Source organism: Micromonospora sp. HK10 (assembly GCF_000982955.1).
GTDB lineage: Bacteria > Actinomycetota > Actinomycetes > Mycobacteriales > Micromonosporaceae > Micromonospora.
The window spans coordinates 55,238-103,612 of record NZ_KQ058794.1 but is presented as its reverse complement, the minus strand read 5'-3'; the positions used below and the strand labels follow the sequence as shown (position 1 = coordinate 103,612).

The window sequence follows — 48,375 nt, the reverse complement described above, 5'->3', positions numbered from 1 at the left end:
CCCCGGCCGTCGCGCCAGGTCAGTTGACCCGGATCCGCACCACGTCGAAGGCGGGGGTCTGGTTGGCCCGCTCCATCATCGGGATGCGGTGCGAGCCGTCACCGGCCCAGACCGCGCACTGGGCGATCCCCGACTGGGCCAGACCGGGCACCTGGATGAGCACGTCGTCCGCCTCGGAGCTGCCCCGGCCGTCCTCGGTGGCCACGAAGAACGCCGGCACGTCCTGCGGGTTCGGGGGCTGGCGGGTGCTACCCAGCATCCGGCAGGCGGTGTGGAAGTGGCCGCGCACCAGGCCCTGGTCGTTGAGCAGGGAACTCTCCAGGTAGTAGCCGCCCTGGCCGGCGGCGAGGAACCGGTCGCGGATCAGGTTGCGGGTGGTGACCCGGAGCGTGAACGGCTGGTTGCGCTGGACCCGGTTCGGGAACTGGGTGATGAGCAGCGAGGGATTGTTCTCCGCCGCGCCGACCTCACCGAATGCGGTGCTCACGCAGCGGTTCCCGGCCTGGAAACCGTTGTGCGCCTCAAGCTGGCTGCCGGAGCAGTCCTTGGCCAGCACCTCCAGCCCGTTCGTGCCGCCGCCGTTCTGCCCGCCGCCATTGTTACCGCCGGTCTGACCACCATTCGGCGCGCCGGTCTGACCGCCATTCGGCGCGCCGGTCTGGCCACCATTCTGGCCGCCGGTCTGCGGGTTGTCCGCGATTGCGCACTGGGCGAGTTCGTCGAGTCCCTGCGGCCGCGGCGCGACCCGGCCGATCGCCGTGGCGATCCGGTTCAACGTCGCGGTCCGCCGGTCGGCGAGCGGTCGCAGAACGGTGTTGTTGATGACGTCGCCACCCTTGCGGGCGTTCGCCGCGAGCTGCCGGTTGGCCTCGGCGATCTGGCTGTCCAGCAGTGCCAGGTTACGGTCCACCTCGGCGCGCGCCTGCGCGGGCACCTCGGGCAGCTTGGCTCGGACGTCGGGGCAGGTCACCTTCGGGGTGCCGGCGCCCGCGCCGCCCCCCTTGGTCTGCTCGCACTCGGCGACCGACATCTGCCCGTCACCCCAGTGGTTGCGGACCCAGCGGCCGTTCTGCCACGTACGGGTGGTGCTGCCCTGCTGTGCCGGCGCGGTGGAGCCCGGGCTCGGGGCGGTGCACGACGCCGAGGCCGACCGGAGGTTCGTCCGCCGGTCCTGGGCGGACGAGATCTGGGTGACGGCGACGATGCCGCCGAAGACCGCGAGCGTGCCGACCACGGCCAGCAGCCGCTTGCTCCGCGCGTTACCGGATGACCGGCGCGCCCGTGTGGACCTGCGCATCGAATTGCTCTCCTTCTCGATCCGGTAGCTGATTCGTGACCCTGGCGGACCGACGGATTTCGGGGTGAGGATCACTGCGACGTTCCGGTTGCACGTCGACGAGCGACGATGCCCTTTCCGCACCGTCACCGCGCCTGTGCCGCGCGGCTGGGAAGATCTCGTCCATTCCCGCTTAGGTACGGAGCGACGGCGGCGATGGTTCAACCGGCGATCGGGAGATTTTTCGGCGACGTCCGGCCGGGCCGCGACCTCAGTCGGCGTAGAGGTGGTCGAAGGCGAAGCCGCCGTCGGCCTCGTCCCGCCGGGCCGCCAGCGCCCGGATCTGGCGGCGCACCTCGTCGCGCGCCACCAGCGGCGGCTCCCCGGCCGCGAGGTCACGCAGCCGCTCCCCCACCGCCAGCGCGGCCAGGTCCTCGGCGAGCCGGCCCGGGTCGATCCCGCAGGAGAACCGCCCGACGTCGAGCCGGACCCGTTCCACCAGGCACCGGCCGGGCCGCACTTCGACCCAGCCCCATCCCTCGGCGGGGCCGCCGGTCCAGCGCACGTGCAGCCCGCGCAGGATCGGGTCGGCGAGGGCGCGATCCACGTACCCGGCGACGGCCGCCGCCCGGGCCAGCGCGCCCAGATCGTTGACCGGACCACGGCGACCGTCGGGCAGCCGGCCCAGGATGTCCCGGAAGCCCACCGCGTCGCCGCCGTCCGGGCCGGTGCCGGCCGCGTACGCCCGCGCGTCGATGACGTACTCGACGAGGCGGCGCCCGTGGTCCGCGCCCCGCAGGGTGGCCGACTCGACCCGCAGCAGCGGCAGGCCGACGGCCGCACAGACCGTGCCGGTCAACCGCTCGGCGCGCCGTGCCGGCGAGCCGGGCTCCGCCGGCGGGGCGAACGCGACGGCGAACACCGGCCACCCGGTGTCGGCCGCGCAGACCACCTGGTCGAGGAGTTCGCGGATGGCGGTGCTCCACTGGTGGCCGGTGATGCCCGGCGGCCGGCCCTGCACCAGCTCGCTGAGCCGGCGGGCGGGGTGGACGACCAGACCGGAGCGGGTGGGCGAGGTCGGGCCCCCGGCCGGGACCGCACGCAGCCAGGCGGCCGCCTCGGTGCGGGTACTCGTCATCTTCGCCAGATCCATCCGTCGCCTCGGTCGACCGGAGCGAGTCTAGGTCCTGCCCGAACCGGACGAACGGGAGGCGGCGGCCGACGCGGGCACCGAACCCGGCGGCCCGCCGCCCCGGCCGGTCGGGCGCCGTCCCGCGCCGCCCGCCGGTCGATGCAGCAACGGCCAGTTGCTGTCCTTCAGGCCGGGCGGCCCGCCACGACTGCCCGGCGCGGAAACGGGTACGCCCCCGCCGGTCCGGTCGGTGGGTGGAGCGGAGGCGGAGATGACGCGCCAGCAGTTCGGGTTCCTCGCCGGGTTCCTCCTGGTCGCGGTCTGGGCGTTGGGCGGACCCGGCGCCGCCGCGGCCGCCACGCTGGCCGGGCTGGTCGGCTGGCTGCTGGTCCGGCTCGTCGACGGCGACGTCACCGTCCCCGGCCTCGCCGACCGGGTGACCGCGGGCCGGCGCCGCTGAGCCGGGCGCCCGGATGACCGGCACCCTGCCCCGGCGCGACAGCACACCCGGGCGTGCCCGGACCGCGCCCGCCACGCGCTGGACCGAACGGCGGATCGCCCGCCTCGCCGAGGAGGCAACGGGCCGTACGCCGGCCGCCTCCTCCCCCGCCGCGACCGTCCGGGTGGCCGGGAACGTGGCCCGGGTCGATCTCGATCTCGTGGTGGACCACGGCGCGCACCTGCCGACGGTCGCCGAGGCGGTACGCCGGCGGATCGCCGACCAGGTCGAGGCGTGCACCGGCCTGACCGTCGAGTCCGTCACCGTCACCGTGGTGGACCTGCGGCTGCCCGCCGAACACACCGGGACGGCGGGCGACCGGACCGCCCGCCCGGCGGCCGGGGGCTGACGTGCGTACCGTCAACCGGGTCGCCACCCTGCTGCTCGCCGTCGCGCTGCTCGTCGGCGGGGCGCTGGTCGCCGTCGCAGGGCTGCTCGCGGCGCTGGGCCGGCCCGGCCCGCTGCTCGGCCGCTGGTCCGCCCCGCTGACCGGGGCACGGTGGCAGGACCCGCCGGTGCGCGCCGTCGCCGCCGGCCTCGCCCTGTTCGGCCTGGTGGTGCTCGCCGCCCAGCTGCGCCGGTGGCGCCCGGTCCGGCTGCCCGCCGCCGGCCACGACGGCTGGCACCTGCACCGCCGGGGCGTGGAGCGGCGACTGGCCCGGACGGTCCGGTCGGTGCCGAGCATCCGGCGGGCGCGGGTGCGGGTGCGCCGCCGTGGCGAAGCCTGGCGGCCCCGGGTCACCGCCACCGGCGACCCGGCGGCCCGCGCCGACGTCGAGTTCGCCCTGCGCCGGGAACTCGAGCGGCTGGCCGCGCCGGCTCCCGGCCGGATCGAGGTCCGGCTCGTGCCGTCCCGGCGGGCGCCGTGAGCAACGCCGCGCACCGGCTGCTCTGGACGGTGCTCGCCCTGCTGCTGGTGGCCGGGGGCGGGGTCGCCCTCGCGGTGGGCGCCGGCGGGCTGCCCGGCGGGGACGCGCCGCTGCTCGGCGCTGCCCTGCTGCGCTGGTGGCGGGCCGGTACGCCGTGGAGCGCGCTGGCGGTGACGGTCGGCGGGCTGCTGCTGGCCCTGGCCGGACGGCGGCTGCTGGTCGCTGCCCTGCGGGTGCCCGACCGGCTGGACGGCACCCTGGCGCGGCCGGCGGACGGCGGCGGGCGGACCCGGGTGGCGGGCGCCGTGCTGACCGACGCGCTGCAACGGGACCTGCTGCGGGCGCCCGGGGCACGGCACGCCCGGGTGGTGCTCACCGGACCGGTGGCCCGGCCGGACGTCTGGGTCGAGGTGCGGCTGGCCCCGGAGGCGGAACTGGCCGCCGTGCGCGACCACGTCGACGCCGCCGTGCGGCGCTTCGCGGCGACGATGGGCTGCCGCCCCGCGCACCTGGACGTCACCGCGCTGCTCGACGAGTCCGCCCGCTGAGCGCCCGGAGCAGCACCGCCGGAGCCGGTGGGCGAGGATGGGCGCAGCCGAGCGAGGGAGCGGTCGTGCGGGTGGTGTCGCTGGTGCCGTCGTTGACCGAGGCGGTCGCGCTGACCCGCCCCGAGGTGCTGGTCGGCGCCACCGACTGGTGCACCCGTCCGGCCGGGCTCGACGTCGCCCGCGTCGGCGGCAGCAAATACCCGGACCTGGACCGGGTGCTGGCCCTGCGGCCGGATCTGGTGCTGCTCAACGAGGAGGAGAACCGGCGCGCCGACGCGGACGCGCTCGCGGCGGCCGGCGTGCCGGTGCGGGTCACCTTTCCGCGTACCGTGCCCGAGGCGCTGACCCAGCTCGGCGAGCTGGTCGCCGCGCTGGGCGTACCCACCGAACCGGAGTGGCTGCGCGCGGCCCGCCGCGCCTGGGCCGAGCCGCCCGTCCCGGCGGCGCCGCGCGCCGCCGTGGTGCCGGTGTGGCGGCGGCCCTGGGTGGTGCTCGGCCGGGACACCTTCGCCGGGGACGTGCTGCGTCGCCTCGGTGTCGCCAACCAGTGGGCAACGCACGACGAGCGGTACCCGCGCCCGAGCCTCGCCGAGCTGCGGGCCCGGCAGCCCGACCTGGTGGTGCTGCCGGACGAGCCGTACCGGTTCACCGCCGAGGACGGGCCGGAGGCCTTTCCGGGGGTGCCGGCCGCGCTGATCTCCGGCCGCCACCTGACCTGGTACGGACCGTCGCTCACCGCGGCGCCCCGGCTGCTCGCGGCCCAGCTGGCCCGGGCGGCGTGAGCCGGGCGGCGTGACCCGGGCGGCGTGACCCGGGGCGGGCCGTCCCGCCCGCCCCGGACGCCGGCTCAGGCAATCGGCGTGGCGTGCACCGGGTCCAGCTCGCGCAGAGTGGTGTCGTCCACGTCGTACCCGATCGCGTTGTGCACCTGGACCACGCCGCCGACGTGGGCGGCGAGCCGCCCGGCGAGTTCGACGGCGCTCCGCCGGTCCAGCCGGCCGTCGAGGGTGACCTCGCCGTCGCGGACCTGCACGGTGACCAGGCCGTCCCGGACGGCGAGCACCCGGCGCAGCACCTCCTGCACCACGTCCTCGCGGATCTCCGCGTCGGTGCGCAGGTGCACCCGGAGCAGGTCGCTGCGGGTCACGATGCCCACCAGCCGGCCCAGGTCGTCCAGCACCGGCAGCCGCTTGACCACCTCACGGTCCATCAGCCGGGCCGCCGCCGGCAGCGAGGCCCGCGCCGTGGTGGTCACCGCCGGGCTGGTCATCAGGTCCTTGGCGACCAGCGCGCCCGCCTTCTCCCGGGCGGTGCGCCGGCGCCGTCCCTCGAAGACGCGGCGCTCGTCGGGGTGACCCGCGCGCTCCACCCGGTGCAGCAGGTCGGCCTCGGAGACCACGCCCAGCACCCGGCCGAACGAGTCCACCACGGGCACGGCGCTGATGCCACGCCGGATCAGCACGTCCACGATCTTGCGGTAGGGAGTCTCCTCCCGCGCGGTCGCCACGTCCCTGGTCATCACGTCGTCCACCTGCCATGTCCTCATCACGAACCTCCTCGACCGGGGCTTCCACCCGCGACGCTAGGCCGGCCGACGCCCGCCGGTCAGAGGCGGCCGGCCGGGGCGGCCCGGGTCGACCGGACCGGGCGGCAAGGGGTCCAAGGTCCCGGTCGGGAGCGGCCCGTCGGCCCTGCTCGGGACGGCGCGGCAGCGGTGGAATAGAGATGCCACCGGGAAGAGCGGTGCGAAGCAGAGAAGGGACGTGGACACCATGACCGCGACGATCGAGCGGATCACCGCCAACGCCAACACCATCACCCCGGCGGCCAAGACCACCCGGCACGCCGAGACCACCGCGCAGAAGGCCACCCGGTACATCTTCGCCGGGCTCCGGATCGCGCTGGGCTGGACGTTCCTCTGGGCCTTCCTGGACAAGATGTTCGGCCTGGGCCACGAGACCGCCGCGAAGGCCGCCTGGATCAACGGTGGCAGCCCCACCAAGGGCTTCCTGACCTTCGGCGCGGCCGGCCCGTTCAAGGGCTTCTACAACGAGATCGCCGGCGCGGCCTGGGCGGACTGGCTGTTCATGCTCGGCCTGCTCGGCATCGGTGTGGCCCTGATGCTCGGCATCGGCACCCGGATCGCCGCGGTCGCCGGTGGGCTCCTGCTGGTCATGATGTGGACGGCCGTCCTGCCCCCCGAGAACAACCTCTTCATGGACGACCACCTCATCTACGCCGGTGTCCTCGCGGTCCTGGCCCTGGTCGGCGCCGGCAACACCCTCGGCCTCGGCAAGGTGTGGGCGAAGCTCCCCATCGTCCAGCGGCTGCCCTGGCTGAAGTGAAGTCACCAACCGCAGTACCCACCGGGCGGGCGTCGCCGAGAGGCGGCGCCCGCCACCTCGTGCCGTCACCGGTCCCCGCCGCCACGCCGCGGCGGGGACCGTCGCGTATCGGCCGGACACGATCGGGCAGGATCGACGGTGACCGCACCGTCAGCACCGAGGAGACCCGTTCATGGACAAGCCCGAGGTTGGCCCGATCGAGGGCGCCCCGCCCGCCGATCTCGTCATCGAGGACATCACGGTCGGCGAGGGCCCGGAGGCGCGCCCCGGCCAGTTGGCCAGCGTGCACTACGTCGGCGTGGCCCACTCCACCGGGCGCGAGTTCGACGCGTCGTGGAACCGGGGCGAGACGTTCGAGTTCCCGCTCGGCGGCGGCCAGGTCATCGCCGGCTGGGACCAGGGCGTGGTCGGCATGAAGGTCGGTGGCCGGCGCCGGCTGACCATCCCGCCGCACCTGGGCTACGGCGCCCGGGGCGCCGGCGGACTGATCAAGCCGAACGAGACCCTGGTCTTCGTGGTGGACCTGCTCGGCGTCCGCTGAGCGACGCCGAGGCACGCCGGGGCCGGCGGCGTCACGCCGCCGGCCGCCCGGCTTGCCGCCCAGGTGTCGGCCGCCGGCCGCCCGGTGTCCGGCGCTCGCGGCGGCGGCTGTGCCGCCACCGGTCAGGCCGGGACCAGCTCGCCCCGCCGGGCCGACTCGCGCACCGCCATCACCCGGTGCAGGCCGGTGGCCCGCAGCACCCGCGCCACCACCGGATCGGGATCGACCAGCACCAGCTCGCCGCCCCGGGCCCGGACCCGCAGGTGGGCGGCGACCAGCGCGCGCACCCCGGAGGCGGAGAGCACCCGCACGCCGGACAGCTCCACCCGCAGCACGGGCCGGGCCGGGGCCGCCCAGAGCGCCGCCCGGAACGACCCCACGGTGGCGATGTCGATCTCGCCGACCGGCCGGACGTCCACCGCCTGGTCGGTCACGCTGATCTCGACGTGGAACCGGTCGCCGCGCTGCCTCATGCCGGAAACCTATCCCCCGGCACCGACGTTTCCGGCCGCCCGCCGGGCGGGATCCGGGAAGGTACCGGGTGCCACCCCGACCTTCTCCGGGTAAACCCTCAGGTGCTCTCCACGAGCCGGTGTGACCAGGCCCAGGCCGCGATCTCCACCCGGTTGCGCGCGCCCAGCTTCTGCAGGATGCCGGAGAGGTGGCTCTTCACCGTGCTCAGCGAGATGAACAGCTCCGCCGCGATCTCCTGGTTGGTCCGGCCCCGGGCGATCGCCCGGACCACCTCCAGCTCCCGGGCCGACAGCGCCGGCCGGAACCGGTCGCCGGGCGGCTCCGCCGGCGGACTCAGGTGCCGCAGCAACCGCAGGGTCAGCGACGGGGACACCAGCGCGTCGCCGTTGTCGGCGGCGCGTACCGCCTCGACCAGGAGGGCCGGGCCGGCGTCCTTGAGGATGAAGCCGACCGCGCCGCCGCGCAACGCGCCGTAGACGTACTCGTCCAGGTCGAAGGTGGTCACCACGACGATCCGCAGCGGGTCGGGCACGCCCGGACCGGCCAGCGCCCGGGTGACCTGGAGGCCGTCTAGGCGGGGCATCCGGATGTCGACCAGGCAGACGTCCGGACGCAGCCGCCGGGCCTGCGCCACGGCGTCGACCCCGTCGACGGCCTCGGCGACCACCTCGATGTCCGGCTGGTCCTCCAGGATCATCCGCAGGCCGCCCCGGACCATCGCCTGGTCGTCGGCGAGCAGCACCCGGATGGTCACCGGCGCTCCCCGGCCGGCACGGGCAGCACGGCCGAGACGGACCAGCCGCCGCCCGGGCGGGGACCGGCGGTGAGCGTCCCGCCGAGGGCCTCGACCCGCTCGCGCATCCCGACCAGGCCGTAGCCGCGCCGGGGGTGCCGGGCACGGGCCGGCGGTCCGTCGTCGACCACCTCGACGGTCACCGAGCCGGGGGCCGTGGCCACGGTGACCGCGACGCTCCGCGCGCCCGTCGCGTGCCGGGCCACGTTGGTCAGCGCCTCGCGGACGACCCGGTACCCGGTGCCCGCCACCTCCGGCGGCCACCCCGGGTCGTCATCCGGCACGCGCAGGGTCACCGCCACGCCGTGCCGCTCGAAGCGGGCGACCAACTCGGCGAGCTGCTCCGGGCCGGCCGAGGCGGGCGCGCCGTCCGAGTCGTCGCGGAGCAGGCCGACCAGCCGACGCATCGCGGCGAGCGCCTCGGCGCCGGCCGACTCGATGCCGGGCAGGGACTGGCGGGCCCGCTCCGGGCGGCGTTCGCTGACCAGCTGCGCCGCCTGGGCCTGCACGACGATCCCGGTGATGTGGTGGGCGACCACGTCGTGCAGCTCCCGGGCCAGGTCCAGGCGTTCGTCCTGGCGGATCCGCTCGGTGGTGGCGCGGCGGCGCGCGGCGATCGCCCGCGACGCGCCGCCGACCCCGACGGCGGCCAGCCAGGCCACCAGGTTCCACCAGGTCACCGCGGTCAGGCCGGCGGACCACCCGGTGGCCACCAGCACCACGAGCCCGCCCCCGGCGACCGCGCCCGCCGCCACGATCGGCAGCGCGGCGACCGCCGAGCCGACCAGCACGGCCAACGGCAGCGCGGCGGCCGGACCCGGCTCGTGCGGAAGCCCGGCCCGGTCGGCGACCAGGACGGCGACCAGCGCGACCACCAGGCCCGCGGTCGCCGTCCACCCCCGATGCCACCGCCGGGCCAGCGCGAGCAGCGCGACCACCACGCCGACCCCGCAGTCGAACCACCAGTACGTCCCGCCCCAGCTCGCCGCCAACGCGGTCGCCTGGAACGTGATCGCCGCCGCGAAGACCAGGCCGAGCCCGACCTGCGCCACCGCGGCCCACCGATCCGTCACTCCCATGCCGCCCAGGCTAGGCAGTCGCGTCGCCGGCCGAACCGGTCAAAAGGAGGGTCGTCGACAGCCGGCAACCGGTCACCGGACTGATGGCGGGACCCGCGCGGCCGCGCAGGCTCGGGGCATGACCGAAGAGAACTCCCCACCGGTGCTGCACGCCGAGGGCCTGACGAAGCGGTACGGCAAGCGGGTCGCACTGGACCACTGCGACCTGCGGATCCCCCGCGGCCGGGTGATCGGCCTGGTCGGGCCGAACGGCGCCGGCAAGTCCACGCTGCTGCAACTCGCCTGCGGACTGATCACCCCCACCGCCGGCACCCTGCGGGTGCTCGGCGCCCGACCCGCCGCCGACGCGGCCCACCTGGCCCGGGTCGGCTACGTCGCCCAGGACACCCCGGTGTACGCGGGCCTGACCGTGGGCGATCACCTGCGGATGGGCGCCCGGCTCAACCCGTCCTGGGACCCGGCCCTGGCGGCGCGGCGCGTCGACCAGGTCGGGCTGCACCGGTCGCAGCGGGCCGGCCGGCTCTCCGGCGGGCAGCGCGCCCAGCTCGCCCTGACCATCGCCGCCGCGAAGCGGCCCGAACTGCTGATCCTCGACGAGCCGGCCGCCGCCCTGGACCCGCTCGCCCGGGACGGTTTCCTGCACCACCTGATGGAGTTCGTCGGTGAGCTGGGGGCCAGCGCGCTGCTCTCCTCACACCTGCTCGGTGATGTGGCGCGGATCTGCGACCACCTGGTGGTGCTGGCCGCCGGCCGGGTCCAGCTCGCCGGGGACGTCACCGACCTGCTCGCCCAGCACGGTTGGCTCGCCGTGCCGCGCGGCGCGCGGGACCGGCTGCCGGCCGGGGTGGAGCCGGTACGGCGGGAGCCGGCCGGCCCGGACGACCGGTGCCTGGTCCGCATCGCGCCGGGCGCCGGGCCGCTGCCCGGGCCGGTGCGGCCGGTGCGGCTCGAGGAACTCGTGCTGGCGTACCTGAGCCGGGCCGCCGGTGCGCCGGCCGGACCGGTCACGCCGCTGGGGGTACGGCGATGACCTGGCTGACCTGGCGGCAGTTCCGGGCGTCGGCGCTCGCCGGCCTCGCCGGGCTGACCCTGCTCGCCGCGTACCTGGTGCACCTGGGTCTGGCCGTGCGGCGGGACCACGACGCCTACCTGTCCCGCTGCCACTCGGGCGGGGACTGCGGGCGCGCCCTCGCCCAGTTCCTCGGCGAGTACCAGAACACCCTGCTGTACCTGGCCGGGCTGCTCGCCCTGGTGCCGGCGGCGCTGGGCATGTTCTGGGGCGCGCCGCTGGTGGCCCGGGAGCTGGAGGCGGGCACGCACCGGCTGGTGTGGAACCAGAGCGTCACCCGGACCCGCTGGTTCACCGTCAAGCTACTGGTGGTGGGGCTGGCCGCGATGGCCGTCGCGGGCCTGGCCAGTGCCCTGCTGACCTGGGCGGCCAGCCCGGTCGACCGGCTCGCCGGGGACCGGTTCAGCACCATCGTCTTCGGGGCCCGGAACCTGGCGCCGGTGGCGTACGCGGCCTTCGCGTTCAGCCTCGGCACGGTGATCGGGCTGCTGGTCCGGCGGACCCTGCCGGCGATGGCGCTGACCGCGGTGGCGTTCGCGATCGTGCAGTTCGTGCTGCCGAACGTGGTCCGGCCGCACCTGATGCCCCCGGTGACGGTCTCCCGGCCGATGACCGCGGCGGCGATCAACGAGGCGCGCGGCCTGGGCAGCATCACCGGAGCGCCGGTGGTGAAGGGGCTGTCGGTGCCGGACGCCTGGGTCAGCGACGTCAGCGAGCTGCTGACCGCCGACGGCCGGCCGCTCGCCACCGACCGGTTCGACCGCTGCTTCCAGGACCCGCCGGCCACCGGCGCCACCGGCACGTTCGGCGACGCGGCGGTCTGCCTGGGCGGGCTCGACCTGCACGTGGTGCTGTCGTACCAGCCGAACCACCGCTACTGGATGTTCCAGTTCCTGGAGTCGGGGATCTACCTGACCCTCAGCGGACTGCTGGCCGGCTTCGGCCGGTGGCAGGTCCGCCGCCGGGTGACCTGAGCGGTTCCCGGGCGGTCCCCGACGACACGCCGCCGGGGACCGCCCGGCACGGGCATCGGCGGGGAAGAATGGCCGGATGGTCGTTCCCCGCCAGCGCCCGCCCCGGCTGATCCGGCCGGTCCGCGAGCCGGCCACCGTGCCCCCGCCGCTCGTCGGAGCCTGGGCGGCCACCGATGTCCGGCTCGACCGGGCCGACCTGCTGCCGCTGCCGGACGGCGCGCACGGACCGGAGGACGTGCTGATCGACCCGGACGGGCGGGTGGTCAGCGGCGACGAGGACGGCCGGCTCTGGTGGTGGCCGGTGGACGCGCCGGCCGGCACCCGCCCCACGCTGCTCGCCGAGACCGGCGGCCGGCCGCTCGGCATCGAGCTGGATCCGGTCGACGGCGGGCTGCTGGTCTGCGACGCGTACCGGGGGCTGCTGCGGATCACCCCGGACGGGGCGGTGCACGAGCTGACCGGGGCGGCGCCTCCGGTGCACCTGGCCGACAACGCCGCGGTGGCCCGGGACGGCACGGTCTACTTCACCGACTCGTCGGACCGGTTCCCGCTCTCCCACTGGAAACGGGACCTGCTGGAGCACCGGCCCAACGGGCGGGTGCTCGCCTACGACCGGCGCACCGGGCGCACCGACGTGGTGACCGACGGGCTCTACTTCCCCAACGGGGTGGCGCTGACCCCGGACGAGTCCGCGTTGATGCTGGTGGAGACCGCCACCCACCGGTTGCTCCGGGTCGACCTGCCGGGCGGCGCGTCAACGGTGCTCACCGACCTGCCGGCGTACCCGGACAACGTCTCGGCGGTGGGCGACGGGACGTACTGGATCGCGCTGCCCAGCCCGCGCCTGCCGGTCATGGAGAAGCTGCTGCCGCATCCCCGGGTACGCCAGCTGGTCGCCCTGCTGCCGGGCGCCGTGCAGCCCAGACCCCGCCGGTACGGGCTGGTGGCGCTGGTGGACGGTGCCGGGCGGGTGCTGCGCACCCTGCACGGGCCCAGCGGGGCGTACCCGATGGTCACCGGCGTGCGGCAGCACGGCGGGCAGCTCTGGCTGGGCAGCCTCACGGCGACCGGGGTGGCCCGGGTCGACCTGACCTGACGACCCCGGGCCGGCCCGCCGTCACGGCGGGCCGGCCCCTGGCCGTTCCTCCCCGGGTCGTCAGCCGCCGGCGTTGCTCTTCGACGGGGCGGGGGCGGGCGACGAGCCGCCGGCCACCGCGCCCGGGTGCGTCGTGGCGCTGGGCGTGGGCCGCAGCCCGGCCGGCACCGGCAACGCGCTGCCCTTGATGAACTCGTCCCAGCTGACGTTCCAGGCGGTGAAGCCGTTGCCCTGGTCGAGCTTCACCTCGGTGCCCTTGACGGTCACCTGGTCGCCGACCTGCGTGATGCCCATCAGCCAGTCCGCCGCGGCGGCCGACACGTTGGCGCACCCGTGCGACGTGTTGGTGTAGCCCTGTTCGCCCTCGGACCACGGCGCGGAGTGGATGAACTCACCGCCCCAGGTGAGCCGCTGCGCGTCGTCCACGTCGACCACGTAGCCGCCGTTCGGCTCGCCCCGGGTGTCGAAGGTGGTCCGGTCGAACTTCTCCATGATCACCATCGTTCCGCTGGAACTCGGCGTGCTCGGTTTGCCGAGGCTGACCGGGATCTTGCGGAGCAGCTTGCCGTCCTGGAAGACGGACATCTGCTTGGTGGCGTTGTCGATGTCGAGGCTGACCTGCCGGCCGATCTTGGAGGCCGCGGAGTGGTCGGTGTCGCCGATGGCGTCCTTGCCGATCGGCAGCCCCTCCAGCGCGCTCCGTACGCTGATCTTCGTGCCCGACTTCCAGTGGTCGGGCGCCCGGTACTCGACCTGCTTGCCGTCGGACTCCCACGACCAGGCGCCCGGCTGCGGCGGATCGGTTTTCACGAACAACCGGCGCTGCACGTCCGCCCTGGCCTCTTTCGGAATGGGCGGATCGAATGTGACGACCACCGGCATCGCCGTACCGTATGTCTGTTTGCTGGTGAACAGCAATTCGCTGGTGACCGCCTGCCGGGTGGTGGGTTTCGCCATTGTCGTGAACGTCGTCTTCTGCGTGGTCGTCCGCCCGGAATCACCGGTCGCGGTCACCTCCGCCGTGTACGTCCGCGAATTCTCCAGCGGGCGGCTGGGCACCCAGCTCGTCCCGTCCTCGCGGGGTTCGGCGGGCACCGCCCGGCCCTTGTCGTCGGTCAGCTTGACCGCGGTGATCTTTCCGTCCCGGACCGTGGTCCCCACCTCCGCGCTGATCGGCACGTTCTTCGTCCGATCAGCCGGGCTCACCGCCAGCGACGGCGTGGACGCCGCCCTGGCGTGCCCGCCGTGCACCGCGGACTTCTGGTCGGCCGTGCACCCGACGACGACCAGCGGTGTGGCTGCGATGGTTACCGCCAAAAGGTTGAATCGGCGTCTCACATGCATATCCCGCACCCCATTTCCACTCCCCCTTGCCCACATTGTCTATGGCCGCCGGGGAGCCGTGGCATATTCGGCGGAACTGCCCGCCGCAGTCGACTTCGATCTCGGCTCCGGCGTACCGAATCGGAATTGCTGGCCGAGAAACGGGAGGTCCGTCACGGCTGCTCCCGATGGGCGGCACGACCGGTTTCCACCCGACCCGCCGGGGCGGCGGGTGTGCTCAGCCGGCGGTGCCGGAGCGCCGCCGGTGGCCGGCGGCAAGGGCGTCGGCCCGGCGCCGGGCCGCGGCCGGCACCGGCTCGGCGAGGAACTCTTGCAGCGTGCCGCGCATCCCGTCGAGCACCAACTCCCCGGCCTCGGTGAGCCGGCCGGTGCGGGCCAGCGCCTCGGTGGCCTCCCATGCCGCCGCCCGCCAGCGGGCGAAGGCGACCTGCGCGGCGAACGCCGCGTCGGGGTGCTCCTCCACCCGGCGCTGCCGCCGCCAGAACGCAGCCACCCCGAGGTGTGCGTAGGTGCCGTGCAGCAGCGCGCCGAGCGGCCGGGGATCGTCCCGCCAGGGCGCGTAGAAGCGGTCGTCCCGGCCCGGCTCGGTGAGCCGGAAGGCGCTCATCAGGGCGGCCATCTTGGCGTGCTGCACCTCGTGGGCGAGGGTCACCGCCAGCGCGGTGGCGTCCGGCGGCAGGGACATCGCCACCGCCCCGAAGGCGTCCCGGAAGGTGCCACTGACCAGCCCGTCCGGGGCGGCGCGCAGCGGGGCGAGTACGCGGACCGCCGCGGCCACCTCACCGGCCACGGCCTGGTGGTGCCGGCTGAGCAGGGCCCACCCGGCCGAACACCGCCGCCGCCACCGGCGGTGTTCGGCCGGTCCCACCTGCGGCAGCAGCCGGGGATCCGGCCCGTCACCGGTCGCCAACCGCCACCCCGGCCCGTCGAGGGTGACGGCGAGCCGCAGCGGCGCCGACCCGGTGGAGATCCGGTGCAGCGGGGCCCAAGGGCGCCGCGGGTCGTCCGGTGGGTCGCCGGACCGGGTCAGCGGCACGCGGTGGCCGCCCCGGCGCATGACCGGGCCGTCCGGTCCCGCCCGCACCTCGACGACGGGCTCGTCCCCCGGCAGCCAGACCTGGCCCAGCGAGGGCAGGACGAGAAGCGGACCGGCGGCGGGCACCCGCGTGGTCACCCCGGCCCGGACGGCGGCCGCCGCCGCGACCTGACCGAGCGCCGACGGCGCGACCGGCGCCCCGGCCGGCCGCAGCAGCGCCCGCACCGTGGCGGCCAGCCAGTTCCCCACCACGGGGTACGACAGCACCCACCGGACCGCCTCGGGGGCCACGCGCTCGATCTCGGCGAGCGCCCGGTACGCCTGCCGGGCCGCCCCGGCCTGCGGGTGCCCGGACCGGCGGGCGAGTTCGACCAGGGCGGTGGCGAGCAGCCGGTCCCGGCTGTACCGGATCGCGGCCAGCGCACGCACCGCCTCGGGGCCGCCGCCCCCGCCCGCCAGGGCCCGCAGCGCCTCCTCGGGCAGCCGGTGGGCCCGGGCAGGGCCGGCCGCGGTCATGCCGCCGACCCGGCCAGCCTGCGGACGTCCCCGATGAGGCGGTGGTGCACGTGATCGATCAGGTGGCGCAGGTCCCGGCAGTACACCGAGGGGTTGCGGAAGCCGTCGCCCGCGCGGTAGCGGTGCGAGAAGAGGCCGCCGCCGCAGACCTCCAGCACCGGACAGGACCGGCAGGCCGGGGAGAGGCTGTCGAGGCCGCCGCGCCGGGCCCGGGCCAGCGGCAGCCGCAGCGCCGCGTCGAAATCGTCGGTGGTGACGGTGAGACCGGTGGCGCCCTGCCCGGAGACCGCGACGAGGTGGTCGGACTCCACGATGGCGCCGTCCGTCTCCACCACGATCGAGGCCGCCGGACCGGACCCGATCCCCTCCAGCCGGGAGGCCCGGCCGAACAGCAACCGGATGACCTCCTCGAACAGCCGGATGCCGGTCTCCCGAGCCGGAGCGTCGTACCACCGGTCGAAGACCGCGACCAGCCAGCGGCCGTACGGGGCGTCGGCGGACCGGGGATCGCGGCCGGGCGGCGGGCCGGACCAGCTGCCGTGCGGCAGCAGCAGGTCGATCGCCGGCGGCCGGAACGCCAGCAGCTCCTCGTAGACCCGTACCGGGTCGTTGTCGAGGTCGACGGTGCAGAGCAGGCCCAGGTACTGCCGGCGGTACCGGGGCTCGGCCAGCAGGGCCAGGGCCCGGCTCACCGCCCGGTAGGAGCCCCGCCCCCGATGGTCGCGGCGGTGCCGGTCGTGCAGCTCGCGTCCCCCGTCGACGCTCACTCCCACCCCGACGTCGAGCTGCCGGAAGAGGTCCAGGAAGCGCCGGTCCAGACGTACGCCGTTGGTCTGGATGGCCACCCGGACCGTGACGTCGGGGCCGACCGCGGCCCGCACCCGCCGGACCGTGTAGGCCAGCCGGTCGGCGCCGGCCAGCAGTGGCTCACCGCCGTGCAGCACCAGCTCGATTGCGGACAGCCCGTGCCGCTCGGCGTGCTCGGCGATCCGGTCCGCGGTCCGGTCGACGACGTGCCGGGACATCACCGGTGGCCGGTCCCGCCAGCGCTGCTCGCCCAACCGGTAGAGGTAGCAGTAGTCGCAGGCCAGATCGCAGCGGCCGTGCACCTTGAGAATGAACTGCCGCAGCGGGGCGGATCCGGGCGACGCCGCGGCGGCGGGAGGGGGATCGGTCTGGGCGGGCCGGAGCGGATCGGTCAAGGAGGCTCCCTTGGCTGCTCTGGCATGGCGGTCGGGTTTCGGACAGTGGCCTACCTGTCATCGAGGGTAGTCCATCGTCGTTGCGGCGGGGTCCCGGCAATTGCCGCACCGCCGGCACCGCCCGCCGCGACGGGGAGTCGCGAATCCGACTGAAGTTCGGCGCGGGCCGCGCCGCGGCCAGTGGGTGCGCCTTTCCCGATCCGCATTCCGCGTTCGGCAAACTGCCGGCTGACCGGCGGATCCGGTGTCGGTCCGGCACCTCGGTACGCCGACCGGGCGGCCTCGGTGGCGCTGTATCGCACCCCCGACAGTGGCGGTAGGACGGTGAGGTGGATGGACGTTCCCCGCCGGGGTGCCCTTGAATGGAATCAACCCCGACGGGCGCCTTTCCGGCGTCGACCGAACGGTCGTGGTCGGGTCCGGCACTGGCGGACGTGGAAACGGATGGTGCACAGGCGAATGAGCCAGGACCACACCGACCGGGAGACGATGGTCATCGACCTGACCAGGATCGATCTGCGCGCGATCCCGGAATTACCGGCGACCGTGTTCGAGCTGGCGCTGCGCCGCCTGGGCGACGAACTCGCCGACCAACCCGATTCGTATCTCGGATTCATGAGCGCACTCAGTCCGGACAACTGATTCCCGTCCGGCGCCCGGCCCCGGCTCCCCCCACCGGCCGGACGACAGCTCTGCCCCCTCCCCGATCGACAGACTTGGAGCGGCGATGACCGCAGCGACGCGGGTGGACACCGCACCGATCCCGCACCCCCGGATCGTCGGGTTCAGCTCCCCCGGCGGCCGGTCCGGGCAGACCAGCACCGTCGCGAACGCCGCCTGGGCGCTGGCCGCCGCGGGTCGCCGGGTGCTCGTCCTGGACTGGGCGACGAACCGGCCCTCGGTACCGGCGCACTTCCCACCCCGGGTCGCCCGGTTGGAGCCCGACGCCGCGCTGGAGGCGGCCATCGACCTGGTGCACCGGCCCGGCAGCTCGCCCGAGGTCGACCGGTACGTCACCCCCCGCCAGGCCGACGGCGGGTACGTGGACGTGGTCACCGCCGGGCTGGACGACCAGGCGAGGTTCACCGACCTGCTCGGCAACGCGGTGACCGGCGACCGGCTGCGCAAGCAGCTCGCGGCGACCGGGTACGACCACGTGCTGCTGGACTGCCCGGCCCAGTCCCCGGCGCTGAGCCGGGTCGGTCTCGCGTACCTCTGCGATGTGGTGGTGGTCTGCTTCCGGCCGGCTCCCCAGTCGGTCCGGGAAGCCACCCGGGTGGTCGGACGGTTGGGCAGCGAAGGCCCGGCGGAGCTGCGGCTGGTGGCGGTGGCCACCCAGATCGCCCACGACCAGCCGGAGGCGAGCCGGCACGTGACGACGATCCACGACGCCTTCGCCCGCCTTGACGAGTCGGGCGCGGCCGGCCGGGCGGCCCCGACGGTGGTGGAGATCCCGCAGCACGCGTACCACGAGCACCTGGCGATCCTGCTGGACGAGGGCGCGGTGCGGGACGGGCTGCTCCGGGTGGTCGAGCTGGTCGGCGGGGAACCGCCGGTGGTCCCGCCGGCGGTCGACCCCGGCGTGCTGCACTGGTACCGCACCGACTTCGCGGACGTCTCCGGTGAGGAGAGCATCGGGGCCGTCCACCTCGCCTACGATCCGGCCGACCGCCGCTGGGCGGACTGGTTGCGCGAGGCACTGAGCCGCGCCGGGGCCCGGACCCGGGACCTGCCGGACGAGCCGGGCGCGCTCACCGACGCCGATCAGGTCGTCGTCGTCGGCCACCGCCCCCTGCGCGAGGCGCGGGTCGAGGCGCTGCTCTGCCCGCTGCCCGACGCCGGGGCCGGGCCGGTCGGGGCGCCGGAGCGCCCGGCGGTCGCGGACGGCGACGCCGGACCCGCCGCGGCCGGATCGGGGCCGGGGGCCGGAGCCGACGCGTCGCCGCGGTCGTGCCGGCCGAGCATCCTGCAACTCCAGGTCGACGACGGCGACTACGGCGCCCGGGCGGGGAACCTCTACGTGGTCGACCTCACCGACGCCGACGAGGCGGACGCGCGGGGTCGCCTCCTCACCCACCTCGGGATGCGTACCCGGTCCGACGCCGCCACCGACCGGTTCCGTCCCCGCTTCCCCGGCGGCGCGGGCGTCCCGGCGGTCCCGCGGGTGGTCGACCTGCCGGCCCGGGTCACCGGGTTCGGCGGCCGGGGGGCCACCCTGGAGCGTCTGCGTGACGTGCTCCTCGCCCACCCCGAGGCGCCGGCAGCCCTGACCGGGCCGGTGAGCATCGGCAAGGCCGCGCTGGCCCGGGAGTTCGCCGTCCGCTTCGGTGGCGACTACGACGTGGTCTGGTGGGTCCCGGCCGAGAGCCGGGAGTCGGCGGGCCGGGCCCTGCGCCGCCTCGGCGAGGCGTTACGCCGGGAAGGGTTGATCGACGGTCGGGTGCCGCCGGCCCGTGGCGGGGCGGCCGCCGAGGAGGAGAAGCGCCTCGGCGCCCGCGAGGTGGTCGAGCTGCTCGGCCGGCCGGCGTTCGGCCGTCCGTACCTGCTCGTCTACGACGACGTCCGCGATCTCGATCAGCTCGACGACCTGGTGCCGGCCGGGCCGGGCGGGCACGTGGTGCTGGTCGCCCGACCCGGCGTCCTGGCGTCGACCGACAGCGAGGTCGTGGTCGGCCGGCTCAGCCCGGACGAGGCCGTCTCCCTCCTGCACGAGTTCGTACCGGACCTGGCGGTCCCGCACGCCCGCGCCATCGCCGCCGCCGTCGACCACTTCCCGCTGCCGCTGCGGCTGGCCGGCGCCTGGCTGCGCGAGCAGGTCCACCTGGTCAACCGCCAGGCGCCCGCGGAGCCCACCGCCACCGTCGCCGCCATGGCCCAGCTGCTGCTGGAACGGATCACCGAGCCGGCCGGCGCGGGGCAGCGCCGGGGCGGGTTGTGGCGGCTGTGGGAGGTGGTCGCCACCACCCTCGACCACATCCCGGTCGGTGGTCTGACCGCCCGGCTGGCCGAACTCTGCGTCCACCTCTCCGGCGACCGGATCAGCCTCAAGCTGTTGCGCAGCAGCCCGATGGTGGCGGCGCTGGTCGAGGCCGCCGGGGCGGACGCCGCCCCGCTGCTGGCCGACCCCATCGAGTTCGACCGGGTGCTCTGGACCGGGGTGCGGTACGGCGTCTTCGACCTCACCTGGGGACCGCGCGGCCTGCTCCGGCTCAGCCCCCCGTTGCAGCACGTGATCGGGCGGAGCATGCCCGACGCCGAACGCGAGACCCGCCAGCGCCAGGTGCAGCTCGCCCTGGCCCGGTTCGCCCCCGGCATCCTCGAGGACGAGGACCAGGAGCACCGGGAACGCCTGGAGGAGCTGCGGCACCACCTCGAGCCCAGCGGCGCGGTGGCCGCCACCGACGTGGAGGTGCGCCGGTGGGTGGCCCGGCAGGTGCGGTTCATGCAGTTGCAGCAGGTCGGGAGCATCGCCAAGGCGGCGCTGCGGATCGCCGACGAGGCGCTGACCCGGTGGCGGACGGTCGTCCCGCCCGACGATCCGACGCTGCTCTGGCTGGAGGTGGAACGGGCCAACATCCTGCGGGCCGAGGGTGACTACACCGGGGCCCGGTCGGTCGACGAGACCGTGCGGTTGCAGCAGGCCGACGCGCAGGGGGTGGACCACCTGCGCACGCTGGTCACCACCCGAGGGCTCGCCGGTGACCTGCGCGCGCTCGGCCGCTACGACGAGGCCGAGCAGCACGACAGCATCGCGTACCACGGGTTCGACCGGATCCTCGGCGGCGACCACGCGCACACCCTGATGGCCGGGCACAACCTGGCGCTCTCGTCCTACCTGGACGGCTACCCGCACACCGCGATGCTCATCCAGTCCGATCTCCTGGCCCGGCGCCGGCGGCTGCTCGGCGACGCCAACCCGAGGACCTGGTGGACCGCCGAGAGCCTCGGCACCTACCAGCGCGAGGTCGGCAGCGTGGAGGCGGCACTGGAGACGCTGCGGCTGGCGCACGGCTGGGTCAACCGGGCACTCGGCGGGCGGTGGCGGGAGCACCGGGTGGCGCTGCGGGTGACGCGCAGTCTCGCGGTGACCCTGCGCGCCGCCGGTAGCCCGCGGGAGGCCATGGCCACCAACGCCGACCTGGTCCTTGCCTTCGACCGGCTGCTCGGCCGGGAGCACCCGGACACCTGGGGCTGCCGGATGGCCCTGGCCGCGGACCACCACCGGACCGGCACCCCGCCCGAGGCCGTCCGCATCGCCCGGGACGTGCTCAGCCGCTATCTCACCTCGACCGCCTTCGGGCCGGACCATCCGTTCACCGAGCTGTGCCGGATGAACCTGGCACTGTTCCTGCGCCGCGCCGGCGACCCCGAGGAGGCCCGGAAGCAGGGGGAACGGGCGTGGCACGGGTTGCGCGCGACGCTGTCCGGCCCGACCCACCCGTGGGTGCTGGCCGCGATGGTGAACCAGGCCGCCCACCTGGCGTCCCTCGGCGACAGCGGGCGGGCGCGCGAACTCGGCCGGGAGACCGCCCAGTGGTGCGCGGAGGACCTGGGCCCGGAGCACCCGTACACGGTGACCGCGCAGGGCAACCTCCGGCTACTCGGCTCCGCCGCCGCCGACCTGTCGTGGTTCGAGGGCATCGCCGTCGACGCACCGCAGATGTGACCGCCCGCCCCACCCACCGAAGGAGGCTGCACCGGTGAACGCCGACCAAGAGCGACCGCCCCCGGCGGACCAGCCCGATCCCGGCCCCGCCGTGGCCAGCGCCGTGGCCGGCGGTGCGGCGGACGCCGGCACCGACCGGCAGCAGCGGGTCGCGGAGCTGTTGCGCGCCGAAGCCGACCTGGCGTACGTCTCCTGGTGCACCGACGGCCGGTGCGACCACCACGAGGACCGGTTCGCCGGCGACGGCGCCGAGGGCACCCGCGAGGCGTGCCACCGGCTGGCCCGCCGGGCCAGTTTCCAGATGGACCACCCGCTGCAGGACTGGCTGGCCGGCCTCGGCACCGGCACGCTGATCCGGCTCGTCCTCCAGACCGAGCGGGGGGTCGCCTACTGCGACCAGATCATCCCGGGCAGCTACCTCTTCGGCGCGGTGCTGCGCCTGCCAGACGACCCGGCGGAACGCGGCGAGCTGGTCACCCGGGTGGACACGACCCTCTCCGACGCGGTGGAGCGCTACCGCGACGAGATCCACGCCCGGCGGTACGACCTCGGTGGCTGGCGCACCGAGGGCCTCTCCGGCATCCTCCGGGCGGCGCAGCAGCGGTGGTCCTCGCTCGGCGGTGTCCCGGAGCAGGGCGGCCCGGCGACCTCGCTCACCGTCACCGGACGCGAGGACCACCCGGCCGTGGCGGTCTGCCGGGCGGCGGTGCGACCGCACGACCTGCACCTGGTCACCCTGGTCGAGAACGGCCGCCCGGTGTTCTGCGTGGATGTGCTGCGGGACGGGCGGTTCACCGCGCCCCGGTGGGCCAGCGCCGGCGAGCGCCGGGCCCGTTACGCCCAGGTGGCTGTCGAACTGCCGGACTACGTACGGGAACTCGGCCGGACCGCGCGGGTCCCGATCGGCGGCCCGCTCCGCCGCGTCGTGCTGGACGTCGAGAACGGTGCTCTCTACTACCGCAGGATCGACGATTCCCGATATATTGTCGGCCTGACGCTGCACCAGCCGCAGGTCAGCTCGGCCGAACGCCAACTCGACGCCGTCCTGGCGGCCTGGCCGTGACGACGCGGGCGGGGTCACCGACCGGGGCGGCGGCCGGCCGCCGGCCGGATAGCGCCGGTGGGACCGGGCGGAGATCGAGGACGGGGCGGTGCGCATGATCGGTCGGCTCCTTCAACGGGGCCGGGCCGCCCGGCGCGGCGACGACCGGGGACTGCTCCGGCTCCTGCTGGTCGGGGGCACCGCCGGCGCCGGCTGGCTGCTGGCCGCCGTGGCCGGAGTGCAGGTCCGGGAGAACTCCGTCGGCTACCTCGCCGTGGCCGGGGCGCTGCTGGTCGTCGGCCTCTACAGCAGCACCCACGGCATCTCCCGCGAGGAGTTGCGGGTCGGCGCCGGCACCGTGCTGCTCGCCGTGACCGTCGGGGTGCTGGCCAAGGCCGCGCTGATCGCCGGCACCATGTACCTCGTCTTCCGGGAGCCCCGCTACGCCGTGCTCGGGCTCGCGGTGGCCCAGATCGACCCGCTGGCGGTCGCGGCCATGACCGCCGGGTCCCGGATGTCGGCGCGGGCCAAGGCGCTCCTGGCGGCCTGGGCGTCGTTCGACGACCCGATCACCGTGGTGCTGACCGTCTACGGCGCCGCCTGGCTGCTCCAGCTCGGCTCCGCCGGCACCGGCCGGCTGGCGACCGTCGGTCCCGCCGCCGGTTCGATCGGTGCCAGCGTCGCCCAGAACCTGGCGCTGGGCGCGCTCGGCCTGCTGGCGTGGGGGGCGCTGCGGCGGCTGCCGGGCGGACGGGCGCAGCGGCGGCCGGGGGGCGCGGTCCGCCCGGCCGTCGTCGAGACGGCGGTCCTGCTGGCCCTGCTCGCGGTCGCCGTCGTCTACTCCCTGGCCCTCGGCGTCGCCCTGCTGGGGCTCTTCTTCCGGCCGCCGCTGGGCCGGCTGCTCGGCCGGGTGACCCAGGGCGCCTTCCTGGCCGCGTGCTTCCTGCTGGGACTGGCCCTGGCCCAGGGGGTCGACCCGTGGGCCGGCCTGGTGCTGGGGCTGGCCGCCTTCGCCGCCCAGGTCGTGGTCGGCCTGGTCATCCCGGCCCGGATCAGCCGGCGCGACCGGGCCTACCTGGCGCTCGGGCAGCAGAACGGGATCACCGCGATCATCCTCGCCCTCCTGCTGGAGCCGAGCGTGCCCGGCACGGTGGGGGTGGTGGCCCCGGCCATCCTGGTGGTCGCGGTGCTGCACGCCGCCACCAACGGCGTGCTGGAGAACGGCTGGCGGCCGAAGCCGCCGCCGGTGGGCCCGGCCGCCGCCCGCCCCGATCCCCCCGGGCCTCCGGTACCGCCGGTGCAGGCCGGAGCGGACCCCGCCGCCGCGGCCCCGGCGGTCGAGCGGGAACTGCGCTGAGCCGTCGACCCCGCGCCGCGCGAACCCGCCGGGTCAGCCGGGCCGGCCCGCCGAACCGTCCACCGCGCGTCCCACCCGGACACCCAGTTCGGCGAAGGTACGCCGGATGTCGTCGAGCCGGATCGTCGGGCCGGCCAGCCGGGAGACGATGCCCTCGTGCTCCGGGTCGCGGGCGCTGGACTCGACCAGCTTCTTCAGCTCGTCCAGCGGGATGTCGTGGTAGAGCGCCTCGTATCGGGTGCAGATCCGATCCAGCCGGTCCCGCTCGGCCGGGCTCGGCTGGCCGCCGGCGCGCAGTTCGGAGGCGTCGTACCAGTCCAGGAAGGCGTGCTGGAAGGCCTGCACGAGCTTGCCGAGGAAGACCGCGGTGCCCAGCGGGCTGAACCCCTCCTGCTGTCTGAGCCGCGCCTGCACGGCGCGCACCCCGGCGTTCGCCGGACGGCCCGGCGTCTCGACGAACACCGCGCTCAGGTCGTCCTCCATCCGGTCGATGGAGCTGAGCAGTCGTAACGCGTCCTGGAAGAGCTCGTCGACGGCGGCCAGCGTCGGGGTGGCGGCGGAGCGGGCCGAGGCCGGCGGTTCGCCGCCCCGGGTGGTGCTGGCCACCTCGCGGCGGATCTCGCTCAGTTGCCGCTCGGTGGTCTCGCCGATCCCGGCCAGGTGCTGCGCCACGTACTCGATCAGCTCCTGGGTGGTGGACTGTTGCCGGGTGATCCGTTCCACCCCGTCGATGATCACCTCGAGCGGGTTGGCGGTGACCGTCTCCCGGTGGCGCCGCAGCACGCCGGTGACCACCGACTGGAGGGTCTCCGGAAAGGACTCGCGGCCGTAGACGATCGGGTCGTTGGGCTTGAGGATCGGCACGAGTTGGGCGGCGAACGCCTCGGTCAGGTAGCCGACCACCACCAGGACGACCTCCACCGAGCCGGCCTCCGCGCGGGCCCGGGCGGCGCGTTGCCGAACCTCCGTGACGTCGGCCGGGGACACCACCCCGCCGGCGAGCAGGATCGCGCAGCGGTACTCCCCCTGGGAGTCGGAGACCCAGTAGTCGACCGGTGCCTCCCCGCCGGGCTCCCGCAGGTGTCCGCTCGAGACCCGGATCCCCACCTTGGTGAGGACCTGGTGGACCTCCCGGCGGACGTCGAGCACGCTGGCGAGGTCGAAGTGGGCGCCGCTGACCTGGCGCACCACCTCCGGGCTGATCAGCTCCTGCGTCCCCTGCGCCCAGCCGTAGAGGTAGTGGCAGAGGGTGATGAACTGTCGGGGTACGCCCTTGGTCAGGGCGACCAGGGTCTCCACCGCCTGCTGGGTGAACGGCTCCAGCGCGTCGTCCCCCCGGACGGCCCGGTGCGACGACCGGATGAACTCCTGGACCTCCGCGACGGTCATCGGGGTGAGCTCGACGATCTCGCCCAGCCGCTGCCGGGTGCTCTCGTCGGGGATCTTGACTATCTCGGGCATGCCGGCGAGCACCACGAAGGCGCCGGACTCGCCGACCGCCTCCAGCATCCGCTTGAACGGCCCCATCCGGTCGGCGAAGTCGCTGCGGCTTTCCACCGCCGACAACACCCGGTCGAACTCGTCGATCATCAGCACCGCGGGACGGCCCCGGTCCCGGTGCAGCCGCCCGAACGCGGCCATCGCGTCCAGCGCGGCGCTGTCGGTGGCGATGGTGCGGAAGATCCCCCGCTCCTGGAGGAAGTCCCGGGGCGGGTTGCCGGTCAGCCAGTCCCAGACCAGCGTCTGCACCTCGGGCTGGAGCAGCAGGGTGAAGGCCGTACCGAGGTCGTTGTCCCGGGTGACCCTGATCAGGGTGGCCTGCATCCGTTGCAGCAGCAGCCGGTCGGGCAGGTGCAGCCGGGCGACCACCGCGACCGGGTCGATCTCCCCCTGCCGCAGCCGCGCGGCGGTCCGGGCGGCGTACGGCGTCGCCTCCAGCTCGTCGGCGACCACCTCGGCGTAGTAGTCGCTGAGCAGGTCCATCACCCGCGGGCGTTTCACCTGCGCGATGAATCGCCGGTAGAGGTCGACGAAGGTCCCGTTCGGAGCGTCGAGATAGACCGGGTCGGCGGCCGGGGCCGACTCCAGGACCCGGCGGCGCAGCGCGGCCGTCAGGTGCGTCTTGCCGGTGCCGAAGTCGCCCACGAGCGTCAGGACCCGGCCCTTGCGGGGCTGCTCGGGGGTGTGCGGCGCGCGCAGGTACTCGTCCAGCGCCGCCCTGGCGCGGACCACTGCCGTGGTGGCCACGGTGACCACGCTGGTCGCGCTGTCGCCGACCCGGGCCACCGGGGTCGGTAGGTAGGGGTTGACACCGTCCGCCGGAAAGAGCGTGCGCCCGGGTCGACCGGCACCGTCCGGGGTCGGCCGCACTGCCTGGTCACTTGGCATCGGTCTGATCCCCTGACTCGTCCTCGTCGGTCGCTGGTGGCTGCGGCGCCTCCGGTGGTCCTCCTGTGCGCGGAGCCGCGGGGTCCTCCGTGACCGGGGGGTCGTCCGGCGGGTACGGGCGACGCTCCTCGAAGGACTCCGCCTGGCGCTCGTAGAATGTGCTGATGTGCTCGTCGGTGATGGTGGCGTCGCCGTCGGCAATCGCCCGCGTCCACACATCGTGACACAACTCACGCAGTGCGCTCAGCGTTAAGCCGGGGTCGGCCGGAACGAGCTTTTCCATCATTTGTTTGTCGGCCTTCGGCCAGCCCAGGTCGGGATTGCGGGCCAGCCGGCCGCTGGCGTAGGTCCAGCCGTCGTTCGCCTTGAGCGGGCCGAGACTGAGCACGATCGCCTCGGCCTTTCCGTTCCCGTCCAGCTGCCGGTGCCAGGCCCGGACCGCGTCCGGGTTGCGGCTCTCCAGGAAGAAGAAGACCCGCTCGACGCGGAAGCCCATGTAGTGGTGGACCGGGTGTTCCGGGGCGAAGTCCCCCTCCTGGCCCGGGCTGTTCACCTGGTCGAGGAAGGCCGGCAGGATGATCGCGGCGAACTCGCCGCGGGAGCGCAGCTGGCTGCTGAGCGTCCGGTACGCCGAGGGCGCGGGCGCGGTCCCCGGCTCGGGATAGTTGGCGTCCTCGAGGTGCACGTCGGTGAGTACCCGGTGGGCGAGCCGGTCGAAGTAGCTCCACAGCTCCGAACGGCCGTCGGGCGCCGGCGGGGTGAACGGCTCGTACCGGGTCAGGTCGACGATCTTCAGGGTGGTGTCGGCGAGCGCCTGCTGGAGGTGGTGGACACACCGGTGGATCAGCGAGGTCTTGCCCGATCCACGCTCGCCCGTCACCACCACCAGCCGGCCGGGCTGCTTGCCGTCCTTGCGCATCGGCGGCAGGAACTCGACGAACCGATCGTAGGCCTGTTGGGTCTGGTCCACCCCCAGGTAGAGGTGCTCGTGCTCGGGATAACCCCACGGCTGCAGCGCGCCCTCCGCCGCCGGCCCCAGTTCCCTGATGTCGAACGGGTTCCGTAGCGGCTCGCCGTTCGGACTCATGCCATGCTCCGTGGGGACTCGGTGGGCGGGTCGGCGGCCGCGACGGCGGGGGGCGGGGTGGGATGCCGGCGGCGGGACAGCAGGGCCGCGCGGATCGGTCGTTCCCGGGCCTCGGCGACCGTCCGCACGCCGGCGCGCAGGTCGTCGAGGGCGGAGCGCACCCGCACGGCCCGCTCGCCCTGCGGGCGGCGCACCTCCGGCGTCGACCAGCCGGCTGTCAGCCCGGACCCGAGCGCTCCGTCGTCCAGCTCGGCGAGCATCCGCCCGACCTCGGGGTGCCGGTCCGGGCGGGGCGTCTCCGCCAGGGTGAGCTGCAACCGGGTGCGCAGGTCGTCCAGCGTCTCCCCGCGGGGCACCGGCCGGCTGGCGTCGGTTGCCGCGTCCATGAACCCGATGACGGCGGTGACGAACGCCCGGGCGTCGGTGCGCAGCGCGGCGGAGTGCTTGCGTACCTCGGTCATCCACTCCCGCCAGCCGGTGGTGGCGGTGGTGGTCAGCAGGGTCAGCGCCGCGCCGACCAACAGTGGCCAGAGCACCTTCCAGGTCGACCCGGCGGAGCCGGCGCCGGTGCCGCCCTCGTCGAGCTGGGCGGCGGCGACCGCGACACCGCAGGCGCGGGCGAAGTCCTCCCGGTGCTGCCCGCGCCACTCCTCCAGCGGCCAGTCCCGACCGTCGTCGTGGACCTGGTCGGCGGCGGGTGCGGCGGTGGCGAGCCGGAGCAGCACGGCGGCCCGCGCCACCGCCGGTCGCTCGGCGGGCGACAGGCAGAGCAACGCCTCGGCGGCCGCCCTGTCGGCCGGCTCATCCTTCCCGCAGGCGGCCAGGGCGAACAGGGTGAGGAACAGCAGCGGGCCACACAGCGACGGCATCATCCATCGACGGAGTGCGCTGACCCGCATAGCCCTGGACTCTATCGAGAGCGCGCCCGCATTGGTGTCCCGGCCATGGGCCTAACTTCCGACGCTGCCGTACCCCGGAAATTGTCCACGGTGTGCTACCGGTCGGGCGCATCGAGTGGTATTGCGATCGCCATTCCGTACGACATTCGGGCCGCCGTGATTCGCCTTTCGCCGCGAATTCGCGGAAATTGCGGGGAAGGAGCGGGCGGTCGGGGACGGCGGCCCGCGGTGGTGTACCACCGCGGGCGCCGCCCCGGGTCAGACGTTCGCCACCAGCAGGGCGGGCTGCTCGACGCAGTCCGCCACGTGGCGGAGGAACCCGCCGGCCACCCCGCCGTCGCAGACCCGGTGGTCGAAGGTGAGGCTGAGCTGGGTGACCTTGCGGACCGCCAACTGCCCGTCGACCACCCACGGCTTGTCCACGATGCGCCCCACACCGAGCAGCGCCGCCTCCGGGTGGTTGATGATCGGGGTGGAACCGTCCACGCCGAACACCCCGTAGTTGTTCAAGGTGAAGGTGCCGCCGGTCAGCCGCGCCGGGGGCAGGGTGCCGGCCCGGGCCGCGGCGGTGGTCTCGGCCAGGGCGGCGGCCAACTCCCGGGTGGTCAGCCGCTGGGCGTCGCGGAGCACCGGCACGACCAGCCCCCGGTCGGTCTGCGCGGCGATGCCCAGGTGCACGCCGGCCGACTGGACGATGCGCTGGCCCTCGGTGTCGACGTGGGCGTTGAGCTGCGGGTACTTTCGCAGCCCGCTGAGGCAGATCCGGGCCAGCAGGGCCAGGATGCTGACCGGCGCGTCCGGGGTGGCGGCGTTGATCGCGGCCCGGGTCGCCAGCAGCCCGGTCGCGTCCACGTCGACCCAGATGGTCACCTCGGGGATCTCCCGCCGGCTGCGGGAGAGCTTGTCCGCGATCGCCTTGCGGATGCCGGTGAGCGGAATGACCACGTCCCCGTCGGCGGCCGGGGCGAGCCCGACGTGCGCCGCGGGCGCGTCCGGCACGGCCGCCAGCGGCGCGGCCAGCGCTGCCTCCACGTCCGCCCGGCGGATCACGCCGCCGGGCCCGGTGCCGGTCAGCGACGCCAGGTCGACGCCGCGCTCCTTCGCGAGCCGCCGGACGATCGGGGAGATGACCAGCGGAGCGCCGGCCGACCGGTCCTGGACCGGCCTCCCGGCGCCGCCGGTCGAGGCCGCGGCGAGCGGCCCGCTACCGGTCATCGAGGCGGGCCCGCCCACGGTCGCCGTCGCGCCGCCCCGGGTCGGGTCGGCGGCCGTCGGCGGGACGGTCGTCCCCGGTCCGCCGGGCCCGGCCGAGGCGCCGGCCGCGGGTTCGGGAGCGAGGGCCAGCCGGGGGCGCCGCCGCCGTCCGGAGCCGCCGTGGCCGGTGCCGTACCCGATGAGGACGTTGCCGGAGCCGGCACGTTCCTCCTCGCGGTAGGTGGCGTGCGGGTCGCCCTCGGCCTCCCCGTCGAGCGGAGCGATCGTGATCAGCGGCTGGCCGACCGGGCGGACCTCACCCGCCGCGCCGTGCAGGGCGACGACCCGGCCGGCGTACGGGCAGGGCACGTCCACGACGGCCTTGGCGGTCTCCACCTCGACGACGCTCTGGTCCACGGTCACCACGTCGCCGACGGCGACCCGCCACTCGACGATCTCCGCCTCGCTCAGCCCTTCCCCGAGGTCGGGCAGGAGGAAGTCCCGGGTGCCGGTCGTGGTGGTCATGCTGCTCTGGCCGGGCACTCGCTCACGGCCCTCGCTCCGCTCGGTGCGTTCGCTCATGCCGCGCTGGCCGGGCACTCGCTCACGGCCCTCGCTCCGCTCGGTGCGTTCGCTCATGCTGCCACCCACCGGGTGTCGGGCTGGTCGTCCCACTGCAGCCGGGCCACGGTGTCCAGCACCCGGTCCACCGACGGCAGGTGGGTGTGCTCCAGCATCGGCGCCGGGTACGGGATGTCCAGCCCGGACACCCGCAGCACCGGGGCGTGCAGGGCGTGGAAGCAGCGCTCCTGGACCCGGGCGGCGATCTCCGCGCCGACCCCGGCGAAGCCCTGCGCCTCCTGGATCACCACGCAGCGGCCGGTCCTGCGCACCGAGGCGGTGACCGTGGCGTCGTCGAACGGCACGATGCTGCGCACGTCGACCACCTCCAGGTCCCAGCCCTCCTCGCGGGCCGCCTCGGCGGCCTCCAACGCCACCGGCACGGCCGGCCCGTACGCGACGAGGGTGGCGTCGGTGCCGGGCCGGCGGACGACCGCCGTGCCGAACGGCGCGGTCCGGGCCGGCAGTTCCGCCTCGGCGCTGGCGAAGTAGAGCTTCTTGGGCTCCATGAACACGACCGGGTCCGGGTCGTCGATTGCCTCGCGTAGCAGCGAGTACGCGTCCTCGACGGTGGCCGGGGTGACCACCTTCAGGCCCGGAGTGTGCGCGTAGTACGCCTCGGACGAGTCGCAGTGGTGCTCCACGCCGCCGATGCCGCCGGCGTACGGGACCCGGATGACGATCGGCACGCTCAGCGCGCCCCGGGTGCGGTTGCGCAACTTCGCCACGTGCGAGGCGATCTGCTCGAACGCCGGGTACGCGAAGGCGTCGAACTGCATCTCGACCACCGGCCGCAGCCCGGACATGGCCAGGCCGACGGCGAAGCCGACGATGCCGGCCTCGGCGAGCGGGGTGTCGAAGCAGCGCTTGTCGCCGAACCGGGCCTGCAGCCCGTCGGTGATCCGGAAGACACCGCCGAGCTGGCCGACGTCCTCACCGAAGACCACCACCCGCTCGTCGTCGAGCATCGCGTCGGCGAGCGCCGCGTTGAGCGCCTTCGCCATGGTCATGGTGGCCATCAGGCGTCCCCCTCCTCGTCGCCGGCCGCGGCCAGTTCGGCGCGGACCTGCTCGCGCTGCTCGACCAGTTGCGGGGTCGGCTCGGCGTACACGTGGTCGAAGAGGCTGAGCGGGTCCACCGCCGGCTGGGCGTTCATCCGGTCGCGCAGCGCGGCGGCGTACGCCTCGGCCTCCTCGGCGATCGCCGCGACGGCGGCGTCGTCCAGCGCGCCCCGGTTGCGCAGGTACGCCTCCAGCCGGGCGATCGGGTCGCGGTCCCGCCACGCCTCGACCTCCTCGGCGTCCCGGTAGCGGGTCTGGTCGTCGGCGTTGGTGTGCGGTTCCATGCGGTAGGTGTGCGCCTCGACCAGGAACGGCCCCTGGCCGGCGCGGGCGTGCGCGACGGCCCGGGTGAGCACCGCGAGCACGGCCACCGGGTCGTTGCCGTCGACCTGCTCGCTGGGCACGCCGTAGCCGACGCCCTTGTAGGCCAGGCTCGGCGCGGCGGTCTGCCGGGACAGCGGCACGCTGATCGCGTACTTGTTGTTCTGCACGAAGTAGACCACCGGGGCCTTGAACACGGCGGCGAAGTTGACCCCCTCGTGGAAGTCGCCCTCGCTGGTCGCGCCGTCGCCGATGAAGGCCAGCGCCACGGTGTCGCGCCCCTGGTAGGACTCCCCGTAAGCCAGCCCGGCGGCGTGCACGCACTGGGTCGCGAGGGGGGTGCACTGCGGCGCGGTGTGCGCGGCGGCCGGGTCGTACCCGCAGTGCCAGTCGCCGCGCAGCAGGGTGAGCACCTCGACCGGGTCGATGCCGCGGGCGGTCAGCGCCATCGACTCGCGGTAGGTGGGGAAGACCCAGTCGGTGTCGCGCAGCGCCAGGACGCCGCCGACCTGGCAGGCCTCCTGGCCCCGGGAGGACGGGTAGACGGCGAGCCGGCCCTGCTTGGTCAGCGCGGTGGCCTGCACGTCGAAGCGGCGGCCGACGACCATCCGCCGGTACATCTCCCGCAGCTCCTCGACGGGCGGCTCCGGGTAGTCGTCCCGGGCCGGCAGCGGGGTGCCGTCCGGGTCGAGCAGGCGGACCGGCTCGGTGTGCGGCAGCAGGCCGGCCGACGGATCGGGGGCGGCCGGGGTGGCCGGCCGGCGGGTGCGGGGGGATGCCCTGCGGACCGCCTGGGGTGTGGTCGTCACGGCGGGGACCTCCTGGACGTGTGGTGGCCCTATGCTCCTGCTGTTGGATGATTGACTCAACATCCGGGATGAACGCGGGACGAATGGCAGCGAGATGAGGGCGTCATGAGCCAGGAGACCGGCACCACACCGGGCGCGGCGGCCGGAACGGGACGTTCGGCCGGGCCGCTGGACGAGGTCGACCGGCGGATCCTGCACGAACTCGTCCGCGACGGTCGGCTCTCCACCCGTACGCTGGCCGAACGGGTGCACGTCTCGCGCACCAACGCGTACGCCCGGGTGGAGCGGCTGCTGCGGGACGGGGTGATCGCCGGGTTCCGGGCGCTGGTGGCGCCGGAGCCGGCCGGGCTGGGCACCTCGGCGTACATCGCGCTGACCATCGAGCAGAACACCTGGCGCGAGGTGTCGGCCGAGCTGGCCCAGGTGCGCTACATCGAGCACGTCGCCCTGCTCAGCGGCGAGCACGACGTGCTGGCCCTGGTCCGGGCGCCGGACAACGCCACCCTGCGGGACGTGGTGCTGGACCGGGTGCAGAGCATCGCCGGGGTGCTGTCGACCCGGACCTGGCTGGTCTTCGAGGAGTACGACGGGACACAGAGCCCCTGGCAGTGACGGCGCTCAGCGCTCCGGCGGGGCCTCCAGGCCCTCCCGGTCGGCCAGCTCCAGCAGCGGCTCCAGGGAGAACCGGCGGTCGTCGAGGCCGGCATGCGGGTCACCCCGCTCGGCGAACCGGGCCGGCAGGCTCAGCACGTCGAAGTCCTCCGGCCGGGCGTCGTCCAGCTCGGCCCAGTCCAGCGGGGCGGAGACCAGCGCGCGCGGGGTGGGCCGGATCGAGTACGCCGAGGTCACCGTGTGGTCCCGGGCCATCTGGTTGTAGTCGACGAAGACCGGTCGGTCCCGCTGGTCCCGCCACCAGGTGGTGGTGACCAGGTCCGGCAGCCGGCGCTGCATCTCCCGCCCCAGGGCCAGCACCGCCCGCCGGCACTCGCCGAAGCTCCACCGCGGCTCGATCGACAGGTAGACGTGGATGCCCCGCCCGCCGGTGGTCTTCGGGTAGCCCACCAGGCCCAGCTCGTCGAGGAACGCCCGCACCTCGTGGGCCACCGGCACCACCTGGGCGAAGTCAACGCCCGGCATCGGGTCGAGGTCGATGCGCAGCTGGTCGGGGTGCTCCACGTCGGTCTTCGACACCGGCCACGGGTGAAACCGCAGGGTGCCCAGGTTGGCCGCCCAGATCACCACGGCCAGCTCGCTGGGGGCCACCTCGTCGGCGGTCCGGCCGCTCGGGAAGGTGATGTGCGCGGTGCGTACCCAGTCGGGCGCGCCCGCGGGCAGGCGCTTCTGGTAGAACGCGTCGCCCTTGTTGGTCTGCCGGGTGGCCACCTTCGCGCCCTCGAAGACGCCGCGCGGCCAACGCTCCAGCATGGTGGGCCGGTCGCGCAGGGCGCGCAGGATGCCGTCACCGACGGCCAGGAAGTAGCGGACCACGTCCAGCTTGGTCAGCCCGCGTTCCGGAAAGTAGGGCTTGTCGGGGCTGGAGACGCGGACCAGCCGCTCCCCCACCCGGATCTCCTCGGCCGCCGTGGTCGCCACGCCTCACACCGTACGACGCCGGGGGCCCGCGCGCGGGGAGGTCGTCAGGCGACCAGCAGCGCCCCGAGGCCGATCAGCGGCACCCCGACGAAGAGGAAGATCCCCGCGCAGCCCGCGGCGGCGTATCCGTGGCGGGGGCCGCCGGCACGGTTATCCGGCCTGGGCCGGGGGTACCGCAGCCGGCATGGCGGAACTGGCAGGGCTCTGGATCATCCGGCACGGGGAGAGCACCGCGAACGTCGCGGCGACGGCGGCCGAGGCGTCCGGCGCCGAGCTGATCGACCTCAGCCACCGGGACGCCGACGTGCCGCTCTCCCCCACCGGTGAGGAGCAGGCCCGGGCCACCGGCCGCTGGCTGGCCGGGCTGCCCGCCGACCGCCGGCCGGACGTCGCCGTGGTGTCGCCGTACCTGCGGGCGGTGCGGACCGCCGAGCTGGCCCTGGACGGCACGGACGTGCCGGTGAGCCTCGACGAGCGGTTGCGGGACCGGGAACTCGGCGTCCTCGACGGCCTCACCGGGCACGGCGTCCAGCACCGGTACCCGGAGGAGGCGCAGCGCCGCGCCCGGCTCGGCAAGTTCTACTACCGGCCGCCCGGCGGCGAGTCGTGGACCGATGTGGCGCTGCGGCTCCGCGCGCTCCTGGGCGACCTGCGCCGTGACCACGCGGGCGGCCGGGTGCTGCTCTTCGGGCACGACGCGCTGGTCTTCCTGCTCCGCTACCTCGTCGAAGGGCTGACCGAGAGCGAGCTGATGGCGCTGACCCGCGAACACGTCATCGCCAACTGCTCGGTGACCGGCTGGTCCGCCGACCGTTCCGGCCGGCTGGTCCCGGCGGTGTTCAACGACGTGGCCCACCTGCACCAGCAGGGCGCGCGGCCGACCAGGGAGGACGAGGTCCATGCCGAACCGGTCTGAGGTGATCACGCCCGCGCTGCTGCGCGACTGGGCGCTGCCCGTGCCGACCGGCGGGAAGGAGGCCCGCGGCACCGTGCTGGTGGTCGGCGGCGCCCGGTTCACCCCCGGCGCGGTGCTGCTGGCCGGGGTCGCCGCGCTGCGCGCCGGTGCGGGGGTGCTGCAACTGGCCGCCGCCGAGTCCACCGCCGCCGCGCTGAGCATCCAGGTGCCCGAGGCGCTCGTCGTGGGCCTGCCCGAGACCGGCGACGGCGCGGTGCGCGGCGACCCGGGCGACCTGCTCGGCGGGCTGGTCGCCGAGGCGGACGTGGTGACCGTCGGGCCCGGGCTCACGGACATCGACGCCACCGGCGGCCTGCTGCACCTGGTCCTCGAGGCGGCCCGGCCGGAGACGGCGCTGGTGCTCGACGCGTACGCCCTCGGCGCGCTCAGCCACGAGCCGGACCTGCTGGTCGGCTCCGGCCGCCGGGTGGTGCTCACCCCGAACCTCACCGAGGCCCGGCACCTGCTCGGCGACGAGCCCGGCGACGACCTGGACGCGGCGGCGGCCGAGGTGGCCCGCCGCTACGACGCGGTGGTCTCGCTCTACGGCCACATCGCCACCCCGGACGGGCAGTGCTGGCGGGAGGAGAGCGGCGACGCCGGTCTCGGCACCTCCGGCAGCGGTGACGTGCGCGCCGGCCTGCTCGCCGGCCTGCTCTCCCGTGGCGCGGAACCGGCGCAGGCCGCCTGCTGGGCCGCGTTCGCGCACGCGGTGAGCGGGCAACGCCTGGTGCCCCGGTACGGCCGGATCGGCTTCCTGGCCCGGGAACTGCTCGACGAGATCCCCTACACGCTGGCTACCGTCTGACGGTTGTGGTCTGCCCGTTCGGGTGTGTGTAACAACACACCCGCTCCCTACGCTGATTGCCCGAGAGCAGGCGACCTGCCTGTTCTCCGCCGGCCCGCTGCCCGCCAGGCTGCGGATCCCGGCCAGATCGGCCCCCTGGGAGTCTGTGTGAAGAACCTCCGTCGCAAGACACTGGCCGCCGCGTCCGCGATGACGCTCGGCGCCGGCCTCGCCGTCACCGGCGGGCTGGCTCCGGCGGCGGCCGCCGGACCGGACACCTCGTATCTGGTCCTCGCCCCGCAGGGCGCCAACACCAGCAAGGCCGCCGCCCGCGTGGCGGCCGCCAAGGGCACCGTCGTGGCCAGCTACGACCAGATCGGCGTGCTCGTCGTCCGCTCCACCAACCCGGCCTTCGCCACCCAGGTGGCGGGCGCCGGCGTGGAGTCGGTCGCGTCCACCGCCGGCCTGGGCACCGCCCTCGACGAGGGCGAGACCGTGGAGGTCGCCGCGGCCGACGTCGCCGCCGCCACCGGCGACCCGACCACGGAGCCGCTCTACAACCTGCAGTGGGACATGGACATGATCCACCTGCCGCAGGCCCACGCGGTGAACAACGGCAGCCCGGACGTCGTCGTCGGCGTGCTGGACAGCGGCATCTCCAGCAGCCACCCGGACCTGGCGACCCAGATCGCCAAGGACAAGAGCACGTCCTGCATCGGCGGTGTCACCGACACCACCGAGGCGGCGTGGAACCCGACCACCAGCGACCACGGCACCCACGTGGCCGGCACCATCGCCGCCGCCGTCAACGGCGTCGGCGTGACCGGCATCGCCCCGGGCGTCAAGGTCGCCGCCGTGAAGGTGGTCAACGACGACGGTTACATCTTCCCGGAGGCCGCGGTCTGCGGGTTCGTCTGGGCCGCCGAGCACGGGATGCAGCTGACCAACAACAGCTACTACATCGACCCGTGGGAGCTGAACTGCCGCAACGACGCGCGCCAGCGTCCGGTGTGGCAGGCCGTGCAGCGGGCGATCCGCTACTCGCAGTCCAAGGGCGTGCTCAACGTGGCGTCTGCGGGCAACTCCAACTACGACCTGGCCCACAAGATCACCGACACCGGCAGCCCGAACAACGGGACGCCGGAGAACCGCGAGAACCTCACCAACGCCTGCCTCGACCTGCCGGCCGAGGCGCCGGGTGTGGTGACCGTGTCGGCGGTCGGCCCGACCGGGGAGAAGAGCTACTACTCCTCGTACGGGCAGGGCGTGGTGGACGTGACGGCACCGGGCGGCGACACCCGGTACCGGACCCAGGGCGTGCGCTCGACCAGCAGCGACGCCATCCTGTCCACCACCTTCAACACCACCACCCGGACCAACGGGTGGGGCTACAAGCAGGGCACCTCGATGTCCGGCCCGCACGCCACCGGCGTCGCGGCGCTGGCGCTCTCCGCGCACCCGGGGATGAAGCCGGGCCAGCTGGCGTCGTTCCTGGAGCGTACGGCGGTGGCCCAGGCCTGCCCGGCGGGCGTCTACAACCCGGTCCCGTTGATCTCGTCGACCGACCCGCACCTCTACGACGCGACCTGCTCCGGCGGCGCGCGTAACTCGTTCTACGGCGCCGGCATGGTCGACGCCTACAACGTGGTGCGGTAGCTCCAACCCTCGGTGGGGCCCGGCGACCTGTCGCCGGGCCCCATCCGTTTGTCCAGGTAGAGGCGGGGGTACCGGGGCGACATCAGCCGACTCTAGGAGGTCACCGGTGTCCACCGATGCCATCGTCCTGCTCAAAGAGGACCACAAGGAGATGCGCCGCCTGTTCAAGGCCTTCCAGGATGCCGAGGAGGGGCCGGCGAGCGAGCGGAAGAAGCTGGTCACCCAGATCCTCGAGGCCCTGACCGTGCACACCTACCTCGAGAACGAGGTCATGTACCCGGAGGTGCGCAAGCTGGTGCCGGACGTCGAGGACGACATTCTCGAGTCGTACGAGGAGCACCACGTGGCCGACGTGCTCTGCTTCGAGCTGTACGCCATGGACGCCGACGACGAGCGGTACAACGCCAAGACGACGGTGCTGATTGAGAACGTGCTGCACCACGTCGAGGAGGAGGAACAGGAGTGGTTCCCGAAGGTCCGTGACGCGCTCGGCCGTAACCAGCTGCAGGAGATCGGGCAGCGGATGATCGACCTGCGCCCGAAGGCGCCGAAGACCCCGACCGCCCCGAAGGCGCTGAAGAAGTCGCTGGACGCCGTGGTCGCCTGAGACCGCGACGCGACGCGAGCGGGACCGCCCCGGGCGAGAAGGGGCGGTCCCGCTCGCGTCGGGTTCAGTCGCCCGAGCCGGGCTCGGCCATCTTCCGGTGCTGCTCGGCCTTCAGCCGGTCCGGGATGATCTTGCCGGCGGCCACCTGGATCTTGTTGACCAGGGAACCGGCGGCGACCTTGTGCTCCCCCTTCATCAGCGCCTCGAACGCATCCTCGGCCACCTTCCGCGGGTCGTCCTTGGGCCCCTGGCCGACCCGGGTGTCCTCCATGTCGGCCCGGTCGAAGAACTCGGTGTCGGTCGGGCCGGGCATCAGCGAGGTCACCGTGACCCCGCTGTCCTTCAGCTCGTTGCGCACCCCCTCGGCGAAGGACTGCACGAACGACTTCGAGGCGTTGTAGACCGCCTGGTACGCCCCGGGCATGGTGGCGGCGATCGACGAGGTGAACAGCACCCGGCCCTGCCTCCGCCGCACCATCCCGGGCAGCAGCAGCTTGGCCAGGTGCACCGTCGAGCGGACGTTGAGGTCGATGACGGTCAGCTCGTCGCGCAGGTCGGTGCCGCCGACGAAGGACCCGCCCGCGCCCCGGCCGGCGTTGAGGGCCAGGGCGTCGACCGGGCGGCCGGTGGCCGCCACCGCGGCGGCCAGCTCCTCCACCCCCTCGGCGGTGGCCAGGTCGGCGCGGACCGGCTGCACCAGCGGGCCGCCGTCGCGGCGCAACTGCTCCGCCGCCGCGGTGATCCCGTCGTCCTCCGCGGCGATCACCAGGTCGTACCCGTGCTCGGCGAACTGCGCCGCCAGCTCGTACCCGATGCCGCTGGACGCTCCGGTCACCACCGCGAGCGGTCGGTCGGTGGATGATGTGGTCATCCCTGCTCACTCCCCTCGTCGCGGGCGCGGCCCGCACGCACCGTGACCGCCCCGTCCGGTGTCCTGCCCACCACCACGGCGGCTAATCCCCGCCGCCGCCACCGGCCGGGCCGGGCGACACCCCGGGGACGTCCGGGTGACCCGGCGGCCGGGCCGGGCGTACCCGGTAGGATCAGGCCGGGCCGTGACTGGCGCGTGGGGATGGAGAACCATCGGGAAGCGGTCCCGTCATGAGGACGCACGCCGAGCGCCTGGGCCTTCCGCACGTCATCAGGAGGTCGCATGTCGCCGAACGCCGAATCCACCGCCTTCCGCAGCGCGCTGGAGGTGATCCGCGCCGTCGAGCCGCGGGTGGCGGACGCCATCGGGGCCGAGCTGGCCGACCAGCGCGAATCACTCAAGCTCATCGCCAGCGAGAACTACGCCTCCCCGGCCACCCTGCTGGCCATGGGCAACTGGTTCAGCGACAAGTACGCCGAAGGCACCATCGGGCGCCGCTTCTACGCCGGCTGCCAGAACGTGGACACCGTCGAGGCGCTCGCCGCCGAGCACGCCAAGGAGCTGTTCGGCGCGGCCCACGCGTACGTGCAGCCGCACTCCGGCATCGACGCCAACCTGGTCGCCTTCTGGGCGATCCTCGCCGACCGGGTGGAGTCGCCCGCGCTGAAGAAGGCGCAGGTGCGCCAGGTCAACGAGCTGACCGAGGCGGACTGGTTCGCGCTGCGCCGCGAGCTGGGCAACCAGCGGATGCTGGGCATGTCGCTGGACGCCGGTGGGCACCTGACCCACGGCTTCCGGCCGAACATCTCCGGCAAGATGTTCGACCAGCGCAGCTACGGCACCGATCCGGCCACCGGCCTGGTCGACTACGACCAGGTGCGGGCGGCGGCCCGCGAGTTCAAGCCGCTCATCCTGGTGGCCGGCTACTCGGCGTACCCCCGGAAGGTCAACTTCCGGATCATGCGGGAGATCGCCGACGAGGTCGGCGCCACCTTCATGGTCGACATGGCGCACTTCGCCGGCCTGGTCGCCGGCAAGGTCTTCACCGGCGACTTCGACCCGGTGCCGCACGCGCACATCGTCACCACCACCACCCACAAGTCGCTGCGCGGCCCGCGCGGCGGCATGGTGCTCTGCGGCCCGGAGCTGGCCGACCAGGTCGACCGGGGCTGCCCGATGGTGCTCGGCGGCCCGCTGCCGCACGTGATGGCCGCCAAGGCGGTCGCGCTGGCCGAGGCCCGCCGCCCCGACTTCGCCGACTACGCCTCCCGGATCGTGGACAACGCCCAGGCGCTCGCCGACGGGTTGCTGCGCCGGGGCGCGAAGCTGGTCACCGGCGGCACCGACAACCACCTGGTGCTGATCGACGTCTCCGGCTACGGGCTCACCGGGCGGCAGGCCGAGCAGGCGCTGCTCGACTCCGGCATCGTGACCAACCGCAACGCCGTCCCGCAGGACCCGAACGGCGCCTGGTACACCTCCGGCATCCGGATCGGCACCCCGGCGCTGACCACCCGGGGGCTGGGCACCGCGGAGATGGACGCCACCGCCGAGCTGATCCACACCGTGCTCAGCCAGACCCGACCGGGCGAGTCCAAGGCGAAGTACGTGCTCGACCCGGCCCTCGCCGACCAGGTCAACAAGCAGGCCAGCGACCTGCTGGCCGGCTTCCCCCTGTATCCGGCCGTCGACCTCGGCTGATCCGGTCCGCCTCCGCGACGCCCCGTCCGGCCGTGCCGGGCGGGGCGTCCGGCGTTTCCCGCCCCACCGGCGGCACCGGTCGGGATCGGCGCCCGGGGTGAGGCGGCGACGGTCAGCGCAGCGGGCGCTTGAGGTGGTAGCGGTGGACCTCGGTGCTGCCCTGGACGTTGTTCACGTCCTCGGCGGCGGAGACCAGTTCCCAGCCCTCCCGGCCGACGCGGTTCAGGTGGGCGATCGCGGTATCGCCGTAGGGTGTCACGTCGGTGCGGGACCCGTCCGGGGCGTACCAGACGAACGAGACGTGAAAATTGCGGCCCTGCCCCTGATAGCGGCGGACCAGCAAGGCGTACTCCCAGGCAACCATCCGTCCATTATCAACGGTGGCCAGCGCGGCCGGGAACACGGGTGGTGGCGGAACGGCGACACTGCGCCGTCAGGCCGGGCTGCCCACGGCCGCCAACTCGTCACTGACCAGGGCGGCCAGCCGGTCCAGGCCCAGCTCGATCTGCGCCGGGGTGACCGCGCTGACCGACAACCGCAGCGCCTTCACCCGCGCCCCGTCGTCGTAGAAGTGCGCCATCGGGGTCCACAGCACGCCGTAACTGCGGGCCGAGCGGTGCAGCAGCGCGTCGTCCACCGCGAACGGGACGGTCACCACCACGAAGAAGCCGCCGGCCGGTACGTTCCAGCGCACCGGCCCGCCGGCCGGGAAGCGGGCCGCCAGCCCGTCCACCATGTGCCGCAGGTTGCGCGCGTACGCGGCCCGCTCGCGGGCCGTCGCCGCGACCAGCGAGCAGTCGTGGGCCAGCAGCGCCCCGCCGATCACCGCCTGGGCGATCGGCGAGGTGTTCACGGTGACCATGCTCTTGATCTTGGCCAGCTGGTCGGCGAGCGGCCCGATCGTCCCGTCGGAGCCGGCCACCCGCTGATCGGCCACCACGTAACCGACCCGGGCGCCGGGAAGCACGGTCTTGGCGAACGAGCCGAGATAGACCACCCGGCGCCGGGTGTCCAGCGCCTTGAGGGTGGGCACCCGCTCGGTGCCCGCGGCCGGGAAGAGGCCGTACGGGTTGTCCTCGATCAGCAGCAGCTCCTCCTCGGCGGCCAGGTCGAGCAGGCGGCGCCGCTGCGCCAGGCCCATGCTGACCCCGGACGGGTTGGCGAAGTCGGGCATCACGTAGCAGCCGCGCGGGCGCAGCCCCTCGGCGCGCGCCCGGCGCACCTGGGCGCGCAGATCCGCCAGGTCGACGCCGTCCGGGCCACCGGCGACCGGACGCACCGGCAGGTCCACCAGCCGGGCCGCGCCGGTCAACCCGACGTAGGTGGGAGCGACGGCCAGCAGCACGTCATCCGGGCCGGCGCGCAGCGCCCGCAGCACCAGGAACATCGCCTCCTGGCAGCCGACGGTCACCACGATCGTCTCCGGGTCGACGGTGAGCTGCTCGTCCACGGCCAGGTTGCGGGCGATCAGGTGATGCACGATGCCCTTGGTCCGGCCGTACTGGAGCAGGGTCCGGTCCACCTGCGTGGGGCTCAACCCCAGGTCATCGGCGAGGTGCCGGCGGAAGGTGTCCAGGTGCCGGGCCGGCGCCGCCGAGTCGAAGAACTCCTCGTACGGGCGGCCGGCCGCCAGGGACACCGCGTCCGGGTAGTGCTGCGCCACCTCGTTGAGGAAGTTCATCGAGTTCAGCGCGGGGTCGTCGACCGACGGGTGCAGGTCGGCGACGGTCAGCTCCACCGGCTCCATGTCAACCTCCGATCAGGGTGCGCAGCCGCCGGGCCGCGGCCGGGTCGGCGCAGCCGGCGAGGGTGAGCGCGTCCCGCAGCTCGGCGCCGAGCAGGGCCAGCGCGGCCTCCGCGCCGGCCCGCCCGCCGGCCGCGAGGGCCCAGAGCAGAGGCCGCCCGACCAGCACGCCGCTCGCGCCGAGGGCGAGCGCGCGCAGCACGTCCGCGCCGCTGCGCACGCCGCTGTCGAGCAGCACCGCGCAGCGCTCCCCCACCTCCGCGACCACCTCGGGCAGCACGGCGGCGCTGGCCGGCGCGCCGTCGAGCTGCCGGCCGCCGTGGTTGGAGACCACCACGGCGTCCACCCCGGTCTCCGCCGCGCGCACCGCGTCACGCGGGTCGAGGATGCCCTTGACCAGCAGCGGCAGCCGGGTACGCTCCCGCAGCCAGGCCAGGTCCGCCCAGCTCAGCGCGGGGGCGAAGACCGCGCCGGTGTGCACCGCCACCGCCGAGACACCCGGGGTGCCCTGGTGTGCCAGGTCGTCCCGGCCGCCGGGCAGGTTCGCGGCCGTGACGTGCGGCGGCAGGGCGAATCCGTTGCGCACGTCGCGCAACCGCCGGCCGAGCACCGGCACGTCGACGGTGACCATCAGGGCGGAACAGCCGGCGTCGTGCGCCCGGTCCAGCAGGTCGGCGACCATGCCCCGGTCACGCAGCCAGTAGAGCTGGAACCAGACCGCGCCGCCGACCGCGGTGACCTCCTCGATCGGCGTGCTGCCCAGGGTGCTCGCCACGTAGGGGACGTCCGCCGCGCGGGCGGCGGCGGCGAGGGCCAGCTCGCCGTCGGGGTGCAGCAGCTTCTGGTACGCCATCGGCGCGACCGCCACCGGCATGGCGTACCGGCCGCCGGGCAGGGCGGCCTCGGTGTGCGGCCGGTCCACCCCGGTCAGCACCCGGGGCAGCACCGCCACCCGGTCCAGCGCGGCCCGGTTGGCGGCCAGCGTGGTCTCGCTGCCGCTGCCCCCGTCGACGAAGTCCCAGACGGCCGGCGGCAGCACCGCCCGGGCCAGCTCGGCGAAGTCCGGGAGGCTGGCCGGCGGCACGAACGCGGCCCCGACGGCGACGTCCCGCCGTCCCGGCACCGCCCAGCCGTCGGGGCCCGCCGGGTCCGGGGCGGCTCCCCGGTCGGTGGTCACCGGTTCAGCCATGGCCGGACCCGCCCGCGACACCGGCCGGGGAGCCGCCGGCAACCCCCGCCGGACCGCCGCCCACCGCAGCGCCGCCCAGCGCGGCGCCGACCTCCGCAGCGCCGCCCGGCGGGGCGCCGCCCACCGCAGCGCCGGCCGCGCTGGCGGTCGGGGCGGTTGCGAGCCGCTTCCGCAGGAAGGCCGCCGCCTGCTCCTGGGCGCGCTGGCCGGCGTCGAACACGCCCGGCATGGCGAAGAAGCCGTGCACCATCCCGTCGTAGCGGGTCAGCTCGGTGGGTACGCCCGCCTCGCGCAGCCGACCCGCGTACCGCTCCCCCTCGTCGCGCAGCGGGTCGTGCTCGGCGGTGATCACCAGGGCCGGCGGCAGCCCGGCGAGGTCCTCGGCGAGCAGCGGCGAGGCCAGTGGGTGCGCCGCGTCGGCCGGGTCGGTCAGGTAGTGGCCCCGGTACCAGGCGACCGAGTGCCGGTTGAACAGCAGCGGATCCTCGTCGTCCGCCGCGCCCCGGCCGGGCCGCTGGTCGGTGTTGGGATAGATCAGCAGTTGGGCGGCGAGCCGGGGCCCGCCGTCGGCGCGGGCCAGCAGGGTGACCGCGGCGGCCAGGTTCCCGCCGGCGCTGTCGCCGCCGACCGCGAGCCGGTCCGGGTCGGCCCGGAACTCGCCGGCGTGTCCGGCCAGCCACCGCAGCGCCCGGTGGCAGTCCTCCACGGCGGCCGGGAAGCGGTGCTCGGGCGCCAGCCGGTAGCCGACGGTCACGGTCTGGCAGCCGGCGAGGTTGACCAGCCGGCGGCAGATCCCGTCGGCGGTGTCCACGCTGCCCAGCGTCCAGCCACCGCCGAAGAACCAGAGCAGGGTGGGCAGCGGGCCGTCCCCGGCCGGCCGGTGGATCCGCACCGGCAGCGGCCCGTCCGGTCCGGGCAGGTGCGTGTCGCGTACCTCGGCGACCGGCTCGACCGCGCCGGCGCCGGCGCGGATCGCAGCGAGGTCGGCGGCCCGCGCCTCGGCCAGGGTCTGGGTGTAGAGCGGTGCGGCGCCGGCGGCCGCGCGCGCCGCCCGCCACGCGACCACCTGCGGGTCGAGGGCCATGGTGGTCTCCTAGCTGCCGGTGGTGACGAAGAGCTTGTCGATGCCGCGCAGGAAGAGGCTGCCGCTGTAGCTGAACTCGCGGGTGACCGCCAGCCGCGGGAAGCGGGCGAAGAGCCGGGGCAACGCGAGCCGGCCCTCCAGCTTCGACACCGCCGAGCCGAGACAGAAGTGCAGCCCCACGCCGAAGGCGAGCGAGGGCGGGCCGGTCCGGTACGGGTCGAACCGGTCCGGGTCGGGGAACCGGGCCGGGTCCCGGTTGGCGGCGGCGATCAGTAGCAGCACGTTCTCGTCCCGCTTGACCGGCACCCCGGCCAGCTCGGTGTCCTCGGGCGCGGCCCGGGCCAGGAAGTGCACCGGGCTCTCCATCCGGAGGATCTCGTCCACGCAGCCGCGCGCGAGGGCGTCGTCGCCGGGCAGCGCGGCGGTCACGTCCGGGTGGCCCAGCAGCAGCGGCAGCCCGTTGCTGAACATGTAGACGGTGGTCACGAAGCTGGCGTTGAAGAGCACGATCAGGTTGCTGATCAGCTCCTCCTCGGTCAGCTCCACCCCGCCGGCGTCGCGCACCTCGACCAGCCCGCTGATCAGGTCCTCGCCCGGGGCGCGCCGGCGGTGCGCGATCAGCTCACGGTAGTAGTCGCGCAGCTCGTCGGCGGCCTGGTTGGCCCGGGCCAGCCGCTCCGGTGTCTTGCCGGCCACGTCCATGTACTCGTCGATCCAGTCGACCCGCTGCCGGTACCAGGCGAGGTCCGCCTCGGGCAGCCCGATGAACTCGGCCATCACCCGGGCCGGCACCGGGTACGCGAAGTCGGCGACGAAGTCCACCTCGGTCCCGCCGGCGCCGGCCTCGGCCATCCGGTCCAGGTGCTCCGCGACGACCCGTTCGATCACCGGCTCCAGCGCGCCGAGCCGGCGCGGGGTGAACGTCTTGGCGAAGACCCCGCGCATCCGGGTGTGGTCCGGCGGGTTGATGAACATCATCGAGGTCAGGAAGGTGCGCAGGATCTCCTGGTCCTGCCAGTTCGGCGGGGCGCCCTTGTACCACCCCGGGTCGCGCAGCACCTGGTCGACCAGGTCGTAACCGCCGGCCACGGCGGTGATGGTGCTGTGCTCGGCGCGGGTCGGGACGGCGCTGACCGGCCCGTGCCGGTGCAGGGCCGCGTACCACGGATAGGGGTTCTGCCGGCCCTGCTCGCTGTACAGGCCGGTGAGGATCTCGTCGACGTCCACGCGGATTCTTCCTCCCCAGGAAAGGACGACGGGGGCGGCGCGGTGCCGGCGCCGCCCCCGCCGGTCTCACAGACCGAGCAGTCGCAACGGGACGGCGTTCGCCATCGCCTGCGCCCCGGCGTCGTTCGGGTGGATGTGGTCCCCGGCGTCGTACGCCGGCAGCAGCCGGCTCGGCCGCGCCGGGTCGCGCAGCACCGCGTCGAAGTCGAGCACGCCGTCGAACTCGGCCCGGCCGACGCCCCGCAGCCAGCTGTTCACCGCCTGCCGGGTGGCCTCCTTCTCCTCGGTCCACACCCCGGGACCACCGTTGCCCTCGTACGGGGTGATGGTGCCCACCAGGCTGGTCAGGCCGCGCTCCTGGGCCTGCCGGTTGACCTGGCGCAGCGACGCGATGATCGCCTCGGCGCTGTCGCCGTTCATCCAGATGTCGTTGATGCCCAGGTGGGTGATGAGGGTCCGCACCCCGGTCTGCGGGAAGACGTCCTCGTTGAGCCGGGCGAGGGCGTTCGGACCCAACTCGTAGTAGCCGGGGAAGCCGCCCGCGCCCGGCTCGGTGCCCTCGTGGTTGAGCCGGTTGCCGGACAGGCTCAGGTTGAGCACGCCCGGGGTACGCACCTCGGGGCGCGCGGCGATGAGCCGGGCGGCCAGCAGGTCCGGCCAGCGCCGGTCGGCGTTGACGGTGCTGCCGTTGCCGTCGCCGATGGAGTCACCGAGGACGACCACCGAGCCGGGGCTGAGCCGGCGTTCCACGTCGACGCCGGAGAGGAACATCCAGCAGCAGTCCGGCTTGATGGTGAAGCCGGTGCCGCCGGTCGCGGTGGTCAGGTCGGTGGCGCCGATGAAGTTGGTGGTCCGGGACTGGCCGTGGAAGGTGACCGGGCCGGTGAGCACCGGGAAGTACAAGGTCACCACCAGGTCCTCCTGCTCGCGGACCGGGAAGGTGAGCGGGTCGCTGAGCAGCTCGGCGCCCTTGTTGATGGTGGCCGAGGTGGCGCCCTGGAAGGTCAGCTCACGCACGCTGCCCGGGACGACGTCGGACCGGTCGTCCGCGGTGGCGGTGTCCGGCCGGGCCACGGTGGCGTGCCCCACCTTGACGGCCTGCTCGCCGTAGAGGTTGGTGAGCCGGACCCGGAGCCGGTCGCCGCCCACGGTGGTCTGCACGGTCATCCGGATGCTCTGGTCGTTCAGGCCGGTGTTGGTCAGCCCGACGGTGTTGCCGCGGGTCACCGCGGCGGCCCAGCTCCCGGCCCACACGGTGCGCCCGGGCGCGGCGCGGTCGGTGTCGGCGGGGCCGGCGCTCGCGGTCACCGCGGGGGTGCCGGCGATCAGCAGCGTTACGGCGGACGCTATGACGTGCCATCTCTTCGGGGTCGACATTGATCCTCCATCGTCGGCAGCCCCGGACGCGGCACGATCGGCGCCGCCGGCCGGGCGATGGACCGGAAACTAGCCGTCGGCGGTGATGAGCGTCAATCGACCTGATCGACATGATCAAATGTCCGGGGGGTGCCGCCGGACGCCGTTCGGCTCTGTCCGCCGTGGACCCGGGCTGCCTAGGCTCGGTGCTGGCGGCGGTGCGGTCGCCGACCCTGGCACCTGTCGCCGCGTCCCGGTGCCGACCGGCCCGGACGCCGGCGTCGACGGCCACGCCCGACCGGGTGGGTGGCCGTCCACGGATCACGATGGGGGCTGCCCGATGACCGACCGGCCGAACTACGTGCACGAGGCGCTGGACCTGTTCGCCGGGTTCGGCGACCGGGAGGCCCTCGTCGGCGGGGGCCGGCGGCTGACCTACCACCAGGTCGCCGCCGAGGTGCGCGGCCTGGCCGGCGCGCTGCGGCGGCACGGGGTACGTCCCGGCGACGCGGTGCTGGTGATGCTCGGTAACACCGTCGAGGGGCCGCTGCTCCAGCTCGCCCTGCACCTGCTGGGCTGCCGGAGCATGTGGGTCGCCCCGGTGACCTCCCGCCGCGAGGTCGACGAGTTCGTCGCCCTGGCCCGCCCGGACGCCTTCGTGTTCGACCCGCGCGAGCCCGACTCGCTCGGCGCGCAGATCGCCGCCGGGCTCTCCGGCGTACCGGTGCTCTGCCTCGGCCCCGGCGGCGCGGGACCCGACCTCACCGCCGGCCCCGGCGACGCGGTTCCCGACCTCACCGCCGGCGCTGACGGCTCCCCGGCGGCGCTGCCCGCCCGGCCGCCCGCGCCGGAGTCGTTCCTGCAGACCAGCGGGACCACCGGCACCCCGAAGCTGGTGCACCACCGGGAGAGCTTCTATCGGCAGATCCTCGCCCTGGCCGCCGACTTCCGGGCGGCCGGCTTCCCGCTGCTGCGGCACCTGTCGCACTCGCCGATGTGGCTGGCCAGCGGCCAGATCACCACGCTGATGAACCTGTTCACCGGCGGGGTGCTCTTCCTCCGCGAGCGCTGGGACCCGGAGGCGTTCATCCGCACCGTGCACGCCGAGCGACTGACCTCCACCTTCGTCACGCCGCCGATGCTCTACGAGGTGCTCGACCACCCGGCCCTCGACGGCGCCGACTTCTCGCACATGTTCATGTTCAACGTGGGCGCCGGGCCCGCCGCCCCGGCCCGGCTACGCCAGGCGATCGCCCGCTTCGGCCCGTGCCTGCGCATCGTGTACGGGCTCAGCGAGGCCGTGGTGATCTGCGCGCTGCCGGGGCTGACCGACGACCCGGAGCATCCGGAGCGGTTGCGTTCCTGCG

43 protein-coding genes, 1 pseudogene and 1 riboswitch (1 of these 45 running past the window's edge) are annotated in these 48,375 nt (G+C 74.6%); of the genes and pseudogenes, 21 read left to right on the top strand and 23 right to left on the bottom strand.

Going from position 1 to position 48,375, the window contains the following annotated elements; genetic code table 11:
* Positions 1-19: 19 nt before the first annotated feature.
* Together LQ51_RS12120 and LQ51_RS12115 are read right to left on the bottom strand one after the other, a co-directional pair.
* Positions 20-1,297, bottom strand: a complete 1,278-nt coding sequence (locus tag LQ51_RS12120) for a hypothetical protein (RefSeq protein ID WP_046565174.1) — start codon at positions 1,295-1,297, stop codon at positions 20-22.
* A 250-nt stretch (positions 1,298-1,547) separates the two neighbouring features.
* Positions 1,548-2,414, bottom strand: a complete 867-nt coding sequence (locus LQ51_RS12115) for a PDDEXK family nuclease (protein WP_046565214.1) — start codon at positions 2,412-2,414, stop codon at positions 1,548-1,550.
* Positions 2,415-2,679: 265 nt separating this feature from the next.
* On the opposite strand from LQ51_RS12115, the gene LQ51_RS12110 reads away from it, so the two are divergent.
* The 5 genes from LQ51_RS12110 to LQ51_RS12090 all read left to right on the top strand — a co-directional run bounded on the left by LQ51_RS12110 (position 2,680) and on the right by LQ51_RS12090 (position 5,106).
* Positions 2,680-2,868, top strand: coding sequence for a hypothetical protein (locus LQ51_RS12110; protein ID WP_046565173.1), 189 nt, complete (start codon positions 2,680-2,682; stop codon positions 2,866-2,868).
* A gap of 13 nt (positions 2,869-2,881) precedes the next feature.
* Positions 2,882-3,256: an Asp23/Gls24 family envelope stress response protein gene (locus LQ51_RS31200; RefSeq protein WP_052744831.1), complete on the top strand. Its 375-nt coding sequence runs from the start codon at positions 2,882-2,884 to the stop codon at positions 3,254-3,256.
* A gap of 1 nt (position 3,257) precedes the next feature.
* Positions 3,258-3,776, top strand: a complete 519-nt coding sequence (locus tag LQ51_RS12100) for a hypothetical protein (protein ID WP_052744830.1) — start codon at positions 3,258-3,260, stop codon at positions 3,774-3,776.
* The gene (locus LQ51_RS12095) at positions 3,773-4,324 is read left to right on the top strand and encodes a hypothetical protein (protein ID WP_046565171.1); all 552 of its coding nucleotides are present in this window, start codon (positions 3,773-3,775) and stop codon (positions 4,322-4,324) included. Before LQ51_RS12100 ends, LQ51_RS12095 begins: the two co-directional genes overlap by 4 nt.
* Positions 4,325-4,389: 65 nt before the next feature.
* Positions 4,390-5,106: a helical backbone metal receptor gene (locus tag LQ51_RS12090; RefSeq protein ID WP_046565168.1), complete on the top strand. Its 717-nt coding sequence runs from the start codon at positions 4,390-4,392 to the stop codon at positions 5,104-5,106.
* Between the two features lie 65 nt (positions 5,107-5,171).
* Here LQ51_RS12090 and LQ51_RS12085 read toward each other — a convergent pair whose 3' ends face one another.
* Positions 5,172-5,870 carry a CBS domain-containing protein gene (locus tag LQ51_RS12085; protein ID WP_046565165.1) on the bottom strand — a complete coding sequence of 233 codons (699 nt, stop codon included), beginning with the start codon at positions 5,868-5,870 and terminating at the stop codon, positions 5,172-5,174.
* Between the two features lie 226 nt (positions 5,871-6,096).
* Between LQ51_RS12085 and LQ51_RS12080 the strand changes: the two genes are divergently transcribed.
* The gene (locus tag LQ51_RS12080; protein WP_046565208.1) at positions 6,097-6,669 is read left to right on the top strand and encodes a DoxX family protein; all 573 of its coding nucleotides are present in this window, start codon (positions 6,097-6,099) and stop codon (positions 6,667-6,669) included.
* A 172-nt stretch (positions 6,670-6,841) separates the two neighbouring features.
* Positions 6,842-7,210, top strand: a complete 369-nt coding sequence (locus tag LQ51_RS12075; protein ID WP_046565163.1) for an FKBP-type peptidyl-prolyl cis-trans isomerase — start codon at positions 6,842-6,844, stop codon at positions 7,208-7,210.
* 122 nt (positions 7,211-7,332) lie between these two features.
* On the opposite strand, the gene LQ51_RS12070 is transcribed toward LQ51_RS12075, so the two are convergent.
* The 3 genes from LQ51_RS12070 to LQ51_RS12060 form a co-directional block, all read right to left on the bottom strand.
* Positions 7,333-7,683: an STAS domain-containing protein gene (locus LQ51_RS12070; RefSeq protein WP_046565161.1), complete on the bottom strand. Its 351-nt coding sequence runs from the start codon at positions 7,681-7,683 to the stop codon at positions 7,333-7,335.
* Positions 7,684-7,781: 98 nt separating this feature from the next.
* Complete coding sequence (locus tag LQ51_RS12065; RefSeq protein WP_046565158.1) at positions 7,782-8,438, bottom strand: response regulator; 657 nt, start codon at positions 8,436-8,438, stop codon at positions 7,782-7,784.
* Positions 8,435-9,556: a sensor histidine kinase gene (locus tag LQ51_RS12060; RefSeq protein ID WP_046565156.1), complete on the bottom strand. Its 1,122-nt coding sequence runs from the start codon at positions 9,554-9,556 to the stop codon at positions 8,435-8,437. The genes LQ51_RS12065 and LQ51_RS12060 overlap by 4 nt, the downstream gene beginning before the upstream one ends.
* A gap of 118 nt (positions 9,557-9,674) precedes the next feature.
* Between LQ51_RS12060 and LQ51_RS12055 the strand changes: the two genes are divergently transcribed.
* The 3 genes from LQ51_RS12055 to LQ51_RS12045 all read left to right on the top strand — a co-directional run bounded on the left by LQ51_RS12055 (position 9,675) and on the right by LQ51_RS12045 (position 12,695).
* A complete protein-coding gene (locus tag LQ51_RS12055; protein WP_046565153.1) occupies positions 9,675-10,586 on the top strand; it encodes an ABC transporter ATP-binding protein in 912 nt (303 codons plus the stop codon).
* Positions 10,583-11,599, top strand: a complete 1,017-nt coding sequence (locus LQ51_RS12050; protein WP_046565151.1) for an ABC transporter permease subunit — start codon at positions 10,583-10,585, stop codon at positions 11,597-11,599. Before LQ51_RS12055 ends, LQ51_RS12050 begins: the two co-directional genes overlap by 4 nt.
* A 76-nt stretch (positions 11,600-11,675) precedes the next feature.
* On the top strand, positions 11,676-12,695 hold the full coding sequence (locus LQ51_RS12045) for an SMP-30/gluconolactonase/LRE family protein (RefSeq protein ID WP_052744829.1): 1,020 nt from the start codon (positions 11,676-11,678) through the stop codon (positions 12,693-12,695).
* A 60-nt stretch (positions 12,696-12,755) separates the two neighbouring features.
* Here the strand turns inward: LQ51_RS12045 and LQ51_RS12040 are convergent, their stop codons facing one another.
* The 3 genes from LQ51_RS12040 to LQ51_RS12030 form a co-directional block, all read right to left on the bottom strand.
* Positions 12,756-14,039: a L,D-transpeptidase gene (locus LQ51_RS12040; protein ID WP_046565149.1), complete on the bottom strand. Its 1,284-nt coding sequence runs from the start codon at positions 14,037-14,039 to the stop codon at positions 12,756-12,758.
* A 217-nt stretch (positions 14,040-14,256) separates the two neighbouring features.
* Complete coding sequence (locus LQ51_RS12035; RefSeq protein WP_046565147.1) at positions 14,257-15,591, bottom strand: aKG-HExxH-type peptide beta-hydroxylase; 1,335 nt, start codon at positions 15,589-15,591, stop codon at positions 14,257-14,259.
* Positions 15,588-16,793, bottom strand: coding sequence for an FxsB family cyclophane-forming radical SAM/SPASM peptide maturase (locus LQ51_RS12030; RefSeq protein WP_082159378.1), 1,206 nt, complete (start codon positions 16,791-16,793; stop codon positions 15,588-15,590). Before LQ51_RS12030 ends, LQ51_RS12035 begins: the two co-directional genes overlap by 4 nt.
* 459 nt (positions 16,794-17,252) lie before the next feature.
* Here LQ51_RS12030 and LQ51_RS12025 point away from each other — a divergent pair, with 459 nt between their 5' ends.
* From LQ51_RS12025 to LQ51_RS12010, 4 genes are all read left to right on the top strand, one after another.
* Positions 17,253-17,435 (top strand): hypothetical protein, encoded by a 183-nt coding sequence (locus tag LQ51_RS12025; protein WP_046565145.1) that lies wholly within the window; start codon positions 17,253-17,255, stop codon positions 17,433-17,435.
* An 85-nt stretch (positions 17,436-17,520) separates the two neighbouring features.
* Complete coding sequence (gene fxsT / locus LQ51_RS12020; protein WP_046565143.1) at positions 17,521-21,459, top strand: FxSxx-COOH system tetratricopeptide repeat protein; 3,939 nt, start codon at positions 17,521-17,523, stop codon at positions 21,457-21,459.
* Positions 21,460-21,493: 34 nt separating this feature from the next.
* Positions 21,494-22,522: a hypothetical protein gene (locus tag LQ51_RS12015; protein ID WP_046565141.1), complete on the top strand. Its 1,029-nt coding sequence runs from the start codon at positions 21,494-21,496 to the stop codon at positions 22,520-22,522.
* 88 nt (positions 22,523-22,610) lie between these two features.
* Positions 22,611-23,858, top strand: a complete 1,248-nt coding sequence (locus tag LQ51_RS12010; RefSeq protein WP_052744828.1) for a cation:proton antiporter — start codon at positions 22,611-22,613, stop codon at positions 23,856-23,858.
* A 33-nt stretch (positions 23,859-23,891) separates the two neighbouring features.
* Here LQ51_RS12010 and LQ51_RS12005 read toward each other — a convergent pair whose 3' ends face one another.
* The 6 genes from LQ51_RS12005 to pdhA all read right to left on the bottom strand — a co-directional run bounded on the left by LQ51_RS12005 (position 23,892) and on the right by pdhA (position 32,271).
* On the bottom strand, positions 23,892-26,246 hold the full coding sequence (locus LQ51_RS12005; RefSeq protein WP_156313051.1) for an ATP-binding protein: 2,355 nt from the start codon (positions 26,244-26,246) through the stop codon (positions 23,892-23,894).
* On the bottom strand, positions 26,236-27,333 hold the full coding sequence (locus LQ51_RS12000; RefSeq protein ID WP_046565135.1) for a P-loop NTPase family protein: 1,098 nt from the start codon (positions 27,331-27,333) through the stop codon (positions 26,236-26,238). Before LQ51_RS12000 ends, LQ51_RS12005 begins: the two co-directional genes overlap by 11 nt.
* A complete protein-coding gene (locus LQ51_RS11995; RefSeq protein WP_156313050.1) occupies positions 27,330-28,232 on the bottom strand; it encodes a hypothetical protein in 903 nt (300 codons plus the stop codon). The genes LQ51_RS12000 and LQ51_RS11995 overlap by 4 nt, the downstream gene beginning before the upstream one ends.
* A 258-nt stretch (positions 28,233-28,490) precedes the next feature.
* Positions 28,491-29,951, bottom strand: a complete 1,461-nt coding sequence (locus tag LQ51_RS11990; RefSeq protein WP_046565200.1) for a dihydrolipoamide acetyltransferase family protein — start codon at positions 29,949-29,951, stop codon at positions 28,491-28,493.
* Positions 29,952-30,061: 110 nt separating this feature from the next.
* Entirely contained in the window at positions 30,062-31,066 is a 1,005-nt protein-coding gene (locus LQ51_RS11985) for an alpha-ketoacid dehydrogenase subunit beta (protein WP_046565132.1), read from the bottom strand.
* Positions 31,066-32,271, bottom strand: coding sequence for a pyruvate dehydrogenase (acetyl-transferring) E1 component subunit alpha (pdhA, locus tag LQ51_RS11980; RefSeq protein WP_046565198.1), 1,206 nt, complete (start codon positions 32,269-32,271; stop codon positions 31,066-31,068). The genes LQ51_RS11985 and pdhA overlap by 1 nt, the downstream gene beginning before the upstream one ends.
* A 72-nt stretch (positions 32,272-32,343) precedes the next feature.
* Between pdhA and LQ51_RS11975 the strand changes: the two genes are divergently transcribed.
* Positions 32,344-32,850: an Lrp/AsnC family transcriptional regulator gene (locus LQ51_RS11975; protein ID WP_046565130.1), complete on the top strand. Its 507-nt coding sequence runs from the start codon at positions 32,344-32,346 to the stop codon at positions 32,848-32,850.
* 6 nt (positions 32,851-32,856) lie between these two features.
* Here LQ51_RS11975 and LQ51_RS11970 read toward each other — a convergent pair whose 3' ends face one another.
* Positions 32,857-33,831: a DNA polymerase domain-containing protein gene (locus LQ51_RS11970; RefSeq protein ID WP_046565129.1), complete on the bottom strand. Its 975-nt coding sequence runs from the start codon at positions 33,829-33,831 to the stop codon at positions 32,857-32,859.
* Between the two features lie 184 nt (positions 33,832-34,015).
* On the opposite strand from LQ51_RS11970, the gene LQ51_RS11965 reads away from it, so the two are divergent.
* The 4 genes from LQ51_RS11965 to LQ51_RS11950 all read left to right on the top strand — a co-directional run bounded on the left by LQ51_RS11965 (position 34,016) and on the right by LQ51_RS11950 (position 37,836).
* Positions 34,016-34,747 (top strand): histidine phosphatase family protein, encoded by a 732-nt coding sequence (locus LQ51_RS11965; protein ID WP_046565125.1) that lies wholly within the window; start codon positions 34,016-34,018, stop codon positions 34,745-34,747.
* A complete protein-coding gene (locus tag LQ51_RS11960) occupies positions 34,731-35,594 on the top strand; it encodes an NAD(P)H-hydrate dehydratase (protein ID WP_046565123.1) in 864 nt (287 codons plus the stop codon). The genes LQ51_RS11965 and LQ51_RS11960 overlap by 17 nt, the downstream gene beginning before the upstream one ends.
* 147 nt (positions 35,595-35,741) lie before the next feature.
* Complete coding sequence (locus tag LQ51_RS11955; protein WP_046565121.1) at positions 35,742-37,229, top strand: S8 family peptidase; 1,488 nt, start codon at positions 35,742-35,744, stop codon at positions 37,227-37,229.
* A gap of 106 nt (positions 37,230-37,335) precedes the next feature.
* A complete protein-coding gene (locus tag LQ51_RS11950; RefSeq protein WP_046565119.1) occupies positions 37,336-37,836 on the top strand; it encodes a hemerythrin domain-containing protein in 501 nt (166 codons plus the stop codon).
* A 64-nt stretch (positions 37,837-37,900) separates the two neighbouring features.
* On the opposite strand, the gene LQ51_RS11945 is transcribed toward LQ51_RS11950, so the two are convergent.
* On the bottom strand, positions 37,901-38,707 hold the full coding sequence (locus LQ51_RS11945; protein WP_046565117.1) for an SDR family NAD(P)-dependent oxidoreductase: 807 nt from the start codon (positions 38,705-38,707) through the stop codon (positions 37,901-37,903).
* Between the two features lie 174 nt (positions 38,708-38,881).
* Positions 38,882-38,971, top strand: a riboswitch (ZMP/ZTP riboswitch).
* 18 nt (positions 38,972-38,989) lie between these two features.
* Here LQ51_RS11945 and LQ51_RS11940 point away from each other — a divergent pair.
* Positions 38,990-40,408, top strand: a complete 1,419-nt coding sequence (locus LQ51_RS11940; RefSeq protein ID WP_046565116.1) for a glycine hydroxymethyltransferase — start codon at positions 38,990-38,992, stop codon at positions 40,406-40,408.
* 112 nt (positions 40,409-40,520) lie between these two features.
* On the opposite strand, the gene LQ51_RS11935 is transcribed toward LQ51_RS11940, so the two are convergent.
* The 6 genes and pseudogenes from LQ51_RS11935 to LQ51_RS11910 all read right to left on the bottom strand — a co-directional run bounded on the left by LQ51_RS11935 (position 40,521) and on the right by LQ51_RS11910 (position 47,029).
* The gene (locus tag LQ51_RS11935) at positions 40,521-40,772 is read right to left on the bottom strand and encodes a hypothetical protein (protein WP_046565113.1); all 252 of its coding nucleotides are present in this window, start codon (positions 40,770-40,772) and stop codon (positions 40,521-40,523) included.
* A 69-nt stretch (positions 40,773-40,841) separates the two neighbouring features.
* On the bottom strand, positions 40,842-42,155 hold the full coding sequence (locus LQ51_RS11930) for an aminotransferase-like domain-containing protein (RefSeq protein WP_046565111.1): 1,314 nt from the start codon (positions 42,153-42,155) through the stop codon (positions 40,842-40,844).
* A gap of 1 nt (position 42,156) precedes the next feature.
* Complete coding sequence (locus LQ51_RS11925) at positions 42,157-43,341, bottom strand: alpha-hydroxy acid oxidase (protein WP_082159381.1); 1,185 nt, start codon at positions 43,339-43,341, stop codon at positions 42,157-42,159.
* Between the two features lie 160 nt (positions 43,342-43,501).
* Positions 43,502-44,425, bottom strand: a pseudogene (locus tag LQ51_RS11920) (alpha/beta hydrolase); the annotation flags it as partial.
* 9 nt (positions 44,426-44,434) lie between these two features.
* Entirely contained in the window at positions 44,435-45,652 is a 1,218-nt protein-coding gene (locus tag LQ51_RS11915; protein WP_046565109.1) for a cytochrome P450, read from the bottom strand.
* A gap of 66 nt (positions 45,653-45,718) precedes the next feature.
* Complete coding sequence (locus LQ51_RS11910; RefSeq protein ID WP_046565107.1) at positions 45,719-47,029, bottom strand: SGNH/GDSL hydrolase family protein; 1,311 nt, start codon at positions 47,027-47,029, stop codon at positions 45,719-45,721.
* A gap of 319 nt (positions 47,030-47,348) precedes the next feature.
* Here LQ51_RS11910 and LQ51_RS11905 point away from each other — a divergent pair, with 319 nt between their 5' ends.
* A protein-coding gene (locus tag LQ51_RS11905; protein WP_046565192.1) for a class I adenylate-forming enzyme family protein crosses the window boundary here: on the top strand, positions 47,349-48,375 show its 5' portion. Its footprint extends 587 nt past the window's final position; only the first 1,027 of its 1,614 coding nucleotides appear in the window; it begins with the start codon at positions 47,349-47,351; its stop codon lies off the right edge, out of view.

Coding starts and splice junctions, on each gene's coding strand:
- LQ51_RS12115 (WP_046565214.1), bottom strand. CDS start 2,414: ATGACGAGTACCCGCACCGAGGCGGCCGCCTGGCTGCGTGCGGTCCCG.
- LQ51_RS12040 (WP_046565149.1), bottom strand. CDS start 14,039: ATGCATGTGAGACGCCGATTCAACCTTTTGGCGGTAACCATCGCAGCC.
- LQ51_RS12055 (WP_046565153.1), top strand. CDS start 9,675: ATGACCGAAGAGAACTCCCCACCGGTGCTGCACGCCGAGGGCCTGACG.
- LQ51_RS11995 (WP_156313050.1), bottom strand. CDS start 28,232: ATGCGGGTCAGCGCACTCCGTCGATGGATGATGCCGTCGCTGTGTGGC.
- LQ51_RS11910 (WP_046565107.1), bottom strand. CDS start 47,029: ATGTCGACCCCGAAGAGATGGCACGTCATAGCGTCCGCCGTAACGCTG.
- LQ51_RS11935 (WP_046565113.1), bottom strand. CDS start 40,772: ATGGTTGCCTGGGAGTACGCCTTGCTGGTCCGCCGCTATCAGGGGCAG.
- LQ51_RS11960 (WP_046565123.1), top strand. CDS start 34,731: ATGCCGAACCGGTCTGAGGTGATCACGCCCGCGCTGCTGCGCGACTGG.
- LQ51_RS11925 (WP_082159381.1), bottom strand. CDS start 43,341: ATGGCTGAACCGGTGACCACCGACCGGGGAGCCGCCCCGGACCCGGCG.
- LQ51_RS12120 (WP_046565174.1), bottom strand. CDS start 1,297: ATGCGCAGGTCCACACGGGCGCGCCGGTCATCCGGTAACGCGCGGAGC.
- LQ51_RS11965 (WP_046565125.1), top strand. CDS start 34,016: ATGGCGGAACTGGCAGGGCTCTGGATCATCCGGCACGGGGAGAGCACC.
- LQ51_RS12005 (WP_156313051.1), bottom strand. CDS start 26,246: ATGCCAAGTGACCAGGCAGTGCGGCCGACCCCGGACGGTGCCGGTCGA.
- LQ51_RS11930 (WP_046565111.1), bottom strand. CDS start 42,155: ATGGAGCCGGTGGAGCTGACCGTCGCCGACCTGCACCCGTCGGTCGAC.
- LQ51_RS31200 (WP_052744831.1), top strand. CDS start 2,882: ATGACCGGCACCCTGCCCCGGCGCGACAGCACACCCGGGCGTGCCCGG.
- LQ51_RS12110 (WP_046565173.1), top strand. CDS start 2,680: ATGACGCGCCAGCAGTTCGGGTTCCTCGCCGGGTTCCTCCTGGTCGCG.
- LQ51_RS12035 (WP_046565147.1), bottom strand. CDS start 15,591: ATGACCGCGGCCGGCCCTGCCCGGGCCCACCGGCTGCCCGAGGAGGCG.
- LQ51_RS11990 (WP_046565200.1), bottom strand. CDS start 29,951: ATGACCACCACGACCGGCACCCGGGACTTCCTCCTGCCCGACCTCGGG.
- LQ51_RS11985 (WP_046565132.1), bottom strand. CDS start 31,066: ATGGCCACCATGACCATGGCGAAGGCGCTCAACGCGGCGCTCGCCGAC.
- LQ51_RS12075 (WP_046565163.1), top strand. CDS start 6,842: ATGGACAAGCCCGAGGTTGGCCCGATCGAGGGCGCCCCGCCCGCCGAT.
- LQ51_RS11945 (WP_046565117.1), bottom strand. CDS start 38,707: ATGACCACATCATCCACCGACCGACCGCTCGCGGTGGTGACCGGAGCG.
- LQ51_RS12045 (WP_052744829.1), top strand. CDS start 11,676: ATGGTCGTTCCCCGCCAGCGCCCGCCCCGGCTGATCCGGCCGGTCCGC.
- LQ51_RS12080 (WP_046565208.1), top strand. CDS start 6,097: ATGACCGCGACGATCGAGCGGATCACCGCCAACGCCAACACCATCACC.
- fxsT (WP_046565143.1), top strand. CDS start 17,521: ATGACCGCAGCGACGCGGGTGGACACCGCACCGATCCCGCACCCCCGG.
- LQ51_RS12000 (WP_046565135.1), bottom strand. CDS start 27,333: ATGAGTCCGAACGGCGAGCCGCTACGGAACCCGTTCGACATCAGGGAA.
- LQ51_RS12070 (WP_046565161.1), bottom strand. CDS start 7,683: ATGAGGCAGCGCGGCGACCGGTTCCACGTCGAGATCAGCGTGACCGAC.
- LQ51_RS12025 (WP_046565145.1), top strand. CDS start 17,253: ATGAGCCAGGACCACACCGACCGGGAGACGATGGTCATCGACCTGACC.
- LQ51_RS12050 (WP_046565151.1), top strand. CDS start 10,583: ATGACCTGGCTGACCTGGCGGCAGTTCCGGGCGTCGGCGCTCGCCGGC.
- LQ51_RS12085 (WP_046565165.1), bottom strand. CDS start 5,870: ATGAGGACATGGCAGGTGGACGACGTGATGACCAGGGACGTGGCGACC.
- LQ51_RS11975 (WP_046565130.1), top strand. CDS start 32,344: ATGAGCCAGGAGACCGGCACCACACCGGGCGCGGCGGCCGGAACGGGA.
- LQ51_RS12060 (WP_046565156.1), bottom strand. CDS start 9,556: ATGGGAGTGACGGATCGGTGGGCCGCGGTGGCGCAGGTCGGGCTCGGC.
- LQ51_RS11940 (WP_046565116.1), top strand. CDS start 38,990: ATGTCGCCGAACGCCGAATCCACCGCCTTCCGCAGCGCGCTGGAGGTG.